The sequence below is a fragment of the Snodgrassella alvi genome (genome assembly GCF_002777855.1).
In the GTDB taxonomy this organism is placed as follows: Bacteria; Pseudomonadota; Gammaproteobacteria; order Burkholderiales; family Neisseriaceae; genus Snodgrassella; species Snodgrassella alvi_E.
The window spans coordinates 115,344-173,014 of sequence record NZ_MEIK01000029.1 but is presented as its reverse complement, the minus strand read 5'-3'; the positions used below and the strand labels follow the sequence as shown (position 1 = coordinate 173,014).

Here is a 57,671-nt window from a genome sequence, read left to right as displayed (position 1 = left end):
ATCAGCGTCGCCAGACTTTAAAAAATGCAGAACGTTATGTAACGCCGGAGTTGAAGGCTTTTGAAGAAAAGGTATTGAGTGCGCAACAGAATGCACTGGCACGAGAAAAACAGCTATATGATGCTTTGTTGCTGCAATTACAGGCAGAACTACCCGTATTGCAACGCTGTGCCCGCGCTGCGGCCAGTCTGGATGTGCTGGCTACATTGGCAAAATATGCGGATGAAGAACATTACTGCTTCCCTGAATTCGTAAATTATCCTTGTTTACAGATTAGTCAGGGACGTCATCCGGTAGTGGCTGCTCAGGTCAGTCAGTTTACTGCTAATGATACCCAGCTGGATGATAAGCGGCGTCTGATGTTGCTTACTGGACCAAATATGGGTGGTAAATCTACGTATATGCGGCAAGTGGCTTTGATTGTTCTGCTGGCGCATATTGGAGCCCCAGTACCGGCAGATAGCTGCACTCTAGGTGAATTTGACCAGATTTTTACCCGTATTGGTGCTTCGGATGATCTGGCCGGTAATCGTTCTACTTTTATGGTAGAAATGTCGGAAACGGCCTATATTTTGCATCATGCAACTGAGCGTTCTTTGGTGCTGATGGATGAAGTAGGACGTGGTACATCTACTTTTGATGGTTTGGCGCTGGCACAGGCTATTGCTGAACATCTACTGCAAAAAAATCGTAGCTATACACTTTTTGCCACGCATTATTTTGAATTGACCCGTCTACCGGAACAATATGCGCATGCTTTTAACATGCATCTGTCAGCACTAGAACAGGGTCAAGATATTGTGTTTTTACACCATATTGAACCAGGGCCGGCCAGTAAAAGCTATGGTATTGCGGTAGCCAAATTGGCGGGACTACCGGCACGGGCGCTGAATGCGGCTTACCGGCACTTGCAGACACTGGAGCAGCATGCGTCTCGTGACCAGGCGCAATTAGATATGTTTCAGACGCAGACAACAGAACAAGAGTCAGATGAAGCAATCCAGAGATGCACCGGTAAGGATAATCCGGCTGTTGTGATGCCAGCCGATTTATCAGTCCTACTTAATGCGCTTAATCCGGATGAATTGACCCCAAAAGCGGCTCTTACAGCTATTTATGACCTTGTATATTGCTGGCAAAATCATCTATCAAATCAGACGACATCATAAAATATGTATGAAAAATAGGTTTAGTTGTTGACTTTGTTTTGTTAACGCGTATAATGACTTTCTTACCAGACGCGGGGTGGAGCAGCATGGTAGCTCGTCGGGCTCATAACCCGAAGGTCGTAGGTTCGAATCCTGCCCCCGCAACCAGATTTTAAATGCCCTGTTTTTAACAGGGCATTTTATTTTGGCGTTTAATCGATACAAGCTATGCGTAATATCTTTTATTCGGTTATGCCAGTACTTTTCATTCCCTCCTAGACAGCTCTTTGCTCTTATTCAGGTTTTTACTGTTGGTAAACATTATCTAAGCGCTAAACTACTAAGTTTAAGTTTTATGTTTGCTCCATTCTGGATTAACTTTATTGATTTCTAGTTATTTGTATTTGTTTATCAAGAAGTATCTGAAATTTATTTAATTCTAAATTTCTTGAAAATATATATTCTTAATGGTTATTACCTCTGGCTGTAAAACTTATATTTTATTGATTTCTATATAGATATTTAGTTGATAAGCAGATTATTTATAAAAAATAATTATATTAAATTATCATTTTTATGCTGGTTACCCCACTGACACATTAAATCTAAAACGGGAACCAGAGATTTTCCCCGTTCTAATAATCCATATTCTACTTTAGGCGGTATTTGTGGATATTCTTTTCGGAATATCAGTTTATCTTGCTCCATTTCTTTTAATGTGTTGCTTAAGGTTTTATAAGATATGCTGTTGATGCGGCGTTTGAGTTCGTTAAAACGCATCACTGGCTGGTTTTCATTAAGCCAGTAAAGAATGAGTATTTTGTATTTTCCCCTGATAATAGAAAGAGTGTAGTTAAAACCACTATTTTCGAGCTCTTCTTCACTGCAATGGTGTTCTGACATCTTTTCACTTCCCTTTTGGTTAGTATCTATCTTTATTTACCGTACTTTGAATCAGTTTTTGGGTGAATTATTATATTTCGTTAATTATTAAGCTTTGGATTGTCTGTTATGAAAGAAACGCTGGTGGTTGTGGCTCATCCTGATTTAGCTTCTTCTAAAGTAAATCAATGCTGGATTAATAAACTATCTGTTTATGCTGATCAGGTAACGATTCATGATTTATATGCATCTTACTCGAGTAATGTAATAAATGCTGTGTCAGAACAAATTTTGATTGAAAATCACCGAAATCTGATTTTACAGTTTCCTATTTACTGGTTTAATTGCCCACCGTTGTTAAAATTATGGTTGGATGAGGTTTTAACATATGGTTGGGCTTTTGGGCACAACGGGCTTAAGTTGAAAAATAAAAAGGTTGGCTTGGCAGTTTCTGCCGGTATCAGAAAAAGTGATTATGCTTCTGAAGGTCGCTTTCATGCCTCATTGGAAGATATTTTAAAGCCATTCGAATTAACTATGAATTATGTGCAGGCTAATTATCAATCTGTCTTTGCTGTATATGGCGCTAATAATGAACCTGAAGCTGGTTATGGCATAACTCAGGAAGAAATTGATAATAGTGCCAGAGACTATATACACTGGATGAAAACATCTGAAATGCTGAAGTAGCTCTGATGAAGAACCAGTCTTCTACGAATATGTGTGTATAAATTTTAAATAGGGTTTTAATTTGTTTATTTGATATCTGGATAAACCCATAGTTTATGTTCATGTACTTCGGCTAGGAAAACTTCATCTAGTTTCTGTCCTAGACGGTCTAGTTCTTTTTCTAGCCATTCTTCATTATGACCCAAAGATTCAAGACTGGGGTAATTGATAACGCCGTTTTCAATCACAACGACTGCCATTGCTGGGTCACCTTTTTTTACTACGGTCATTTGGCCATTGTATTCAAACCAGACATCACTGAGCATTTCCAGACTGGTATAACCACGCTGATGGAGCAGCATAATGAAATCTCGGATGGATAGTTTGGCCTGACGGAAATTCTGTGATAGTAAGATGCCGTTTTTCATCAGTCGGATTGATGTGCCGTCGACAAAATCCTTGGCGATACTGCGTTTAAATGTGGCATAACGAACCAGTAATAACAGGCCAGCCCAGAAAATGGAGGCGCTCATGAGTAAAGTGATGCTGATGGAGGGGTTGTATAGGGGGCCGCCGATTATTGCACCCAATACGACGTTACCTACTTGATCAATAGCTGAAATCGGGGCAAGTGCACCTTTGCCGGATAAATTGATGTACACCAGCAGGATGCAGAAAGCGACCAGCATTTTGAAGATGATGTTGATGTAGATGGGATTCAAGGTGGCTTCCTTTGTCTGTGCGGTGGCTTTAGTCCAACATGATTTGCATTTTTGGTTTTTGCAATCAAGGTTTTATCGATACCATGATGTGTTTACTGTAGCTGTTATATTTGCGGCAGACTATGGTTGACACCTGTTTTTTATGGCTTATTTACATTAATTTCCTTAAATGTTCTTTTTTTGAATACAGAATTTTTCTGTGTTGGTTTAAACACAAGTATTTTTATGTCTTTTTTGTGCTGAGCTGTCTCTGTGATTTGAATATATTTTTATTTCTTCGTTATATTATATTTTCGTCAAATTGTAAGCCACCATCACAGACAGAATCCCAGTTTGCTTTGGATTGAGTGTAAATATGTATTTTTTGCTGGGGGTAAATTGCTGTATTTAGTGTGCCAGCACGCAAACGATAAATATTTGGCATACTGTCTCGTGAAGTATAGAGGTTTGATCCACATTCAGAACAGAAAAAACGGTTTACGCCATTAACTGAAAATTTTTTTAGCTTATCCCGACCTGATAGGATTGTGAAAGCTTCGCTGTTTATTTGAACCGCTGAATTAAATGCGGAACCACTCCATTTGCGGCAGCGTTGACAGTGGCAGAAGACCATTTTTTCAATTTGGTCGCTCATGGCAATCTGGTATTGGATTGCAGTACATAAACAGCTTCCTGTCAGCATATATTTCTCCAGTACTTTTCCTGTAAATTGCTATTTTTTGGTGCATTGACACTGGCACAATATTATCAGATTGACGCTAAATATTTCTTTATTGACTAGATTTTTTTGTGTGAGAGGGTTTATTTGATTCTGTAGTCGGTGATTTCTGTGCTTAATATTATTATCACTGCTAAGCTGACTGGTGTTTGTACTGATGTGTGTTTATCACCGTATCATTGTGGATTCAATCGAATGATTTGAGGCAAGAATCTTTGATTGTGCTAAACATTTTATTCGCTAGAGTGAATAAATCAGAATGTGAAATGGATCATGCTATTCGTTTTGCTTTAATTACTTTTTTCAGGTATATGGAGAAATGTTACACAACTTTTTTTGTTGTCTGACTCTCCTACCCCACAGAAAAACACCTTTTTGATTATCTCTTTCTTTGGTTTAATTAATTCAACTGAGCTTATGTGCTGTAAGCTCAGTTGTGTACTATGAAAATAAAGTAATCAGCTTTATAGACGATGGATGCACTGGTCTAAAACATTATAAAGGTTTGAAATCCTGTCCGATAAATATTCGTTTGGGATTTCCGCGCGCTATTTGATGATGGTGATGATGACGCTCTGCTTTGTGTTTGGCGTATAACTGTTGTTTCTGTTGCGCCAGTTTGTGTTGTAGCAGTAGAACAGCCAGTTTTTTATTGGTATGTTGGCTACGTGCAGTCTGGATTTTCACGCTGATACCGCTGGCTAGGTGGGTGGCTCGGACAGCCGATTCTGTTTTGTTAATATGCTGACCTCCCGCACCGGAGGCACGCATGGTGTCAAAGATAATTTCATCAGATTGATGTTGGGTAATTGTCTCGTAACATGCGGCGCCGATAAACCAGTTTTTACGTTTGTGTTTTGGGCGGTAGGGGCTGGGACAAATCCATTGAATGGTTCCCACCCACTGTTTAGCTAAGGATCTTTCTAGCTCACCATTAAGAGCAAGCAGTACTGAGTGAAGTCCATGCTTTGACTGTTCTTGCTCCAATATGTCTATTTCAACCTGAATCTCTATGGCTTCGTGTTGCAGGCGTGCCAGTGCTTTTGCTACGGCCAGACAGCATTCAGCCGGTCCGTAAGCCGCTGATAATTGTAAAAGCAGCATTATTTCTTCTCCGTTTTTACTTTATAGGTGATAACTGGTTTGAAACGGGCTATTGGCCGGATTAATTCAGCCTGTACCATGGCAGTAATGACGCTGTCGATGGATTTATAGGCCTGCGGTGCTTCTTCATAGATAAGTTCACGGTCAGCACAAATTACACGGCTGCCATGGACAGTACGGCTTAGCTGTTCGACGGTATAGCGTCGGGATAGTCTGCCTTTGCAGGCTGAGCGCTGCCATTTGCGCCCTGCACCATGTGCGAGGGAGTAAAGGGCGGTTGGGGTATCCAATGGTTGTACGAGATAGCTGTAATCGCCGCGCGAACCCGGTATCACGACTAGCCCTTGGGTAGCAGGTGCTGCACCTTTACGGTGCAGCCAGCCGCTTTCGCCATGGATGCAGGCTGCTTCGATAAAGTTGTGGCTGATGTCTGCCAGTTTTTGCCCTTGTGCACGCAGATTTGTCAGTATGCGGCGGGCAATCAGTTCCCGATTTTGCTGTGCATAGGCCAATGCCTGATTATGCTGTGTCAGATAGGATTTACCGGCTTCGCTGTCTGCGATTAAGCCCTGATGACCAAACTGCCTGATGTGTTTGTCCAGAATAGCACCACCGAGTCCACGAGAACCACTGTGTACCATTAGTTGCAGGTGCTGCTTATTTAAACCGATTTGTTCGGCGATTTCCGCTACATAAATGGTATCCAACATTTGTAATTCGGCAAAATGATTGCCTCCACCTATGGTGCCGGATGCATAGTTATGCTGTTGTAGCGGCTGTATATCTGGCCAGAGGCTGGTACATTCTGATGCACTCAGTGGCTGGTCGAGATTGCCCAGTTGTTTGATTAGTTTGGCCTGATTCATGGCATGGGTTTTAAGTGATGTTTGCCATAATGACATGCCGCAGCCAATATCGCCGCCAATCAGTGCTGGATAAATAAGTTGTGTAGTAAAAAAAGCAGCGCCGACGGGATAGCCGCGGCCGGGATGAATATCCGGCATGGCTGCTGCATAGCTGATGTCAGGTAATGTTGCTGTTGTGTGCAGCTGCTTGATAGCTTCGCCTTCTAACCACAGTTCGGGGGTGGTAATTAGGGTGATGCCGGCAGACGGCTGCTGAATAGAATTGCCCATTCTGATCCATTCCAATTTATTTTATTTAAATAATAAGCAGGCGTTGTCATCCTTGTTTATTAGAAATAAACAGGAATAACGTGCTGTAAAGAAATTGGCAGGCCGAAGCCAAGGATCAGGAGGTGATTAGCCCTGGATTGACCTGCAAGGGATAGGTAGTACAAACATAATGATTCCTTTCCGTTGCAATATGAATAATTTGATGTGTGCGGTACTTTAAATCAGCTTCTAATGGCCGTCAAATATTCAGTTGTTTTTTTCTGGTCGGCTGGTGCGTTGTGGCTGTTTCACCACTTTCAGGCTGATTCGGCACAGTTGTTGGCCTTAGTTTAAGTTTAAAAAATAATAAACAAATTGTTCATCAATCTGATAGCCAGCCTGTTCATATAGGGCTCTTGCCTTGTGGTTGTCGTTGGCGGTACACAATGAAATACCACTGTAGCCATTATCACGTGCAAATTGTGTGACGTATTGCATCAGTTGTGTGGCAATCCCTTTTTGTCTGTGGTTTTCAGGGACATATAGGTCATTGAGTATGATTGTGGGCGATACGGATAATGAAGAAAAGGAGAAATATAGCTGTACAAACCCGCAAGCTTGTTGTTGATCATAGGCAAGGAAGATGGCGGAATCCTGCTTTTCCAGTCTTTCTTGAATAAAATTTCTGCTTGCTGTCTGTTTGTCCGTCAGGCCATAGAACTGCCGATAGCTGGCAAAAAGCATGATGGCATCATCAAGCTGTTCTGATGTTGCTCGGATGATTGTAATTTGATTTAACATTAGATAATTTTTCTACTAATGTGATTTAGGGGACACATATTTTACAATAATTACCCGTGCGTTAGTTTCAATTGGTAATAATGTTTCCTGCATAAGTTGCAGTGCCTGCTCTGGACTAAAGCCACCTGAGCCGGCACCAATCAGAGGAAAGGCGACTGAAGTATAATTGCGGGTATTGACTATGTGCATGGCAGAAATAACTGAAGTACGAATTGAATAGGCACTGGCTCGCCAGAACATGTTGATACCGGCTACGTGGATAATGGCTTGATAAGGCAATTTACCGGCACTGGTTACCACTGCGGATCTTAATTTAAGTGCACCTGTTCGGCCAAGTTCGCGAAAAGGCGCATAGCCGGCTTTTTTCCTGATGGCACCGGATACCCCCTGCGGCAACAGTATCCGCTATGGAATTATATTGCAATTCCATGTGTTGACGATGACTTCGACCGGCTGGTCGAGTAAGTTTCCTAAGATAATTTCAGGCTGCATGATGAATTTCCCCTTAAAATTCTGTAAATTTTGCAGCACCATTTTATGCTGGCTGTATTGCTTTACGGTCAGTCATGTTTCTTTATCAGCAATTGGCATATTTTACCTGTCAGTTTGACAGGCTTGTGTTTAGAATAGCTCTTTATTGTAATAAATGTGAAATAAGGAAGACGAGTATGGCTCAGTTTTTTGCTATTCATCCTGACAATCCGCAGGAACGTTTGATTGCACAGGCAGCGGATATTGTACGCCATGGTGGTGTGGTTGTTTATCCAACTGATTCCTGTTATGCGTTGGGCTGTCAGCTAGGTAATAAGGAGGCAATGGAACGGATTCTGCGTATCCGCGGTATCGACCAGAAACACCATCTGACCTTGATGTGTCATGATCTGAGTCAGCTCGGTATTTACGCCAAAGTGGATAACAGTCAGTTCCGGCTGCTGAAATCTTCTACTCCGGGTAGTTATACTTTTATTTTGCAAGCCACTAAAGAGGTACCGGCGCGTACGCTGCATCCGAAACGTAAAACTATTGGGTTGCGGGTACCGGACAACCGGATTGCTTTGGCGCTATTGCAGAATCTGGGGGAGCCGATGCTGTCGTGTACACTGATGCTGCCCCATGAAAAAGAACCTTTAACTGACCCTTATGAGATTCGTGACCAGCTGGAACATGAGGTTGATCTGGTGATTGATGGCGGTTGGTGTGGTACAGAACCGACTACGGTAATTGATATGACCGATGGAATTGAGCTGGTGCGAGCTGGTAAGGGGAACGTTGCTGTATTTGGTTTGTAATGGACAAGCTGGTACTATGTTTTACCCACAGTGGTTGTTTATTTTAGCATCTGAAGGATTTTACCTTGCAAAACTTTGATTGGGCTTATTTTGTTCTGGCAATTCTGCCTATTTTACTGGCCATTACGCTCTCTGAAGCAGCATGTGGGTATATGGCACGTTTTTGTGGTGACCGTACAGCAGAAACAATGGGTAGGCTAAGCCTGAATCCGGCTAAATACATTGATATTGTTGGCACCATTATTGTTCCAATATTCACGATGATTGTTTTACAGGGCTATTTGATGGTTGGCTGGGCTAAGCCGGTGCCGATTGATCCACGCAATTTTAGAAACAGACGTAAAGGTGAACGTTTGGTAGCCATTGCCAGCCCGCTTGCTAATCTTCTGATGTGTCTATGCTGGGCAGTTGTGATGATTATTAGTCAGTGGGTACCTGAATATTTTCAAAAACCGATGGCGCTAATGGGGTTAATGGGTATTCGGTTTAATGCGGTATTTTGCTTTTTCAGCCTGCTACCGATTCCCCCTCAACCGGGTGCTCAGTTTATTGATAGTTTTCTCTCACCCCGCGCTTCGATGCAGTATCGAAAGCTGGCTCCATATGGAACGTGGATAATTTTATTTTTGATTATCAGTGGTTTGCTGATGTTTATTTTGCAGCCATTTATTAACTTTGTTACTTCACTAATGCTGTTTATTGTTAGTCTGTTCTAAGCACAAATTGTTTATATACTGGTAATCATACTAGCTATTAGGCCATAGAATCTTTTCTATGGCCTAATGGTTTTATATGTGAATAGTTGATTATGGTGCTTCGCTCTTTATCTGTCCTAATGTCACTCTGTCCAGACCGGCCAAATCGGCAAGCGTCTGGATTTTTCTGAATTTATACTGCGATAATATATTTCGCACTGCCTCCCCTTGATCATATCCGTGCTCGAATAGCAACCATCCATCCGGCCTCAGAAAATCTTTAGCGCCGGCAATAATGGTTTCGAAAGCACTCAGACCATTGTGATTATCTGTAAGTGCTTGCTGCGGTTCAAAACGTAAATCACCCTGCTGTAAGTGTGGGTCTTGGGCGTCGATATAGGGAGGATTGGAGACAATGACATCCACGCTGTGGGGCGCTGGCTGCGGCTGTGCCTGATACCATGAACCCTGCCCGAACCGCACTTGCGCTTGCAGCGCGCTGGCATTGGCTTGTGCGACTGCCAGTGCTTCCTCACTGATGTCTGCCGCCCATATTTGTGCATCAGGTCGTTCGCAGGCTATGGTTACGGCGATGGCACCACTGCCGGTACCTAAATCCCACAGGGTGCCCTGTGCCGGCAAATGTGCCAGTACTGCGTCGACAAGATGTTCTGTTTCTGGACGAGGAATCAGCACTGCTTCTGAAACCTGAAAACGCCGGCCATAGAATTCGCGCCAACCGAGTAGATAGGCCAAAGGTTCGCCTGCTAGTCTTCGCTGGCACAGTTGATTCAAACTTGCCAACTCGCTGTTGCTAAGAAGCTGTGTGCCATGGGCTATTATGTGGCTATGGCTTATTGTCAGTACGTGCTGGAGCAGCATGCGTGCTTCCAACCGCGGCAGACCGGAGTTGTTTAACCAAGTTTCTAGGGTAACTGGGGTATTGGTTTTGGTCATATTCTGTTACAGCCGATTTACAACAAGAATAAGGTGGCCAGCCCCAAGAAGATAAAAAACCCGCCGGAATCGGTAACTGCGGTAATCAGCACGCTGCTACCAAGCGCAGGATCGCGGCCGGATTTCTGCATACACACTGGAATTAGTACTCCAACGGTGGCTGCCAGTAACAAATTCAGCGTCATTGCTGCTACCATCACCAGTCCTATACCAACGCTGTGATAGAGAAAATAGGACACGAGCCCCATTACTGAACCCCATATCAGGCCGTTTACTAGTGCGACGCCCTCTTCTTTACGCAGCAGCCGCCACGCCTGACTGTTGCTTATCTGGCCGGAAGTCATGGCACGCACAATCATGGTGATGGTCTGATTGCCGGAATTGCCGCCTATGCCGGCTACTATCGGCATGAGGGTAGCCAGTGCAACGATTTTTTCAATTGAATTTTCAAACATGCCAATCACACGGCTGGCGATGAAAGCGGTACATAGGTTAACTGCTAGCCATATCCAGCGGTTTCTGACGGAATCGATAACGGGGGCAAACAGGTCTTCTTCTTCGCGCAAACCGGCCATGTTCAGCATGTCGTTTTCGGATTCTTCGCGAATAACGTCTACCATTTCATCTACGGTGATGCGGCCGATAAGTTTAAGGTTGTTGTCTACCACAGGTGCGGTAACCAAATCGTAACGTTCAAACGCAGCAGCGGCTTCTTCGGCATCATCTTCTGGACGAAAAGTCACCACATCATCGGCCATGACGCTGGAAACGAGTAAATCAGGGTCGGCAACCAGCAGACTACGTATGGGCAGGACGCCTTGTAGGACATCATAGTTATCGACTACGAAGATTTTGTCGGTATGATCGGGCAGGCGTTCAAAGCGCCGAAGATAGCGTAGTACCACTTCACATGTCACATCTGCGCGGATACTGACCAGCTCAAAATCCATGAGGGCGCCGACCTGATTGTCTTCGAACGACATGGCGGAGGTAATTTGTGCCCGCTCTTCTTCATCGCGGCTGCTTAAGGCTTCGTAAACAACTTCTTTAGGTAAATCGGGTGCCAGTTCGGCCAGCTCGTCGGCGTCCAGATTGCCAACCGCGGCCAACAGTTCCTGCTGCGCCATGTTTTCAATCAGAGTTTCGCGTACTGGATCCGATACTTCGAGTAATACTTCGCCGTCTTCTGTCGGGGTAGCCAACCGCCATACCAGCATACGTTCTTGTAATGGTAGAGATTCGAGCAAGGTAGCCATGTCCGCCGGATGAAGCTCATGCAGGGCGTCTATTAGCTCATTCAGGGCCTGTTTTTGTTCCGGAGCCTGCAAATAGGACTGGGTAGGAGAATGAATATGCTCAGCAACCGGTAACAGAGTCGCTACAAGCGCACAGATGTGGTCGGTATCCAGATGCAGGCGCTCCAGCTCGCTGATGTTGCTTTGGCTTTCCATTGTTGAGTCGTCCTAATTGGTGTGCACCGTAGAGCAGATGACTACGTCTGCATACAGGTAGTTTATCCTGTCACAACAGTGCTGGCCTGATATGATAAATTAACAGCCTGCTGCGGCAGGCTGTGGCTGCGGGTATTGTACACGGATTTTGAGTGTATGCGCTTGCTGTTTCAGAACTTAGCCGGTTCAAAGCTTCTTTAGGCGGCAAAGGCTTTTTATTTTTGAACGGTTTTTATCGCCGCTGGATGATTTACTAATGTTGTAGATGTGCGTGTGCGCTGTTTGTGGTTTCTATTTATCAATATTTAAAAATAAAATGTGCGCTATGCAGGGTGAGAAATGGAAATACTTAAAGAACATTTCAATGAATTTCAATATTTATTAACTGTTGCCCAAGAAAGAAGTTTTACCCGAGCGGCAAGTAAGCTGGGTATTTCGCAGTCTGCGCTTAGCCATGCGATTAAGGTACTGGAGCAAAAATTGCAAATTCGTCTTTTAACGCGAACAACTCGCAGTGTGGCGCCTACAGCTCTGGGTGCACAGATTATAGCCAGTCTGCAACCGCGCTTAGATGAGTTGGAGCAGACTTTGCAAAGTCTGGTTGAACAAAATGATAGGCCTAGTGGCTGTATCCGACTGTCTGTCAGTGAACATGCTGCTCACAGTGTGCTGTGGCCGAAGCTGAAGCCGTTTTTGAAGCAGTATCCACAGATTAATGTAGAACTGTTTATTGATAATCAGTTTGTGGATATTGTGCAGAATGGTTTTGATGCTGGAGTGCGTTTAGGGGAAAGTGTTGATAAAGATATGGTGGCGGTGAGGCTGAGTGATGATATACGCTTTGCTGTGGTGGCGACGGCTGAATATTTTGAGAAACATGGAATGCCCACTACACCGGCTGATTTGCAGCACCATCAGTGTATCAATGTGCGTTTACCTAGCGCCAATAAGTTATACCAGTGGGAATTTATTCAGGATGGCCGGCCGATGCGGGTTAAGGTAAACGGCCAGCTTACTTTTAACCAGCTACCGGAACGCATTGATGCAACCTTATCCGGATTTGGGGTGGCTTATGTGCCGGATGATATGGTATCACAGATGGTGGCCAATGGTGAGCTGATTCAGGTACTGAAAGACTATTGCCCAGTTTTTCCTGGCTATTACTTGTATTATCCAAGCCGGCAGAGGCATCCACGGGCCTTTGCTCTGATGATTGATGCTTTACGACTGACAAAATAAGGAGCGGTAATGCTCCTTATTTGGTTGGTGTGTCAGCGTCCAACTCGAGCTTGTTGCTCGGGAAGATACCGGTCACCAACTACGGCAATTTGATTAAGTGCCTGATTGATATCAGCTATATCTGTTGCAGACAACTGAATATCAGCAGCACCCAGATTTTCTTTCAAACGCTCTTGTTTGGTGGTGCCCGGTATCGGAACAATCCATGGTTTTTGTGCCAGCAGCCAGGCCAGTGCAATCTGGGCAGCGGTAGCCTGATGAGCCTGTGCTAGTTTCTGCACCAGAGCGGCAAGTTTTTCATTGGCGGCCAGTGCTTCTGGAGCAAATCGGGGTACGCGCCGGCGGAAATCATCTGCACTGAATGAGGTGGAAGCATTGATGGTACCGGTAAGGAAACCTTTACCAAGTGGACTGAATGGCACCAGACCTATGCCTAGCTCTTCGAGAAGGGGGATGATTTCTTTTTCCGGCTCCCGCCACCACATGGAGTACTCGCTTTGCAGGGCGGTGAGCGGTTGTACGGCATGAGCACGGCGAATGGTGGCGGCACCGGCCTCAGACATGCCGAAATGTTTCACTTTGCCTTCTGCAATCAAATCTTTGACTGTTCCGGCCACTTCTTCAATCGGTACGTCTGGATCAACGCGATGCTGATACAGCAGATCGATAACATCTGTCTGTAGACGCCTCAAGGAACCTTCTACGGTCTTGCGGATGGTTTCAGGATGACTGTTTAGTATTTGCTGTTTGTTGTCGTCTCCATATGTGAAACCGAATTTGGTGGCAATCACCACTTGCTGACGATAAGGTTTTAATGCTTGCCCCACTAACTCTTCGTTGAGATACGGTCCGTAAACTTCGGCGGTATCGAAGAAAGTGACACCTTGTGCCACGGCAGCCCGAATCAGCTCGATGGCTTGAGGAATGTCGGTAGCTGGTCCATAGCCATGGCTTAAGCCCATACACCCTAGCCCCAGAGCAGATACGGCTAGCCTGTTTTTACCGAGATAACGTTGCTGCATGTTTCTTTCCTTTATGTCTGTTAAACCAAAGATGTCGTTTGACGCAGCTTACTCTGTGTGTATGTGCGGATTAAGTATTGTGATGTTTATAGGCTTATGAATAACATTCATAAATATGTGCAGAATATGGCAACCATTTTCGCGGCCGAAAAAAAACCACCGTCCGATACTGCCGGCCGGTGGCTGAGAGGGGAAAAGTTTACGCCCAGTATTTCTTTTTCGAGGTTTTGCCGATACCGGGATTGAAGCTGTTGGTTGGATCGAGCTGACGATAGAATTTTTTTAATTCCGGCTTGGCATGATACAGGTGTCCGACATTGTGTTCGGCTGGATATTGTGCACCACGCTGATCCAGCAGTACCAGCATTTCGTCTTCAACTTTATTGCAGTCGGTTCCCTTTTTGGCGATGTAATCCTGATGGAATACATGGCAGAAGAAGTGGCCGTAATACATTTTATGGATAAAGTGCTGATTGATGCTGTCAGGTAAGGTTTCAAACCATTCTGTATCATTGCGGCGCAAAGCGACATCCAGTGCAACAATGTTTTCTACGGTATCGCTGTGCACATTGCGGTAGGTAGTGGCGGCACCGGCTGCGGCAAAACGATGCAGCATGGCAGCTTCAGCTTCTTTTTCGTTACAGCGGAAATAGCTGCCGCTTTTCTGCTCAAAAAAGGTTTTTAAAAATGCTTCAGCTTCGGCAATGCCTTCATCTGCCATTTTCAATATCAGGTGATGCTCATAACGGTCTCGATAATCGCGGATGGACTGCGGTAAGTGCTGGGGCAGGAATTTGCAGATGAATACGGCAAAATGGTCAGAGAAATTCTTGGGAAAAAACGGAATTTTGGCCATGGTGCGGTCGACGAAATTCTTAAAGGCAAACAGACGCGGCATGGCATCGGTACCAAATTTCTGGATGGCTACAAATATGTCTTTGCCGTATACCGCTGCGATATCAAAAGCTTCGCGGTGCATGTATTCGCCGGATACCGGCAGATTTTTAAAGGTACCGAGAATATGGCGACGGATGTCGTCTAGCTCATGGGTATCATTGCTGCCGATGTAGAATACTGCGGAGGTTTTTTCCAGTGGGAATGTATCCAGACGTACGGCAAAAACCATCAGTCGACCGGCACTGCCGGAAGCTTCATAGTGGCGCGCAGGATCTGCGTTAAACCGCGCTGGTGTGTCGGCATCAATTTCGCGTACGTGGTTGCGGTAGTCGTGGTCATGTCCCATACCAGCATCGCGTTTGATATCTTTTTCGGTGTAATGGCGGTTTTGCAGATTAGTCAGAATGGTTTCGGGATCGTCTCCCAGCTCTATGCCAAGGTGGTTAACCAGATGTAGCTGGCTGTTTTCATCTAGCTGGGCAAAAACCGCCATCTGGGTATAAGCGGGGCCGCGCTGAATAAGCGAACCGCCAGAGTTATTGCAGACGCCACCCATTACTGAAGCTCCGATACAGGATGAACCAATCACTGAATGCGGGCCGCGCTGGTATTTTTTCAGCTCTTTTTCCAGCCGGTAGAGGGTACTGCCAGGCAGACACACGACTTGTTCACCATTTTCAATCACCTGAATACCATCTAGCCGACGGGTGCTGACTATCACAATTGGCCGGTCGTAATCGTTGCCATCCGGTGTGGACCCGCCGGTGAGCCCGGTATTGGCAGATTGGGTGATGACAATTACATCAGCTTCGACACAGGCTTTTAACACACGCCACTGTTCAACCAGTGTACCCGGAAGCACGACGGCCAACGCATTGCCCACACCAAACCGAATACCCTGCCGGTATGGCAAGGTGTGCGCAGGATCAGTAAGGGTGTGCTCGTTACCAACTATCCCCTGTAATGTTTGAATCAGTTGTGACTGTGTATGGACATCCATACGACTTCTCCTTGTTATAGCGTTAATTATTCAAAATCAATTGCAGCCATTGTAGAACAGTTATATGTTAACGAAAAGAGTTGTGGTGCACTGGTTATATTTAGTTCTCAGGCAAAAAACCGCCGCTCTGGCGCTGCCACAACATGGCATAAACGCCGTTTCTAGCCAACAGCTCACTATGGGTACCTTGCTCGACTATCTGTCCTTTGTCCATGACAATCAGTCGATCCATGGCGGCAATGGTTGATAGGCGATGGGCAATGGCTACTACAGTTTTGCCCTGCATCAGACGGGTCAGGTTTTCCTGAATCGCGGCTTCTACTTCTGAATCTAGGGCGCTGGTGGCTTCATCTAGCAGCAGAATCGGCGCATCTTTTAAAATCACCCGCGCAATGGCAATGCGCTGACGTTGGCCACCGGACAGTTTCACACCACGCTCTCCGACGTGTGCATCATAGCCATGTCGCCCTCGGGCATCGCTCAGAGCTGGAATAAAGCCATCTGCAGCGGCCTGCTGTGCCGCCTGCTGCATGGCTGATTCAGAAGCATCAGGGCGGCCATAGACAATATTGTCCCGCACGGAACGATGCAGCAACGAAGTATCCTGTGTAACAAGCCCTAGTGCAGCACGCAAACTGTCTTGTGTGACATCGCGGATATCCTGCCCGTCTATTAAAATACGCCCACTCTGCACATCATAAAACCGCAGTAACAGGTTAGTAAGTGTGGTTTTACCTGCACCGCTACGTCCGACCAGACCGACTTTTTCGCCGGCGCGGATGTGCAGATTAAAATCGTTTAATAGGGGTTTGTCGGCACTGTAGGCAAAGCTGACATGCTCAAAATCAATGGCGCCCTGGTTTACTTTTAATGGCAAGGCTTTAGGTTTGTCGACTATTGCATGAGGACGGGATAAGATGTTCATGCCGTCTTCAACGGTACCAATGTTTTCAAACAGGCGCGCACTTTCCCACATTACCCAGCGTGACAGCCCATTGATGCGTGAGGCCATAGCCGTAGCGGTGGCAATGGCGCCGACTCCCACTTGCCCGTTTATCCACAGCCAGATGCCCAGACCAGCTGAGCTGACCACCAATAAAATATTGATGGCGGTACTCAGGCTGTCTAGCAAAGTAGCCAATCTCATCTGAGCATTCACTGTAACCAGAAACTCCTGCATGGAAGCTTTGGCATAAGCTGCTTCACGCGCGCTGTGAGAAAACAGTTTCACGGTGGCTATATTAGTATAGGCATCGGTGATGCGTCCGGTCATCAGGCTGCGTGCATCTGCCTGCTGCTGTGCAGTTTTGGATAGGCGCGGAATCAGAAAGCGTAATACCAGTACAAACAGCACAATCCACATGATAAAGGGTAGCAACAGCCAACCGTCCATACCGGCCAGTATGATGCCGCTGGTGACGAAATACACCAGCACATACACCAGCATATTGGCTACTGACATCACAGTGTCGCGCACCGCCAAGGCCGTTTGCATCACTTTAGCTGACACGCGTCCGGCAAATTCGTCTTGATAAAAACCCATGCTTTGGCCAAGCATTAGACGATGAAAATTCCAGCGCAGGCGCATCGGAAAGGCACCCTGAAGCGTCTGAAACTGTACATTGGAAGATAGGAAAGACCAGAATATGCTGAAAACCATGACCGCTGCCATTAGCAGCAGTTCGTGGCCTTTTTCCGGCCACAATCTGGCCGGTGCATACGCCCCCAGCCAATCGATAACGGTGCCAAGAAAGCGAAACACCAGTGCTTCTAGTATCCCTGTACCTATGGTCATTATAACCATCACCAGTAGCCACAGTCGCGCGCCTTCTAGACAGCTCCAGATAAATGGCAGTACACCTTTTTTTGGCGGCTGCGGCAAGGTTTCAGGGTATGCATCAATGCGGTTTTCAAACCAGCTGAAGAATCGGTTCAGTAACATACTGCATAAACTTTCTGCATAATAATGCCAAAGCAGCGGTACACGCTGCGGGGACAGCAGGAATAATGATGAATGAAATCATTATACATAATCTGAAATATAAATCAGCTTTGAGGGTTTGTGTTAAAATCGCGCCGGCACATCAGCATACCAGACAGTCGCTGTGTACTATTGAGTGCATGGAGGAAAGTCCGGGCTCCGCAGAGCAGAATGCCGGCTAACAGCCGGGCGCCGTGAGGCGACGGAAAGTGGAACAGAAAGCATAACCGCCGATGGCTATGTTTCATAGCACAGGTAAGGGTGAAATGGTGCGGTAAGAGCGCACCGTGCCGTTGGTAACAACGTGTAGCAGGCCAAACCCCATTCGGAGCAAGACCAAACAGAATGCGCTGACGCTGCTCGCCGAGCATTCGGGTAGGTTGCTTGAGCGGCACAGTAATGTGTCGCCCAGATGAATGACTGTCCACGACAGAACCCGGCTTATCGGTTGTCTGATGTGCCCTTGCATCTTTCTAAATTTTTAGCGCTGGCTATTTTTTCTCTGGCAGCCATGTACCGGCTTATCATTTATTACCAATATTACCAATGCTGTCACTGTTGAGTACGGATTGGGAAGTCGTTTGGGACGGGTGCTGATATTTTCATATTCACTAACCTAATCTACTGCGGTTACCCCTTTATTATCTACTTTGCCGCTTCATCGATTATTGGTTCTTTGTCCAATGACCTACATATGCAACTAGAACAATAAAATGCAATATTATGGTTTTACTTTCGGGCTGATGGAGCGAAACCTAGTGCTCATAAATCGGAAAAGATTAGGTATTAGACACGATTACCCTGATTTAGAAAACATACATAACCATCAGGCAGTATCTATTTGTCTGTAATTGAAAAATTAGGTTTTTGTTTGCATGCTAAGACTGCTTACTGCCGATGCTAACGATTATTAAGCGCGGTTAAACTTCAGGCGTGATACACGCTGTAGCAGAAGTGGTGTATGAGCGGTTATTGCATTGTCTGTTAATTTAACGTTTATTCTGCTTGCAACAAGCTTTACACTAACGGCTGTTTTATGTCAGGCTTGGCAATTGTTTAATTTTCGGTATCAGCATGCATACACGTCAGTTTCTGTCTTTGTACGGTTCGATTTTTTTTCTGTTTTCCGGTTACGGGCTGTTTCTGAATTCGGCTGGGGTGAAACTGTCCCAGATGGGAGTCAGTAATATCACCATCGGGGTGCTGAATGCTGGCTTTTTTATTGGTGGCACCATATCCGCCATTGTCTCCCACCGTATTATTTCGCGTGTTGGTCATATTCGCAGCTTCAGTGTTTTTGGTGCGCTGTTTGCCATTGCCGCCCTCGCCCATCTGATGGTGGAACAGCTGTGGATGTGGGGTGTGCTGCGTGCTGTATTGGGGTTTTGTCATTACAGTTTGCTGATGGTGGTGGAAAGCTGGTTTACGGCGCGTAGTGTGCCACAGACACGCGCTAAGATACTGGCCTTATATGAAGTGGTGTATTACATTTCTTCTGCTACCAGTGTTTTGCTGCTGAGTCTGAATATGTCCAGTAATAACATCTTTACGCTGGCAGCAATATTGGTGATAGCGGCGACGCTGCCGGTAGGGCTAACCAGAATGAAGCAGCCGGAGATTCCAAAGCGAGAGCGGATTAGTCTACCGCATGTGCTATCGATCGTACCACTGGCGTGGATAGCCTGCTTTATGGCCGGCATATTCATCAATGGCTTTTTTACCATGGGCTCGGTGTTTATGCTGAAACTGGGCTACAGTTTGCCTAAGGTTTCTCTTTTTCTGGGCTCAGCAATGGTGGGCGGCTTCACGATTCAGCTATTTATCGCGTGGCTCTCAAATAAATTTGGCCGTCCGCGCACCATATTCGGCTGCGCCTGTGTTGCCACAACAGCAGCAATCAGTGGCATGATGCTGTTACTAATTCTACCAGGCAATATCTGGGCACAATGTGTGATTGCGCTGGCCATCGGTTGCAGTGGCTTTCCCATGTATGCTCTGGGGCTTGCACGAGCCAATGATGTACTGCCAGCCAATATGAATACGGTGGAAGTTAACCGCTGCCTGCTGTTTGTGTATGGTCTGGGTTCATTGGTGGCACCATTGCTGCTGGGTACAATGATGCAGCTATTTAACCATTTCGGTTTTTATAGCGTTTATGCGATTATGGCTGCTTTACTGGCAATTTACGCGTTTATGCAGCCCTCTGTACCGGTTTCCCAGCGCAGTGTTTATGTACCGGTATCGGGTAATGTAGGTCCGATGACCGCTGAGCTCGACCCACGCAATAATGCAGCTACAGACACGCCATATGATGCACATAGTGCGGAGCAGCATGTGCACGATACTTTGCAAAATTCAGATAATCAGCGCGAAGATAATTAGTACACGCAAATAAATTTTGCTTCTTTACACTACAAACTGTCCAGAATAGTCGTTCTATTCTGGACAGTTTGTTTGTTGGTACAAAAACTTTATTGCTTCAGCCACGGTGATTGACGTCGGCCTAAGGCCATAAAAGGTTTTTCGATATACTGATACGTGAGCGTGCAGATAATCAATACACTTACCAATACCACTGTAGCCAATAAAGTGTATTCGGTCTGACTCAAGTTGATTGTATTAAGCTGAATGGTTTTATTCAGACAAAACCAACCTATTCCGTGCAGCAGATAAATGCTGTAGCTGGCATCACCCAGCCGCACGAAGGCTTTTAATCGCAGTAATCCGAATAGATCACCACCCAACGCGATGAGGATAAACAGTAGTCCATACAAGGGGAGAAAGCTGATTTGGTAGCGTCCATTTGTGATACTAAAAATCAGCAGCAGAATAAACACGCTCCCGTAATCACACATTTTTTTGGGTGCTTGTACGGTGTCGGACACTGCTCTGGCAAGTACGCCGACGGCAAAGCAGGCAATGAAATATGCTTTTTGTGCATTAAATGTAGCGATTCCATAAGCTGAGATAAATAAGACAACCAATGCCAATGGTAACAGACCAGTTTTCTGGCGTAGGAGACACCACAATGGCAGGGAGAAATAGAATGCCCATTCCCAGTATAAGCTCCATGCTACACCAGCGTTTATTAGGCGCGCATCCTGCATGCCAAACAGGGCGGGTTTGCTGCCGCTGATGCCGGCATCAAACCAGTAATATAGGTTTAGCAGCATATCGCGGCTGACGAATGTGTGCCGTTGCAGATACAGTGCCAGCAGTACGCAACAGGCGGAGGACAGATAAAACAGCGGGGCGATTCGCAGGAAGCGCTTGCGGTAAAACGTCAGCCACGAAGCCGGACTGCTTCGGGCAAACAGATAGCCTGACAGCATAAAAAATAAGCTGACGCCGAAAGAACCCATACGCAGATTGAGCTGATTATGGCTAAATACCGCGGGTGTCCATGGTTGACCATGTAGATAATGGTAACTATAAACAAAATGGTGCATAGCAACGCTAAATGCCAGTATAAAGCGTAGGCCATCCAACCGTTTAACGCGCCGGTCTTCGGCTGCATCCATAAAAGCAAACAGCCGTGAACCGAACAGTATCCAAGATAGTAATAATAATCCCAGTATCCAGACATACATCTGGTATGAATAAAGCATAATACTGCCCAGTAATATGGTTGGCTACCACGACATATTAACGGGTTTGGTTAGGATAGTTGAATTTTTATTACCAGAATGACGCAAGTTTCAATAGACATCGCGCTGATATCGCTGCTCTTGTCTAAGTTCACTCAGGTATTCATCGGCGTCTTCGGTGCTAAGCTGCCCTTGTGCTGACACAATGTCTAAGAGCGCTTGCTCTACATCGCGTGCCATTTTAGTGGCATCGCCGCACACATAGATATGTGCACCGCGTTGCAGCCATGCCCAGATATCGGCGGCTTGTTCACGCAGTTTGTGCTGCACATAGATTTTTTCATTAGCCTGCCGGCTCCATGCGAAATCGTAACGTGTCAGCAATCCGTTTTTGCGGTATTGCAGCCATTCAGCCTGATAAAGGAAATCATCGGTAAATTTCTGATTCCCAAAAAACAGCCAGTTGTCGCCACTGGCACCGTCAGCGTCGCGCTGCTGCATAAATGCACGGAATGGTGCGATACCGGTGCCGGCGGCAATCATGATAATAGGCGTAGTGCCATCTTCAGGTAAGCGGAAGCGGTGGTTTTCTTCGATAAATACGCGTACAGGTTCGCCCTCTTGCAAGTGTTCTCCCAGAAAACCGGAGGCGCCGCCGGTATATTGTTGCCCTCGTTGGCTGAAGCGTACCACGCCGACCGTTAAATGGACTTCTTCGCCAACTTCGTCCTGACTGGAAGCAATGGAATACAGGCGCGGGGTCAGTGGACGAAACAGGTCGTGCAGTGCTTGTGCGCTGAGTAGATGGGGGTAGGTAGCCAGCAGACTCACCGGCGGGGTGGTGTCAATCAGCTGTCTGAGTGCCTCGGCATCGGCAATGATTTCGTTCAGCTCTGTATTCTGTATTTGCTGCGCATAGGCCTGAACCAACGCTGGCGTGTTTTGGGTAATGTCTAGCTCCTGCTGTAATGCCTGTGCAATGGGTATTTCGCGACCATCGCTCAACCGCACTGATGCTGCTTTATCGACCTGTGCATGTTGCAAAATCTCGTCTACCAGTGTGTCTGCGTTTTGATAGTACACGCCCAGCGCATCCCCAGGTTGATAGCGGATACCAGAGCCACTGAGGTCTATTTCGACGTGTTCGACATCTTTACTGGCATTTGGGGTGGTAATACGTTGACGCAGGCTCAGGCTGGCAGTAAAAGGCGCAGCTCGAGTGAATACCGCGGTCTGAGCGGCTACAACGCTTTGCTGAACCTCTGTATTTTCGTCAGCCTGAGTGGTGTTCAGCTCACTGATGATGGCAACAATTGTGTCCTGCCACGCGGCTGCACTGCTCTGGTAGTCAACGTCACAATCTACCCGTTCGGCCAGACGCTCGCCACCAAGCTGTGCCAGTAGTTGGTCAAAATCTTTGCCACACTGGCAAAATTGCGGATAGCTGCTGTCACCTAGGCCTAGCACGGCAAAGTGAAGCTGATTCAGCACAGGTGCTTTTTTACCAGATAGATATTTATATAACGGCAAAGCTTCTTCCGGCGGCTCGCCCTCGCCCTGAGTGGAGGTGACAAGTAGAAGAATGTCTTCACTGATCAGTTGTTTGTTTTTGTAATCGCCGCAAGCAGTTAGGGTGGCACTGATACCGGCTGCTTCTAGTTTCAGTTGCAGGTTTTCAGCCACGCGGCGAGCATTACCGGTTTGTGACGCAGACAATACCCGTACGTTGCGCGCTATTGGTGCTGTGCTGTTGATGGCCGCTGCGGTTGCCGTGGCAGGGGAGGTGGTACCTGCCTGCTGGCTTTGTGCCCATGTATAGCCAGAGAGCCACGCTAGCTGCGTTGGCGACAGCTTATTTAACGATTGCAACAATTCGGGAGATAGAGGGATGGTCATGGTTTGTGCTCGGTAAGGTGATGATTAATGTCATTATTCGGCGGTAGAATTCCATCCGGCCATACTAGCAAGCACCGGGAAGTTTGAGAAAGAAATGGCACTTATTTAGTTAGAATCGGCAAGCATATATAAAAAGGCTGCCCGTAGGCTGCCTTGAAAAGAGGAATCTGGATTATTTTAAGACTGTCTGTTTTAACGCTTGATACCGATTTCAGGAAAGGCATTGCGCATCACTTCATCCAGATGGCTGGCGGAGGCACTCATCAGACTTTGCTCTTTTTCGTTTAGGGGAATTTCTATAACCTGACGCACACCGTGACGGTCAAGCACTGCAGGGGTGCCGATATACATGTCTTTGACACCATACTGGCCATTGAGATAGACGGAAACCGGTAGTATGGTGTTTTCATCATCCAAAAGCGCCCGACATATGCGCGCCAGTGCAGCACCTACTCCATAATAAGTAGCCCCTTTGAGACGGATGATGTCGTAGGCAGCATTGACCACGCGGTCGGCAATTATATCAAGGTCTGCTTCGGTAAAGCGTGGATCGCCTTTAATCCACTCTTCCATTGTCAGGCCACCAACACTCAGATGTGACCATGCCGGAAATTCGGTGTCGCCATGTTCTCCCAGTATGTAACCGCTTACGGTACGCGGGTCAACATTGAGGAGATAGCCAACATATTTGCACAAGCGGGCTGAATCCAGTGAGGTACCAGAACCGATTACACGCTCGGCCGGAAAACCTGACAGTTTCCATGTGGCATAGGTAAGGATGTCCACGGGATTGGAAGCCACTAGAAAGATACCGTTAAAACCGGATTCAACGACATGGGTAACAATACTTTTGATGATATGCAAATTACGGTTAACCAGATCCAGACGGCTTTCACCTGGCTTTTGCGCAGCACCGGCGGTAATCACAACAATATCAGCATCGGCGGCATCGCTGTAATTGCCGGCGTAGATGTTTTTGGGGTAAGTAAAGAGTAATGCATCTGCAATATCTTTTGCATCTCCATGCGCCTTATCCCGCGCTACGTCGACAATCACCAGTTCCTGACCGATACCTTGCAGCGTGGCTGCATAGGCAAATGTGGAACCTACGGCACCGGCACCAACCAGAACAATTTTCTGATGATTTTTGGCATTGGTGGGCTGTAACATAATTCAACCTCTTTCTAACGTAAATGCAAATCTATGCGAATTTATGCATAAATTGTAGCAAATTTGTACATGCTATATGCATTTTTTATTTATATTCATCATTAATTACATTTTTTGGTGAAATATGTCGGTAAATATTTTTTTGTATGATTTTTTTATGTTTTCCGCTAATTTTATGGCATTTTGTATATTTATGTTTAATTTTGAATAATAGCTAACGTCTGCCAGCTAACGTTTGAATAATTGTTTTTACTGGTTTGGAGCCGCTTTATATATTTATGATTACGGTAGGTTTAAATCAGCTAAATTCAATTGTTCAGATTCTAATAAACACATACAAGAGGCTATGGATTGAAATAAATGTTAAATGAGATATGTAATTCGGTTTAACGAATTTAAGATTTGCTGATATAGTTTGTGTGCAAATATGAGAGAGTAGAAGATAGTAGGTGATGGGGTAGGCGGTTGGGATGCATTTGCCGGCTATATTCTGCTTAGGCTTTTCCAAACTGGTAGATATTAAACAAAATCAGCCTCTCTGAAACCCGGCAGGCAACCCGTTTGGCCAATGTAAGAGCAGAAAAAAGTGCATCCTGCACCATCTCTTGAATATGACAGTCTGCAAGTAGAGTGTGCATTTACAGCTCTACGGCGTAATAAAATACTCGACCAATGATGATAATCTGTTTGACAGGGGCGCATTCATCCTGATACTCAGCAGTATTGTAAGCGTGCAGTCGTATTTCTTCATTGGGCATGGAATACAGTTTCCGGACGCGATAGCGGTGATTTTGTTTTATCAGATACAGGTTGCCATCGATGATGCTGGTACGGTTTAAGTCGACAGCAAAAATGGTTCCGTGCGGAAAAATAGGTTCCATGCTGTTGTCGCTCACCGGAAAACATACCACCATCTCTGCATTGATTTTTTTACGCTCTAAAAGCTCGGTACTCAGGCTGAATTTTTTGCAATGCTGTTTATGTGCCTGTTTGGAACGCACACAGCCGGCCAGCTCAATGGAGGGGTACAGGCAGACAGCTACCTCATCCTGATTATACGGGCCGGAATCTATAGCTGCAGGAATTTCGTCTGTTTGCGTTGGAAAAGGATTACCGCGACCTTCACGCAGCCAGGTAAGACTTACCCCCAGTATGTTGGCCAGTATGTCCAGATTTTTGGGTTCGTAATTGCCGTTTTCCCATTTGAATACTGCGGTTTTGGAGACGCCCATTTTATCGGCTACCTGTTGCTGTGACAGGGCGATACGCTGCCGCGCCTGTTTGATGCGATCGCTTAACATCTGTTATCTCCCGATTAAAAGACATAATGATGTTAACTTAATTTGTGTTATGTTTTGTTTATAGCAATAGTTATTTTCAATATATAAAACATATCAATTTGTTTCTTATTTCACAGTAAAAATTATACCATCCACTTTATATAATAATATTAAGATGATAATTCGCTAGCAGGCTTAGTTAACATTCTCTTGCTGCTCTCAGCCCAACATCAAAAAAATTAATTTTTACATCATTTTTATCGGTTTTTTACACAAACCTCTTATTCAAATTCAATTATGAAGCTGGATTTATTTTATCCATATAACATATTTTTACATAATATTAACTCGTTTGTCGTATATGTGTGTTTTTATCAACACCTGCTACCTAAACTGCTGCACCTATACCTGCAAAGCGTAAACAAGATGCAACAGCATTCATGTTTTCTGCATACTGTGTTCCGAGGAGACGGTATATTTTCACCGCAAACTTTTATGCATGTGACGCCTAAGATAAGGCAACAATCATGCCGGCGGCAACGGTATGATTGGTCGCTTCATCGATTAGGATAAAGGCACCAGCCGCCGGATTGGCCTCGTAGGTAGTGGCAATAAGTGGTTTTTGCACACTGATCTGTACCCGTCCAATGTCGTTTAGTTGCAGGCTGCTGCTGTTTTCTTGATGATTGAGACTTTGTACATCCAGCAGATATTCAACCTTTCTGATTTTGGCATACACGGTCTGCGTGCTGTGCTTGAGCCAGTACCGTCTGGCTGAGTTGAGTGGTTTACTGTCAAACCAGCACAACGATGCACTGATGTTGCTGACCGGATGCAAATCACTGCCGGCAGCGACAATACTGTCTCCACGGGATACATCTACATCATCAGCCAGCACTAAAGTGAGCACATCACCTGCCTGAGCCTGATCTACGGCACCATCCGGACTGTATATGGCTGCAATGGTGCTACTCTGGCCGGCTGGTTCGATACGTACGGGCTCGCCTATTTTCAGGCACCCTTGTTCTAGCCGACCCTGATAGCCGCGAAAATCATCAGCACTGCTGCCATCCAGCCGTGCGACGCGCTGTACTGGATAGAGAGCGGGTGCCTTCAGCAACTGACTATGACGGTTAGCAGCGGGCAGGCTTTCCAATAAAGGCAGCAGCGGTTGCCCTTGAAACCAAGGCATATGTGCACTTGCAGTGACAATATTGTCGCCGTTTAGCGCCGATATTGGTACATAGCTGACGCGGCGCAAATCTAAAGCGGCGGCCAGCTCGCTGTAGGCACGTTTAATCGCGTTGAATTTTTCTTCGCTGTAATCCAGCAAATCAAGTTTGTTTACCGCTACGATGATGTGCGGTGTACCCAGCAGTTTCAGAATGGCGCTGTGGCGACGGGTTTGCGGCAGTAAGGCCGGTGTCTGTTCGCTGAAATCCAACCGTGTGGCATCTATTAGAATGATGGCGGCATCGGCAGTAGAGGCTCCAGTCACCATATTGCGGGTATATTGTTCATGGCCGGGGGTATCAGCAATGATGAATTTGCGTGCCGGCGTTGCAAAATAGCGGTAAGCAACATCAATGGTAATGCCCTGCTCACGCTCTGCTGCCAACCCATCAGTAAGCTGGGCGAAATCGGGGACGCCCTCGGCAGTACGCTTGTGCTTGCCGCGATACAGTGAGGCTACCTGATCAGCCAGCAAAGACTGGCTGTCAAACAGCAGACGTCCAATTAGTGTGGATTTACCATCGTCCACGCTGCCGGCTGTAATAAATCGCAATACGGAATCAGTACTCATTCGATGTCTCATTGGTTGGTGGTAACGACCTGCGTCAGCATCTGCTTCAGGCTATGCCACGCTGGAGTCAATTCGCTGAAGCCGTCTTCAGCCATAAGGTGGCCACCATGGGATACATAATCGATGTGGCTGTGCAGTGATGCTGCAATAAACTGGCTGGCGGCTTCTGGAACATAGGGATCGTTGGTGGAAATAATACTGTGCACCGGCATGCTGATATGCTGTAATGCACTGAAATCAGGCTGGCTGGCATCGATATATTCATCCAGAATATGCAGCGTAGGCAGGCGCGAGGCAAAACCAGCGGCCAGTATCAATCCGCCCAACTTTGCAGGCTGGTGACGGCTGAGAAAACGAAGCAGGGTAATAACACCGAGGCTGTGGCCGACCAGTATGGTCTGAGCTTCAGGCTGGCCGATAATCTGATCCAGTGTCTGCTGCCATACCGCTGCTTGCGGATAATCGGGTGCAGGCATTGCCGGTATGGTGACAACGGCGCCGGCGGAACGCGCCTGCCGAGCCAGCCACTCAAACCAGTTATCATTCGGGCTGCTTTGAAAGCCATGCACAATATAGACCTGAGGCGCTGAATTGGTGAGTGTGGCAGCCATCAGAAATAACCTGCTTTCTTACGCTCTTCCATGGCCGCTTCCGAAACTTGATCGTCCATGCGCGTGGCGTTGCGCTCGGAAATAGTGGTTTGCGCCGTCTCGGCTATTATTTCAGCGGCGGTAGCGGCTTCGCTCGCCACTGGACAAGTACAGGAAATATCGCCTACTGTACGGAAACGTACACTGCGTACCACGCTTACTTCGCCCTCTTTTTTCGGTGTCAGTGGCGTTACCGGCACCAGCATGTTTCCGCGTTGTACCACCTCACGCTGGTGAGCATAATAGATGTCAGGTAAAGCCAGCTGTTCACGCGCGATGTACTGCCAGATATCCAGTTCTGTCCAGTTCGAAATTGGGAATACGCGCATGTTTTCGCCTGGATGGAGACGCGTATTATATAAATCCCATAATTCCGGACGCTGGTTTTTCGGGTCCCATTGACCAAATTCATCGCGGAACGAGAATATGCGCTCTTTAGCACGCGCTTTTTCCTCATCGCGACGCGCACCGCCCATTAATGCATCAAAGCCGTTGGCTTCAATGGTTTCCAACAAGGTCACAGCCTGGGCGGCATTGCGAGAATCGGTAGCTCGGCGCAAGGTTACACTGCCTCGGCGAATGGATTCTTCCACACTGCCCACCACTAGTTTCGCACCCAGCCGCTGTACAGTGGCATCACGAAAGGCAATCACTTCGGGGTAGTTGTGGCCAGTATCGATGTGTACCAGTGTTAGCGGTAATTGCAGGTTGTGGCCAGGTATCTGAAATGCTTTTACTGCCAGTGCCAGCAGCACTACCGAATCCTTGCCACCGGAAAACAGCAGCGCCGGATGGCGTGCTTCGGCGACCACTTCGCGGATAATGTAGATGGATTCCGCTTCCAGCCAATCCAGATGTTTGTTTTGAATACTCATTGGTTTATTCCGTAGTGGCCGCAGCGCATGACAGCGCACCTGCAAGCCTGAGTTAAATTCTGCTTATTTATGCAAACCACATTCTTTACTATCGCGGCTCTCCCACCACCAGCGGCCAGCCCGAATATCCTCGCCCACTTTTACCGGACGCGTACACGGCTCACAGCCAATGCTCGGATAGCCCTGCATATACAATGCATTTACCGGCAGTTGCTTCGCTTCGGCATAAGCCCACACATCAGTTTCCAGCCAATCAGCCAGCGGATTGTATTTGTCCATCTCATGGGTCTGATCTTGCTCAACCAATGCCAGCTCGGCACGGGTGCTGGACTGCTCGCGCCGCTGTCCCGTAATCCATGCATCTGCATCACTGAGTGCACGGTTGAGCGGTTCGATTTTGCGGATATGGCAACATTCGCGCCTCAGAGCAACACTGTCATAGAAAGCCAGCTTGCCATGTGCAGCCACATACGCATCAACAGCCGCCTCATCTGGCCGATATTCAACAATTTGGATACCCCAGTGCTGGCCGGCGGCGTCTAACAACTGACAGGTTTCACTATTGAGCGCACCAGTATTAAGGGTAAATACCTCTACAGGCAGCTGCGCGCGCGCAATCACATCGGTAATCACCATGTCTTCAACGGCCAGACTAGAAGCAAATTTAACGTGCTGATGCTGGCTGACAATCTGCTCTAAACGGTTTTGTAGTTCGGCAGTAAGTACCGGCAAGCGTTGGGTGGCGGCCGCATCATGCGGTGGGCTCCACAAGCGGGGGCGCAACATATTCTTTTACGTTCCTGAAAGCACAATTTATTAATGCCAGCAACTGTTTAAGCAGCTTACTGTCTGTCTGATTCAGATAGTAGCAAGCGTAGCCTGCGGCAAGGAAAGAATAAAAATTTCTTTCTTTATAACCAAATTTCCGTCCCGTACACGGCCAATACAGATATAACCGCCAACGATTTGGTTAGAAAAAATGCTTCTTTTTCAGCCACACAGCCGCACTTATAAGATAGCGTGCACACAACAAAGACAAACCAACATGAATCACTACCCCATATTTACTCAATTACACCAGCGCAAAGTGTTACTGGTGGGCGGCGGACAGGTGGCCGAACGCAAGGCCAGTGCCCTGTTACAGGCTGGAGCTCAACTAAAGGTGGTGGCACAGCAAACCACCAGCCGTTTTCAGGATTGGTTTGCCGCACAGCAAGCCGAACACATCGCCACAGAATTTAGCCCTGCGCTGCTAAGTGGTGTGTTTCTGGTAGTGGCCGCTACTAACGACCCTGCCTTAAATCGGCAGGTATTTCTGGCAGCCGAAGCAGCGGCAACATTCTGCAATTGTGTCGACCAGCCGGCATGTTGTTCGTTTATCGTGCCGGCATTGATTGATCGCAGTCCAATACAGGTGGCCATAAGCAGCGGCGGCCACGCACCAGTGTTGGCGCGGCTGATTCGTCAGCAAATAGAAAAGCTACTGCCGTTTTCAGTCGGCAAAGCAGCTGCGCTGGCCGGACGCTGGCGGACACAGGTAAAACAAACCTTGCAGCATTTGAGCGAACGCCGCCGCTTCTGGGAGCAATTATTTCAGCACAGCCGCTTTTCCCAGTTTGTGGCCAGTGGTGATGAAAAGGCAGCAGAATCGCTGTTGCAGCAGCAGCTAAATGCCCATCAGCCCCTACCACAGGGTGAAGTGGTGCTGGTTGGTGCCGGCCCAGGTGATGCCGGTCTGCTAACTTTGCACGCCTTACAGGCACTTCAGGCAGCAGATGTAGTTTTATATGATGCATTGGTATCGGCAGAGGTACTTGAGCTGGTACGCCGCGATGCCCTAAGAATCAGCGTTGGCAAGCGCTGCGGCAACCATCAGGTACAACAGAAACAGACCAATGAACTGCTGGTAAAGTGGGCACAGCAAGGTAAACGTGTTGCGCGCCTAAAAGGCGGTGATCCTTTTGTGTTCGGCCGTGGTGGTGAAGAATGTGCGGTATTACAGGCAGCGGGAATTCCTTTCAGAGTCATTCCTGGCATCAGCGCCGGTTTAGGCGCCACTGCCTACGCAGGCATCCCGCTTACCCATCGCGATTATGCCCAGAGTGTGCTGTTTATAACCGGCCACCAGCAGCTGGCTGCACAGTCACATGGCTGGCACACACTGGCTGGTGCTCAGCAAACACTGGTCATTTATATGGGTACCCTCACAGCGGCGGAAATCAGCCGCCAGCTGATTGCCCACGGACGAGCCGCCACCACACCAGTAGCAATCATCTCGCAAGGCACACTACCACAGCAAACCGTATCAACCGGACAGCTTCACCAGCTGGCCTCACTGGCACAGCAAGCTGCCACACCGGCATTGATTGTGATTGGTGAAGTAGTCAGTCTGCGCCAGCAGCTGGAATGGTTTCAGCCCAGCAGTGCACACGAAAGCGTAGCAGCCGCTTAGTATCAGCGCCTACAGCAAGCACAAAAAAAACAGCACTTGTGTAACAAGTGCTGTTATCCTCTTGGCCGGAATCGTTCAATCTGTTACTGCCGCAGACTGCGCATAATTATTCAATCCAACTTCTTCAATCAGATCAAGCTGCGTACCCAGCCAGTCTAAATATTCCTCATTCACCGCTTTTTGCTGTTCAAGCAAATCACGTGACACAAAATCCAGCTGGTTTTCACACACAGCTATGGCGTCAGCCAGAGCAATGTGTTTGGCCTGCTCTGCCCGTTGGTCACACTGTAGAATCTCAGTAATATTCTCACCCACCAGAATTTTGCCGTATTCCTGTAGATTCGGCAGACCTTCCAGAAGCAGGATACGCTCAATCAGCGCGTCTGCGCTCTTCATATCGCGAATCGAATGCTTATACAAAGCCTCACCCAGCTCATTAAAACCCCAGTTGCGCAAAATACGCGCATGCAGAAAATACTGATTGATGGAAACCAACAACAAACCCAGATTTTTATTCAATGCCTGTATGGCCAAACGATCTCCCTGCATATCGTTCTCCTTACAGCTGGCTTTGCAGATAATTGGGCAAGCCCATCACCTCAATTTGGCGCAACTGTTGTTCTAGCCAGTGTGCATGGTCTTCTTCCGTATCTTTCAGCTGAGCCACCAGAAACTGACGCGTCACATAATCCTGCTCCTGCTCACATAGCTTAATCGCGTCTTTTAAATTCTGGCGCACGCTTAGCTCAGTAGCCAGATCATTTTCCAGCATGCTGACTACATCCGTGCCCACATTAATCGCATCCGGTACCATTTCCGGTTTGCCGTTCAGCATCAGAATACGGTGAATAAACTGGTGCGCATGGTCGGTTTCTTCCTGCATCTCATGGTCTATGCGCTGAAACAGCTTCATATAACCCATATCCTCATACATCCGCGAATGGGCAAAATACTGGTCACGCGCGGCCAGCTCTCCTGCCAGTAAACGGTTTAAACAATCCAATACAACCTTTTTGCCTTCCATGTTTGCATCCTTTTTACTCAAAACTGCTGCATCTTACTCACTAAGCAGTTGTGATGAATCACTAAACCATTACCGACCTGACGCGACAAGCATCAAGCGCAGATAACTATTTAATGAAAAATTATGTCTGTTATTTTCTACCCGTGAGCAGCGTATTTGTCTTGCTTCTTAAGCAAAAAAACACTGTCGGATAGTAACTTATACGTAGAGGATAAATATCCTGCACCAATATTTTCTGCAGTCTGGGGTTGCAGGCTAAAATTAACCTGCAACCCTTTTCCCCCTTAAACAGTTGCACTAAATCAGGTGTTAAAATCACATTACCCTAACCAATACAACTGTTTGGACTTATCATAACATTAAATATCGTGACTATTTTTAATCTAAATAAGACTAATTTTCATAATAATTAATCGAAAAAATCAAAAATTAACAGAAAATTCCATAAAAACATAGCATTAAAACAATAATGGTTATCACACTTTATTAGAATCATTCAACTAAACCATCACAGACGGCAAATTTATAATAAAATTTATATAAATTAACATAATTTCACACTTAGTCTGCATCCTTAGCGGTCACAATATATAGGATCAACAAGCAATTAGCGTAAAACATAACCATTTTCATTCCGTCCTGCTCAATATTTTAGCCAGCCTTTTATTCCCTTTTCAACGAGATCAATTATTTCTTTAGCATCATCATTAATCCTGCCTGTAGCAACAACCTTTCAGTAGAGCTTATAAATCAGCACAGTCACATCCAAAACAGCTACCTGCCTTTTATTTCGGCAGGAAATCTAGGCACCTACTCCTGAACACAGCTTGCAGCGCGTACTGCTGACACATGCTTCCCTCTTATCCAGTCCTAAAGTGAATTGCGGCAAAAAGGAATATCACTACTACTTCTTCACTCCGAATTTAGCCTCGCGATGAAAAATATAAATATCACAAATGAATATTTGTACACACCAATTGCAAAACTAATATGGTTTTCACTCGCAGAAAAAAATAAAAATCCGTACTAAAACTCATTTTACTGCCGGTATTACACCGGTACAGAAACCGAATTTCAGTACGAATTTATTAGAAAAAGACAAACAACAAAATGTCTTACAGCAAAATACCGCCGGTCACACCATAAACCTGAGCAGTTACATAGCTGGATTCATCCGACATCAGGAAAACATAAGTAGAAGCCAGTTCGGCAGGCTGGCCGGCACGGCCAAGAATAGATTCGCTCTGACCGAATTTCGGTATAGCTTCAGCCGGTTGACCGCCGGTAATTTCCAGAGCAGTCCAGATAGGGCCGGGAGCCACTGAGTTCACGCGAATTCCTTTAGCAGCAACCTGTTTAGCAAGACCCTGCGTAAAAGCCACAATAGCGGCCTTTGTAGAGGCATAATCTATCAGATTCGGGCTAGGTTCATAAGCCTGTACAGAGCTGGTGGTCACAATAGTGGCACCGGCAGGCAAATGCGGCATTGCAGCCTGAATCACCCAAAAAAGAGAGAAAACATTAATTTCGAATGTTTTTTTTAATTGTTCCGTACTGATATCACAAAACCGCTCAACAGCCGTCTGCTTACCAGCCACCAAAGTCAGACCATCCAGACCGCCTAACTGCTGATGCGTTTTTTCTACTAACTGTTTGCAGAAATGCTCATCACTTAAGTCACCCGGCAGGCATACAACCTTGCGGCCGGCTTCCTGTACCAGTGCTGCAACCTGTTTAGCATCCTCTTCTTCTTCCGGCAGATAATTAATCGCCAGATCCGCACCTTCACGCGCATACGCTATGGCAGCAGCACGACCAATACCGGAATCGGCACCCGTTACCAAAATCTTGCGTCCACACAAACGGCCATGACCTTCATAGCTTTTTTCACCACAATCAGGTACAGGGTCCATTCTGCTTTGCAGGCCGGGCGCTGGCTGACGTTGTTTGGCATAATCCTGATGGTAGTACTTGGTTTTAGGATCTTGTAAACCTTCTTGATGCTTCATGATACATCTCCTTGTTTAACAATGCTTTATCCAGATGGAACAGCAAAACCATCATACGACAGATTATGAAACAGAAAAGAAAACTACTTGTAATTTATGTCAATATTCTAGTTAAAATTTATTAATCTCAATGGCTTGAGAACGAAAAGACAAATCATGCAAAACAGGTAGGCAAAACAAATGCAAGACAGTACCTATACTGTCCTGCATGTATACTGCCTAGGCTGATATCAGAAGCGATGCGTATACGAAACACCAGCAATATGTGCATGCGAACGGTAATCCGCCTCACCACGCACATTACTCGACACGTGTGCCCCATCATCCTGCTGATTCATTTGCGTATGCTGGATATGCAGATAAGCATACGACACCGCCACCGTATCCTTTTTATTCACATCATATTTAGCACCAGCGCCAAACAGCCAGCGATTACCATCTGGAATCGTAGACAGCCGTGTAGACGAATTGCGTACCGGCGACTGATCATAATTCACACCAAAACGCCATTGCAGTCGTGGGGTTTGCTGATACGAAGCCCCTACACCAACAGCATAGGTATCACGCCAGTTGGTCGCAATATGCGTGGTATGCGAAGTAGTACCATGCACCGGATCAATCGCCTTATCATTTTCAAAATTGATATCCAGCTCATGCAGGCGTGAAGAACGCGTCCAGCTCACATTACCAAATAGATTCCATTGTGGATTCACTTTCCACATTCCGTGCACCGATACCACTTCCGGCGTGGTAATTTGCACCTGCGCCCCTTCCAGCTCTTTAAAACCAAACTGCGCAAACAGCGGCGCATACTGTTTTGCATACTTTCCTACCGGCTGCCAGCGCGCCGTACCATGCAGATGCTGATTAATCTTAGAGCGATAGCTCACACCCACCCGCACATCATCATTCACATCCCATAGCCAACCCGCATTGAAACCATAGCCCCAGTCATTACCTTTTACCGTAGCACGAGCATCAAATGCACCTGGCGCCCGCTGATGCAGCATCGCTGGAGGAATCCCAGACTGCGCACTGCCTACCGGCGTGAAATCAGCGTATTTCTGCACTTCTGCATGCAGATACTGCGCGATCAGCCCCACACCCAGCGAATGTCGGTCATTGATTTTAAAAGCCACAGCCGGATTGATATCCAGTGCCTTTACATTGGTTTTATTTACGTTATAGCGCAACACCGAAGCGGAACTATCATTGGTTCTGGCCGCATACGGTATATAAACACCCAGCCCCACACCCCATCGTTCATTCAGCCGATGAGAAAAATACAGCTGCGGCACCAACTGAGCCGTATTGGCAATATTACCGTGTTCCGGACCACTGACAGCAGAGCCATCCGAAAACGTTCCTCGCGCATTCTTATATTTAATATCCGGTTTAATCACAAACAGATTAGTATCAATCTGCGTACCCTCCACATGCACCAAGCCAGCCGGATTACTAACAATCGTCGTAGCATCAACAGCTTCAGCCGCTGCCGCATTACCGGATGCTACCGACGTCACCGACTGCAAACCCAAATGATATCCGGAAGCCAAAACAGGAGAACTCAAAACTGCGGCACTGATCACAACAGCGCTCATTTCAAACACAACTGGCAAACGTCTTGTCATTATGTCTTTTCTCAAAAAGCAGAAAATAAAAAAGACCTTTTCACAAGGTCAAAATTAAAAATAAAAATCAAATTCGAGTGTTTATTCTAACCCAAAAAAACTTTCATTGCCGTTTACCGTCCTTACAATTATTCAGATAAATTAAATTGCTTATATCTGAATACAATTATTTTTTACCCTAAATGCATCATCAATCCAACTTTTATTAAGAAACACAACTGAAAATCAATATCTTTCAGCATTCTAAAATATCTCTCTATCCCAATCACAAATGAATAAAAAATAACAGGCACCACCCATTCCATTGATAGAAAATATCAGAACGCCATATAATTGCTTTATTCAGCCTTCTATTGAAATATAGATGCTGCGCTTCTTCTGCCGGCCTCTGGCTTTGTATGACAGCTTTCGCGGCAAACAAACAATTACCGCGTACAGAATAAATATTTACTGGTCATGCATTCATGTGCTAAAGCTTGCTCCGGATGCACTGCTGCCACGGCCATTTACACCGCTTCTGCTTTTGCCCGACTTTGCAATCATTAAATATTTTTTATACATAACATCCAGCAAATAAGCGGCATCAATCAGCCATACTGTCTACCTCTTTGCATTCGTTTTTAACAAGCTGGTCGCAGCATCTGCTGGTTTTCTAAGCAGAAACATCTACCAGACAGCCATTTACAGCAGCACACAGCAATGGTTACACTGTCACATTATTATCTGTTCTCATGGTAAGACAACAATGTTTCAACGCTTGAAACGCACCTGGCCGTTAATGCTGCTCTGGCTGGATTTGATTTACAGTTTCATCCTGAATATTGGTGCCAGCGTCTCACTAGAACAAACACCTGCATCAGGCAACAGCTTACCCCTATCACCGGATATTGCCTTCAGCTGGCTACAGGTTATCGCCAACGGCGGCATGGTACTGACTCTTAGCTTCGCCTTCATCGTTCTGCTGCAACTTAACCGCGCCATGCAGCAGCATCAATTCTGGCCGCTCACACCCGTCCGCATTGCCGCTTTACTGATTGTGCTCGCGTTTAGCCTGCCCGCATGGTGGCAATGGCTATGGGCAGGATGGGCACTGGCTCACGGGCAAATGGTTGTAGAATGGCACAATTTGCGCTACCTCATCGTTTCCATTCTCTTGCTTTATCCTGCCTATCTTTGCCTGCGCTTAATGTGGATACGCAACCGGCAACATACCCGCAAGCCAGATTCTGGCCATATCAATAGTCCTGATCAAATGCCGCCATCAGCCTAAATTTCGGTTTCCGCCCGCCCCATTAGCCAGTTCATTGGCCAATATAGGGTAAAATATGCGCCAGAAATTCAGCAGCGGATTAAAATTGCATGGACACACAATCTCTTACCACCCTGATTAACAGCATCACCCTGCCAGACAGCAACCGGACACTCGGTAGTGAACAAGCTGTCCGCAACGTTATCATCGACAACGACGGCATCCACCTTGAGCTCGTCTTTCCCTATCCAGTTGCCCACCTCATTCACGAGCTGCAACAGCGCATCGATCACGCCATCACCGCCAAATTCGGCGACAAGCCCCTGTTCGTAAAGGTACAGCTGGACATCGGCACGCATAAAGTTCAGCCCGGCGTCCAAACCATAGCCGGCGTTAAAAACATCATTGCCGTCGCTTCCGGCAAAGGCGGCGTCGGCAAATCCACCACCAGTGCCAATCTGGCTGTAGCTTTAAGCCGCATGGGCGCACGCGTTGGCGTGCTTGATGCCGACATTTACGGCCCCAGCCAGCCAACCATGTTTGGCGTTGCCGGACAAGAACCGCGTCAGCATCAGGGTAAAATGATACCGATCATGGCTACGGGTGAGATTCAGGTAATGTCCGTCGGCTTTCTCGTCGATACCGATCAGGCCGTCATCTGGCGTGGCCCTATGGTCAGTCAGGCTTTACAGCAACTCCTGTTTCAAAGCCAATGGGATGATGTAGACTACCTAATTATTGACCTGCCGCCCGGTACCGGCGACATCCAGCTAACACTGGCACAGAAAATACCCGTAACCGGCGCCGTCGTCGTTACCACACCTCAGGATGTAGCCTTAATCGACGCACGCAAAGCCGTCAACATGTTTCAGAAAGTTAACATTCCCATTTTCGGCGTACTCGAAAACATGTCCGTCCATATCTGCTCCCACTGCGGACATACCGAATCCGTATTTGGACACAACGGCGGCAAGGAACTAGCACACAACCTCGGTGTTCCCCTGCTCGGCCAATTACCACTTACCTTATCCGTCCGCGAAGCCATGGATAACGGTCAGGCCTACGCACTAGCAGAGCAAAATCCGCAAATTGCTGCCCTGTACCAGCAGGCAGCATGGCAGCTGGTACAGGCATTGGCCGATCAGGGCAAAGACTATAGCCAGCGTTTTCCAAAAATCGTGGTCGAATAAACCGCAGAAAAAGATACTTTCACCAAACCATGCGATAATATTCACATTGATTGTGAACACACAGCCACAAATAAATCCTGCTTGCATCCGGCCATGCAGCAGACCAGCCCCTTAAACCAAACCATTGTTATCAGCAAAACAATGGCCATGCCATTTTATGAACACACCGTTTTGGCCTTTACTGGCCCTGCTTGCCGATGGTCTGGCGCATGAAGTACAGACACTGGCAAAAACCCTGAACTGCAAAATACCCCAGCTCAACGCAGCCTGGCAGGAAATGCCTGCCCACATCCAATGTCTTCTGCGTCAGCGCAATGGCGTCTGGCAGCTTACCAAAACACTGGCATTGATACCCGAAAACACCTTCAATCACTGCGCGCGCCAGTACGGCTTTGAACCGCATCTGCTGGCTCAGACCACCTCCACCAACACCATTCTACTGGAACAGGTACGCCACGCACCCATAGACAGCCCACCACAAATCTATCTGGCCTACGAACAAACAGCCGGACGCGGCCGTCAGGGCAAAGCATGGCAAAATCGCATTGGCGAATGCCTGATGTTTAGCCTGAGCTGGACATTCCAGCGCCCACAAGCCGAACTTGGCGGACTGGCACTTATCGTAGCAGTGGCCATCTCCCAGACCCTGCGCGAACTCGGCATCCCCGCTCAAATCAAATGGCCCAATGACCTGATGCTGGACAACAGCAAACTTGGCGGCATCCTGATTGAAACCGTCACTCATCAGCAACAAACCACCGCTGTTATCGGCATTGGCCTCAACTTCAGCATCCCCGATCAGGTTGGTACCGCCACCGCCATCCTGTCCCTGCTACCGCAGGCACAAGTCAGCCGAATTTTTCAGGGCATTCTTGCCAAACTGGCTCAATTCCTGCCCCGCTTCAATCAGCATGGGCTCAGCCCATTTCTGGCTGATTACAATCAATTACATCGCGATCAGGGACGGCTGGTACATCTGCTGACAGGCGGACGCACACTAGCCGAAGGCACTGTCAGCGGCATCGCTCCTTCCGGTGCTCTGTTGCTACAAACTGCCAACGGAGAACAAAGTTTTGTCAATGGCGAAATCAGCCTGCGCCCAGGTGCAGCAGCTACCGAAACCCAAAACGCCACCCAAAAACGCTGCCTGCTACTGGATGCAGGCAACAGCAAGCTTAAATGGGCATGGGTAGAAAACGGCTGCATACTCAGCTATGGCAAAGCCGCCTATTATGATCTGCAACCCCTCATACAAGACTGGGCCAAAAAGGGCTGCGGCACAGAACGCATCATAGGCTGCGCGGTCTGTGGAGAAGCTCGCCAGCAGCAAATTGCCGCCATTCTGCCACAACCGGTACTGTGGCTGCCTTCCATGCCTGAAGCCCTCGGTATCTGCAATCATTACCGCAATCCTGCCGAACACGGTGCCGACCGTTGGTTTAATCTCATCGGCAGCCGGCGATACACCAAACAGGCATGTGTTGTGGTCAGCTGTGGCACAGCTGTCACAGTTGACGCTCTTACCGACACCAATCATTACCTCGGCGGCAGCATCCTGCCGGGATTTCATTTGATGAAAGAAGCATTATCCAGACGTACCGCCAACCTCAACCGCCCGCTCGGCAAAGCCTATGCTTTCGCCACCACCACCCCAAATGCTATGGCCAGCGGCATCATGGATGCCGTCTGCGGCGCCATCGTCCTCATGCATGAGCGCCTGCAACAGAAAATCGGCACTGGCAAACCGGTTGACATCATCATCACCGGCGGTGGAGCCAATAAAGTAGCACAGGCCTTACCCAATACATTTGTCTTAGACAACCGCATTGAAATTGTGGATAATTTAGTGCTTTACGGTTTACTCAACTGGGTTGAATACGCATGAAATGGCTGTTTGCAATCTTGGTAGCATTAAATATCATCGTTTTCGGCAGCATGATAGCCGGCAAACTGGTACACGGTATTTCAGCTTCTCCCGCTGCGTCCGGCGCCACCAGCGCAGCCACTGATACCATCGCACCGGCCAGCCCCGACATCAGCGTGCGCCGTGCTACCGATACAACAGCCGCTGCCGGTAGCGCTGTACCTGCTGCGAAAGCTGCCAGCAAGACCGAAACCACCACTGCCGGCAAACAGAAAAGCGACACTGCCGACAACTCCGACAAAACTACCGCTGCACCAGCCAGCACCTGTACCGCCACCGTTACCCTCCCCGAAGACGACTTTCACCGCATCAAAGGCTTGCTCAACCACTGGCCGTTTACCACCAGCCGCTTCATAGAACAAGTAAACGCACCGGCTCGAACCCGTACCACACCCGCACCCACCCGTTACATGGTAGCGCTTTCATCCAGTGGCGATAGCACCACTCGTGCCCGTCTTCAGGAGCAGGGCTTCGACTATGGCATCAATCAGGGCAGAGTCAGCTTAGGTGTATTCAACCGGAGGGAAGATGCGGAAGGATTGATGGCACGCGCCAAAATGCAAGGATTCAGTGATGCCTTCATTACCACATTGGGTGGCAGTAGCGACAGTGATTCAGGCAACACCCCCACAAGCATAGCCAAAATGCGCGTTGTATTCAGCGGCGTAGACAACTCAGCCATGAACGACATCAACGCCATTACCGGCCGCTACGGCCGCATGCAGCGCAGCGGTAACTGTCACTAAGCCGGCACTATCCATTAGAGGCTTCATGAGCACCCGTGCCGTAATCCTGAAAAACATCTCTGCCAACCTCCTGCTGCAACTGATCACCGCATTGGGCGGCTTTATTCTGCCGCCCCTGATTGTAGTAACTTACGGCTCAGCCACCAACGGCATGCTCGCATCCGTTAAACAGTTCATTGCCTACCTCACCTTGCTGGAAGCTGGCATCGGTGCGGCCGCCATCGTCGCCCTGTATCAGGCACTTACTGCCCATGACAACCAGCTCCGTAACCGCATCCTCGCCGCAGCCCATCATTTTTACCGGATTTCCGGTAGCCTGTTTGCCGTCGCCCTAGTAGTACTGGCCACCCTGTTTGCATGGCTTACCCGCCATGAAATCAGTGCCAACCTGACCTTTTGCATCGTACTGGTCATGGGTGCCGCCAACATCCTTGATTTCTTCTTTTTCGGCAGCTACCGCGCCCTCCTTACCGCAGACCAGAAAACCTACATCATCTCCGGTATACAAGCAGTCAGCATTCTCGCCAACATCGCCGTCTGCTACTGGCTCATACGCGCCGGTTACAGCATCCTGAGCGTACAGACAGCATCTACCCTGATACAAGCTGCAAAATTCCTCCTCTACCGCCGTTATGTCCGCCATCACTACTCCGGCCTAAACCAGCACTACGACAAACACCATCCCTACCACCTGCAACAAACCTGGGACGCCCTCACCCATCAGCTCACCGGCCTGCTTATCTTCAGCTCGCCACTGGTACTCATTTCACTATTCCTGTCCCTAAAAGACGCCAGTATTTACGCCGTTTATGCCCTCATTTTCGGCGCCATCAAAATGGCATTGCAATCCTTGTCACAAGGCATGCAGGCCATATTCGGCCATAGCCTCAGCACCAATCCCGCACAGACCCGCCACAACTTCTGCCGCTACAATCGCCTCTTCATGTGTTTTCTCGGCTGGGTCTACACCTGCACTGGCCTACTGCTGGCACCGTTCATACAGCTTTACACCCACAACATGACCGATGCCAATTACCACCAGCCCCTACTTGCCATCCTATTTCTATTTGTCGGCATCATCGAAAACAGCCGAATTCCAGCCATGACCATCATCATGGCCGCCGGCCGCTACAAAGCCACCAAACCACAAGCCCTGCTTGAAGCCGGCATCAACATCACCTGTTCCCTGTGTTTCATCCAGATATGGGGCAGCGCAGGTATTCTACTGGCCGCACTCATCTCATTTCTGTACCGTAGCACCGAAATGCTCCATTACAGCTGCCGCCATATCCTCTCCCTGTCCTTCAGCCGTCCACTCATATTATGGCTGGTCATATTCATCACCATCGCCGTAGCCATCAGCATCGGCTGGCAGCCCATTAGCAACATCAGCGTGCACAACTATCTCGACTGGATTAAACTGAGCCTCATCACCGGCCTGATTGCAGCCTTACCCTTCAGCTTCCTCCTATTGCTCATTTACCGCCGGCCCGTCCAATGATACCCAAACTCATACACTACTGCTGGTTCGGTCCACAGCCATTACCCACCACCACCCAGCGCTATCTGCACAGCTGGCGCCAGTATCTGCCCGACTACAAGCTCCAGCTGTGGAACGAACAAAACTTTGACTATCAGGCCAATCCCTACGCACGCACTGCCTATGCCGCCGGCAAATACGCTTTCGTCGCCGACGTGTGCCGCATTCAGGCACTGTATCAGCAAGGTGGTATCTATCTGGATACCGACGTCCAAATGGTTGCCTCATTCGACCCCTTCCTACATCACCACTGCTTCACCGGCTTCGAACAAGGCATGAATCCCTACACCCGCCAGCTCACCTGCAACCCGCAGGCCGGCGTAATGGGATGTGAGGCCGGCAGCGCCTTGATGCACGACATCTGGCAACAATACCAGCAGCTCGAATTCAACCCACAGCAGCTCATCACCATCAACCAAATATTCAAACAGCTATACCAGCAGCACGGCATCATCCTCAACAACCAGATGCAGGAAATTCCAGACTACGTCTGCGTCTATCCCAGCGACTACTTCATGGCCAAAAACGCCTATACCCATGAACTAAACCGCACCAGCAACACAGTCTGTATCCATCACTACGATGGCAGCTGGCTAAGCGACAGCAAACACACCGACCAGATCAAACGCCTTCTACTCAATCTACTGCGCACCACCCTCGGCGCCAGCAACAGTCAAAAACTCATCGCCCTGCTCAAACGGAAACTTCGATGAATACCAGCTCAGACCATACCCCTATTGACTTTGTCCTGCCTTGGGTAGATGGCGGCGATCCCGCATGGCTGGCCGAAAAAAACCGCTGGCTGCCACAGCATCAGGGGCACAGCGACGCCATCAGCAACAACCGCTATCAAGATTTCGGCACCTTGCGCTACGTTTTACGTTCCATCGAGCAAAACTGCCCGTGGTATCACAAAATCTATCTGATTACCGCCAACCAGCGCCCACACTGGCTACAAACCAACCACCCGAAAATTGAAATCGTCAGCCATCAGCAGCTTTTTATCAGACCCCGGCACCTGCCCGTATTCAACTCATCCGCCATCGAGATGAATCTGGTCAATCTCAAGGGCCTGAGCGAGCACTTCGTCTACCTCAATGACGACACTGTCATCCTTCGTCCCACCCCGCGCGAGCGCCTATTTCAATATGGCCTGCCCGTCGACTTCCTTTGCCATGGCTGGCTCAAGCGCGGAACCCTCTTCAGCCGTCTGCGTGGCCAAAACAGCTGGGTAGATGCCCTCAACAACAACATCCGCCTCATCAACCGTAAATTTCAGCCAGCCAGCCTCAGCAAACAACAGCTTTTCGCCAGCAGCTACAGCCTGCGTGAAAAAATTAGCAACATCCTGCTCAAATATTTTTACCGTCATTACTTCTGGTTTGCTCACTGGCATCTACCCCAGCCCTATACCCGCCATACCCTGCAAGAAGTCTACCAGCACTTCGCCCCCGAAATTCTGGCCAGCACGGCCAACCGCTTCCGTGCTCCAAACGACCTCACTATCTACCTCAACCGTTACTGGCAACTGGCCAGCGGTGCTTTCATCCCGCACAAATATAACGATGGGTACGTACGCAACATCAGCAATCTTGCCGACCTTAACCATGCCATCGACCACTTGAATCAGCATCCCGAAATCCGCTTTGTCTGCCTCAACGACACCTGCACCAGCCCAAACAGCAACGAAGTAGCTCAGCTTATCCACGCGCAGCACACCTTCTACCAGCACCACCTCCCCAATCCGGCGTCATTCGAACTGAACAATAGCTAGACCCAGCTGTAACAGACACAAATGTAAAAAAATCAATACCAATCCTTGATTTTTCAGCACAACCCCACAGCACCCAGCAGGCAGCAGTCACCAGACAACATTGTTGCGATATAATAAACAAATCTTGACAAACCACCGGCATACCTGCCACTGCTGCCAAGCCAATGAATACGCAACCCTTTTCCGTTTTGCTCTCACTGTATGCACAGGAACAGCCACACTGGCTCAGTGCCTGTTTCGACAGCCTGTGCACGCAGAGCATACAGGCAGAAGAAATCATCGTCGTACTCGACGGCCCCATCGGCAGCAACCTGCAACAGGTACTCAGCCAATACCAAACCCGCCTGCCCCTGCACATCATCCCGCTGCCTCAGCATGTTGGCCTTGGCCACGCCCTCAATGCCGGCCTCAAATACTGCCGGCATGAATGGATTATGCGCATGGATACGGACGACATCTGTGCACCCGAGCGCTTTGCCCGCCAGTGGGCATACATCCAACAGCACCCCGATATCGCCTTCTTCAGCGGCCAGATAGCAGAATTCAACACCACCCCTGAACACACCAGCACCGTGCGGCAGGTACCCCTTAGCAACAATGCCATCAGACACTATGCCCAATGGCGAAACCCCATTAACCACATGGCTGTTGCCTACCGCAAAAGCGCCGTACTTGCCGTAGGCGGCTACCAGCACCACCAGTGGATGGAAGACTACAACCTGTGGCTACGCTTGCTTGCCGCCGGCTATCAGACTGCCAACCTACCTGAAATCCTCGTTTACGCCCGTGCTGGCCACAACATGCATGCACGCCGGCGCGGACTGAGCTACCTCAGCAGCGAATGGCAATTGCTGCGCCTTAAACGCCGCCTCCGCAGCCAGCCCTTACTGCCAGCACTCAGCTGTTTTGCCCTGCGCGGCAGTAGCCGCCTATTGCCTACCAGCATGCTCACCCACCTCTACCAACATTTGCGCCTGAATAAATAAACCCACTATCATGCGAAGTTTACTGTCCTATAAAAGCCGCCTCTTTTTCGGTTCCCTGCTGGTCATGCTACTCCCTCTGGCCATCATGGAGCCCATCAAAGGCTTCTCACAAGGCCGAGCCGCTTTCATTACCAGCATCATCCTTGCCGGCATCGCCCACCTACTCAACACAAAATCTCTGTCCGTATTCAGCAACTTTCCCGGCCGCAAATCCGCCGTTATCGCCCTGCCACATACCTTCTTCTGGTTTTTCGGCATGTGGATGGCAGCCAAATTCTTCAACCTGCCCTACACCGTATGGTTCCTATTCATGGCCGGCTGCCTATCCCTCTTCCTGTGCATCGCCTACATCTACTACCGCAACAAATTTATCACCACCTATGCCTATTTACCCTACGGCCGCGCCATTAACGCAGATCAGCTACCCAACGTTAACTGGATCAAACTCACCAGCCCTGATCTCCCCGTAGCCACAAATATCAACGGCATCGTAGCTGACTTGCACGAACCCGAGCTTGACCACCATTGGCAAAAATTTCTCGCCAGCCAGACCCTCGCCGGCATGCCCGTATACAATATTCGCCAAGTAGAAGAATTCCTCACCGGCCGCGTTAAAATTCATCATCTGTACGAAAACGACCTAGGTTCACTCCTACCCTCACCAACCTATGTACTGATAAAACGCTTAGCCGATATCCTACTTATTCTTTTGTCTTGTCCCATTACCTTACCAGTAATGCTTGTCACAGCCATCGCCATCAAACTTGAAAGCCCCGGTAGCGTTCTCTTTCGGCAAAACCGTGTCGGCCGCGGCGGCCATGAATTCTGCATATACAAATTCCGCAGCATGTGCAGCGATTCCGAAAAAAATGGTGCCCAGATGGCGCAACTAGGCGATAGCCGCGTTACCCGCATCGGCCATATCATCCGCAAAACCCGCATCGACGAATTGCCCCAGTTCTGGAACATTCTCAAAGGCGACATGAGCCTCATCGGCCCCCGTCCCGAACAAAAAATATTTGTCGACCGGTTTATTCAAGAAATTCCCTTTTACGACTACCGCCACATCGTCAAACCTGGCATCTCCGGCTGGGCTCAGGTCACACAGGGCTATGCCGCCGACACCGAACAAACCCAAATAAAAATCGAGCATGATTTTTACTACATCAAGCACTTTTCCTTTTCCCTCGACATCCTTATCTTCTTTAAAACCCTCAAAACCATGCTCACCGGCTTCGGAGCTCGTTGATCAAACAAAATATAAAAATGCCATCCATCAACTTTATATTCTAGATAATCAAAATTAAGAAAATTAATTTTTATCACCAAAAGGAAACAAAAAATGTTTAAACCTAATAGCGTCATTGTTTATGTTAAAAATGTTGATATTAGTACAGAATTTTACACAAAAATACTAGGGCGTCCTCCTATTAATACTTATCCTGGCTTCGCTGTATTTTTATTGAAAGATAATTTTATTTTAGGGCTACAAGAGGCTGATAAAATAACGCCAAAGGCACCCAATCATTACGGTGGTTTTGAGTTGTCATTTAATGATGTAACAAAAAATGATGTAGATGAAATTTATTCGATATGGAAGGAATTAAACGTCAAAATTGAACTTGAACCACAAATGCTCGATTTCGGATACACATTTGTAGGAAATGATCCAGATGGTCATCGACTTCGTGTTTGTGCTACCGACACTTCAAAGTTTGAATAAAAATTATCTTAAGAAATTAAAACAATGGGGGATTCATTATGTAGCCATTATTTATGATGAATTCATTTGATTAAAAAAGTATAGTTGATTACAGGAGCATCTCGTGGCTTGGGTTGCGCTTGGCAAAATCTGCTCTGGCTCGAGGTGATTTGGTAATTGGTGTTGCAAAAAATATTAATAATTTAGATGTACTAAAACAAGAATATTCCTCAAATTTCATTTCAGGCAGAAGGGTGTTATTAGTGAAGCATCAAGTAAAAGAAGGCATTAAATTATATAAAAGAATCGAAGTAGTAAATTGGTAGCATTCCAGCTCAGAAGTAAAATAGTGCAATTTGTTTGCAAACAGGCATAACTCAACAGACCAAAAACAAATTAAATACAAAAAGCATAAAAATAAAGCTAAAACCTATTTTTATATAATGATCCGTATAATCAATTGATACATAAAATCATATAATTACACAATTATCAATTTTTGATTGCTTGTATAGTATTAATTTTAAAATAAAATACCAAATATCGAGTACCGAACCAGAAAAAATAGAATTTTTTTATTAAAAATAATAATATACAAAAATTATTAAAATATTTAGCAATCAAATTAAAACAAATTTATTTTGGAGAAATTATGTATGACATAGCTATAGTTGGATTTGGGGCGACTGGAGTTAGTTTAATCAAGCAGATACAAGATGAAATATATTCTCTTAATCTAGATAAACCTAAAATTGCTATAATGAACCCTTTAAATAGCTTTGCCACAGGCCACGCTTTTGGCGATGCTGACAGCATTCATAAAGTTAACACCATTCCTAATTTATTGCCAGTTTCATCCTATGAACCTGACAGCTTTTATCACTGGTTGAAAAAAAATAAAATTATTACAGATAACTACCCAGCCAGACTACAATTTTCTCGGTTTCTATCCCAGCTTTATCATCAAATAAATTCCGCTGATACACTTCACATTACAGAATTTCATAGCTCAGCTACCTCCATAGCCAAAGCAAAAGATAAATTTGTTATTGAAGATAGCAACCATCAAATTATACATTCAAAAACAGTCGTAATGTGCCTAGGTGCCAAATCTTCAGATAATTTTCCACAATTTTCGACACAAAAAGGATTTATCCGTCATTTTAAAGAATATGACGATACTGACGGTAAAATCCTGATTGCTGGCACTAGCCTAACAGCAATAGATGCTTTTAGATATGCTTATAGTAAGGGAAATCAAGATATTAACTTATTTTCAAGAAAAGGTTATTTACCTACCTGCATAAGCAACAGCAACCAATATCACCCTGTATATTTAACCTGGCAAAATATCATAATAAACACTAAAAAATCTGGAGATATACTGAACACATTCATACATTTACTGAATAAAGAGATGGGTCAATTAAAAGTAGTAGGAGAATTCAGACAAGCCATGAATCTTTTACAACATGGGAAACATCAAGATTATTTTGAATTTTTACTGCACCGTGCCCAAGAAGGGAATCTTCCTTGTCAGGATATACTGGTTAGCACAAGACCCTATATGCATAAAATCTGGGCTTTGATGAATATCAAACAAAAACAGAAATTTATAAACACTTTAGGATCAATTTGGGCTGCATGGCGCCATCCTGTTCCACAAAAGGTATTCGAAGAAATACATGAAGCTATCATAAATAACAGATTAAAATTTCATAAACTGATATCCGCTCCTACATTTAAAAAAAATAAATATATAATTTCAACGAAAAAAGGCACAATCAGTTCAGGAACATTCTGGGATGCGACTGGTGGCGGAAATAATCTCACTCTTATGAAAGATAGCTTATTAAGCTCTCTCAAAGAAAAAAATCTTATTGAACCTTGTCAAAGTGGTGGCATCAACATAAATGTCTCTACTATGGAATGCATCGTTAACAATCAAGCCGTAAAGGGGCTATATAATCTAGGCCCATTAAATAAAGGATGTTTGTTTTCAACTAACGCCTATTGGTTTAATACCCAATGTGCGAACATTGTAGCGAAAAATATAATTCGACAGCTTTCATTAGCGGAACAAAAGGAAAACATATGAACTTTTTCCTACCACTAATTTACTTGCTGTGTGGTTTGATCGCAGGGAAAACAAGCTTTGATTTCAAACCACTACTTTCAAAGCTACTGACCAAATTCATTATCCCTATTGTCATCATCTATAATATAGCCACTAACTTTAGCAGTATGAGTGTCGTGCTTGTCACCACTATCATTATGATGACTTTGATGCTATTGCTAGGAAAAATATTTAAAATCAACCCTGTTGATAATCTATGCTTCACTTACCTAAATATTGGCTGGCTGGGTCTACCCATAGCCGCCTCCCTTTTCGGTAATCAGGCCGCCACTATTTTTATTTCTGCCTATATCGGCAGTTCCATTATTGGCAACTCACTTGGTGCATGGCTACTTACAGGTATCAGATTTAATATACGCAAACTAATTCAAATGCCTCCTGTAATTGCGCTAATAATTGGAATAATGCTTTTACCATATAGCAGACAGATTGATTTAGAATTCAAGTTTATCTATAACATAGCTAAATTTTTAATGAGTTTTTTGGGTATGGCTGTACTTGGCATGTGGTTAGCCAAAGCCAAAATTACCTTAAAAGATCTGCGTACCACTCTTTTTTTATTCCTAAAAAAAGTCGCCGGTTATTGTGGAATCATAACCATCTTGCTGGCCTTTGCACATCTATTCAAACAAAATCTTATTTTGCAAAACAGTCTAGCACTTTATTTGTTTTGCTTACTTCCCCCTGCGGCAAATATCATCGTATTAGAAACTCATTATTTAGGTACCGGCCGCTCAGTTAAGCCCATCTCCTGTGGAACCTGTATTAGTGTCATAGCTATTAGCATTTATTCTTTATGCATAATAATCATTAAACATATTACCTAATCAACTAAAGCAACCAACAGCTATCTGCGTTTGGATCTGAACTTTAAAAGCCTAATAATGATATATTAATAATTAACTTGCTTATTCAATTTTCTTGTATCTTTCACGTATCCCTTTAACACAATCAGGCTATAATTAAAAGTTACTTATACATGAATTGAGGATTTATGTATAAACACTATTAGATAAGTTGTATCTCTTTAATATTAATTAATTTTATTATTTTTTCCATTATTACGGATGATTTATGGCCATTTTGGTAACAGGTGGGGCTGGTTTTATTGGCTCTCACACTACAGTTCAGTTGTTAAATGCCGGCCACGATGTGGTTATTATTGATAATTTGTGCAATGCTTCAAGTATAGTTTTAGAGCGTATCAAAGAGATTACTGGCAAGGAAGTCACGTTTTATCAGGGGGATATTCGTGATCGTGGTTTGCTGCAACAGATTTTTGCTCAGCACAGAATTGAAAATGTTCTGCATTTCGCCGGTCTGAAAGCGGTGGGCGAAAGTGTGCGCGAGCCTCTGAAATATTATGATAATAATGTCAGCGGCAGTTTGATTCTGGCAGAAGAAATGGCTAAAGCCGGTGTATTTAATCTGGTATTCAGCTCTTCGGCTACGGTTTACGGTACGCCAGCTACGGTACCTATTGATGAATGTGCAGCTACCGGCGGCACAACTAATCCTTATGGTACGTCGAAGTATATGGTGGAACGGATGCTGATGGATATTCAGGCTGCCGATGCACGCTGGAGTGTGACGCTGCTGCGTTATTTTAATCCGGTGGGTGCGCATGAATCGGGACTGATGGGTGAAGACCCGAACGGAATTCCGAATAATCTATTGCCTTATATCTGTCAGGTAGCGGTGGGTAAGCTGGCTCAGTTGTCGGTATTTGGTGACGATTATGAGACAGCGGATGGCACAGGTGTGCGCGATTACATTCATGTGATGGATCTGGCTGATGGCCATTTATCTGCTATGCAGGCTACTGCAAATCGCTCCGGTGTACATATTTACAATCTGGGTACGGGACAGGGCTATTCGGTGCTGGAGATTGTGCGTGCTTTTGAAGCGGCCAGTGGACAAAAAATTCCTTATCAGATTGTGCCACGTCGCGCGGGTGATATTGCTGTATGTTTTGCCAACCCTGAGCGTGCGGCGCAGGAGCTGGGCTGGCAGGCACAGCGTGATCTGGCCTGTATGATGGCGGATGCATGGCGCTGGCAACAGCAAAATCCGCAAGGCTATGGGGCTGATGCTGTAGCTTGAATACCTAAACTATGTTTAAAACACCAGACCCACTGATTATGCAGTGGGTCTGGTGTTTTCGGTTTTTGAGTTTTGATGCAAAATTTAACGCTAATCGCTAAGCCGCTCCTGAGATAAAGTTGAAAGATGCTTGAGGTCTTTACCGGTTAACTATTGCTGACTAACTGGTGATGCTTATTATAATATAATGATAATTATTATCAATAACAATTTTTGTTTTTATATATTGTTTTTGTATCACGGGCATAAAAATGCTGCTTGTGTTTGAGGGTGGTAGCTGGCATTTACCCAGACGCTTCTTGTTTTCGGTATAATTGCCCACAGTTATTTTGTGTTTAAACCCTTTCTCTGTTTGTGCTTTTTGTCACAATTCTATCTGTTATCACACATGCCTATTTCTACTCCAACCGCTCAACTTGTACATCAACAGTTACTGGCCGATAACGAGCTGGCTGTAGCTGACTTTACTCATGCGCTGTCGTTGATGAGCGCACATCATATTGATTATGCCGATATTTACTGTCAACGCAGTACTTATGAAAGCTGGCATTTGGAAGAAGGCATGGTGAAGTCGGGCAGTTTTCAGATTGAGCAGGGTGTAGGGGTACGTGCAGTCAGCGGAGAAAAAACGGCGTTTGCTTATGCGGATAATCTAAACGTGCAGGCATTAACCGATGCGGCGCAGGCGGTACGGGCAATTGGTCAGGCTGGTCAGCAACGCTCAGTTGGTTTGCAAACGCGAAATCTGGCCAAGCCGCTGTACGGAATGGCTAATCCGATGCTGAGCTTGGATGCGGCTGCGAAAGTGGCTTTATTGCAGCGGGTAGAAACGCTGGCTAAAGCTGCGGATCCGCGCATTGTGCAGGTGATGGCTGGTCTGGTATGTGAACATGAGCTGATTTATCTGGCGCGGCTGGATGGCCGGATACACACTGACGTCCGTCCACTGGTGCGTTTGTCGGTTACGGTGATTGCGAAGCAGGGTGAACGGCGTGAACAAGGCAGTAGCGGTGGCGGCGGCCGCTTTGATTTGGGCTATTTCGATGAGGCCAAGGTTAAAGAGTATGTGGATATTGCTGTAGCACAGGCGCTGACCAATCTGGAAGCACGGCCGGCTCCGGCCGGATCGATGACGGTGATACTGGGCAACGGCTGGCCGGGTGTGCTGCTGCATGAGGCAGTTGGACATGGTCTGGAAGGTGATTTTAACCGCAAGGGCACCAGTGCCTTTGCTGGCCGTCTGGGTGAGCGGGTAGCGGCCAAAGGCGTAACGGTGGTGGATCAGGGTAATATAGCTGAACGCCGTGGTTCGCTGAATATGGATGATGAGGGCAATGCCACCCAGCGCACGGTGCTGATTGAAGATGGTATTTTATGTGGTTATTTACAGGATGAAACCAATGCTCGTCTGATGGGTGTACCGGTTACCGGTAATGGGCGCCGTGAAAACTATGCTTCGGCACCGATGCCACGCATGACCAATACTTATATGGAAAATGGTGTGCTTAATCCAGAAGAAATTCTTGCTTCTGTGGATAAAGGTTTATATGCGGTGAATTTTGGCGGCGGGCAAGTTGATATTACCAGTGGCAAATTTGTTTTCAGTGCTTCAGAAGCTTGGTGGGTTGAAAATGGTAAGCTGCAGTATCCGGTAAAAGGTGCCACCATTATCGGCAGTGGACCTGAAGTTTTGAAACATGTGAGTATGATTGGTAATGACAGCCGTTTGGACAGTGGTGTAGGTGTGTGCGGTAAAGACGGACAGAGTGTGCCGGTAGGGGTGGGGCAACCAACGCTACGCATTGATGCCGGCCTAACTGTGGGTGGCAGCCAGACCTGAACGATGTAAAACTGGCTAATCATAGCGGGCACCATTTGGTGCCCATTGTTGTTTTTAGCAGGCTGTAGTGTAGTTTTATAATGGATTACGTGTGAATTCTTTTAGCAACAGAGTGCTCAGATTTTCATGGCGGTTGTTGAAGCGGAATTCACACTCTTTCAGGTGCAAATAATATTTATCTACATTTATTCCGTTGAACATCGCTAGCCGCCGTGTCACAAAAGACCAGAAGGCAGCAATCTGATGGATTTTTTCTTCATGCGCCAACAGGCTTTCATCGCTATGATGCAGGCGGGCTCGTTTATTTTCTTCAACGTCAATCAGCATATCATACGGATACCAACTGCGTGCAGGCTGCACGGTACGAATATCTCGCTTACCTCGAATTACCTCCTGTAGCATTAGACGATATCGTTCGGGGATAATTTCTACATGGACTTTGTCATTACGCCACAATAGTCCACACACGAAATTTTTATCCGCGATGCCGTCGTGGTTGTCACTGAACGGTTGAATGTAATCATCAGTGATGGTCATGTCAAAATCTACAGGCGAATCCATAGCTGTGAGCAACACGATGCGGCTGCGCAGTTTATACATTAGTTTATTGACACTAATTCGGCTCACGTCACTTAACTGAGCAATCTTTGATGCAGGTAAATCTTCTACAAACAAGCGTATAATATGGCGAAATTTTGCCTCGTTTATGTGAGCATGATAGTAATATTTGTTAAATACTTTCATAACACTACTTTACCATATTATTTATTTAACCTAAGTTACCCTGTGAGCGACAACATGCGTATTAACCGTATCATTAAATCGAATCTAAGTCTAATTAAACCTTTGATAATGTGTGTAATTTTAAGCCTAAACTTTAGTTCTGTTATGGCGCAGGAGGCTTCCTCTGAGATGGCACCGCAGGCCCGTATCCGCCTGTACGGGCAAAACCAAAAACCCACCAATATGAGATACAGCTATGAGGGGCACTTGGTGAAAGAAACAGCTGGTGGCAATCTGGGCGGGGCTTTTACCTCTCTTTTGCACATAGCCCGAAACAGCAGTATTGGTATTCCTGCTACGTCTACGATAGAAACGATGAAACAGCATAATCATAATCTGTCTAAGCTGTTTTATCGCGAATTCACGATTCCGGCCAATATACCGATAACCATTTCTAATGCTTATATGGGTCTGACCACCGTCAATGATACTCATCAAAACGGATCCGTTATTTATAACGAGCCGTCCTGCCAGAGTAACAAATTAACATTTGTAGCCAAACCTGGTCATGATTATGAGGCGATTGCATCTTCTGCTTCGGCACAATGTGGTGTAACGCTGTTGGAGGTACATGCAGATGGTTCGACTACGCCATTGGTAAATGTACAGGCTGGTGGCAATTGATTTTTATCAAGTGCTGACTGAATAGTTTTTCATCCTGCTGGTATTCCAGCCGGCAGGAACACAGTGCGTTAACATAAACATATCAGCTAAAACAGCTGATATGTTTATGTTTGAGATGAGTTGAGCCGATTACTTTAGTGTGGTTAAAGGAGAAGATACGATATCTGTTTTTAGTGGATGGGGTAACCAATATAGCTGGATTATGCCGGCATCCTGATACGATTAAGTTAATTTTTCTTTTTTATTGGCTGTACAGAATTGTTTGCAGCTATGTTTTTCTGGTCTCACAAAAAGATTATGCTCAGACCGCAAGAATTTTTTTCCGGCAGTTGAGTTTGCTTCAAGACAATATGGCAATCACTGCGACGGATTTGCTACCATCAAATATAGAAATAAAAAAGTGGTATGTCCGCCTGATTTTTGGTCAGGCAAGCATACCACTTACTTATCTGTAACGCTTAGTTAGATTCTACTGCAGCCTGTACATCGCTGTAAGGAGCGGCTTTGGTACCAGAATCTGTGGTTGCACAAGCAGACAGTAACAGAGCAGCTAAAACTGCACTCAATCCCAATAATTTTTTCATCATTGTGTCCTTTATGGTTGGTTTGAAAAGCTGTTTTATTAATCTAGCTTAACTTTATTAATATAACAATTACTCTAGGTAAATTTTTCACTTTCAAACTGCATAATATATCCATTTTACGACACTATTGGCTTAACCTGCTGAATTGTTCGTATTCCAACAAAATTTACTTGACCTATAAATTTAATGGCTGGTATGAGACGTTTCCACGCCGCCTTTGAGTTGGCCGTAAACTTCTGTATGGCTGCTATTACCTCCGTCAGCAGCACAACCTGCCAGTAAAAATGTACAGCACAACAGGCTTAAAGACAGAATTTTTTTCATGTTAGCTTCCTTATTCAATATGCTTTATATTCTGGGTTGATTGGTGATTCTGCATCAATCTGACATAATGCGCAGCAGAATATTTTAGAAATTCGCGTTCTTTTTCAGTTAAAGGGCGGATCTGCTGTACGGGAGAACCCATGTACAGATAGCCACTGGCCAGACGTTTGCGTGGTGGCACCAGACTGCCAGCGCCAATCATCACCTCATCTTCGATTACGGCATCATCTAGTACGATAGAACTAATTCCTACTAGCACGCGGTTGCCTATGGTGCAGCCATGCAAATTTACATGATGACCGATGGTTACATCTTCACCTATCCGTAATGGTGAGCCTTCAGGCTTGTCTGCGCTTTTATGGCTTACATGCAGCATACAGTGATCCTGAATATTGCTCCGAGCACCTATCTGCATACTGTTTACGTCGGCACGTATCACCGCAAACGGCCACACGGATACCTGTTCGTGCAAAATCACATCGCCGATAACCACTGCTGTATCGTCGATAAAGCAATCTGGCGCAATTTGTGGTTGCGTATCTAAATAAGAACGAATATTGTTTTTCATGTTTTTGACCTTATCCTGTTGCATTATGCAACAGTATTTATAGCAGAAGATAAACAGCAGCTCCTGCCTTTTCCACCCGTTTTACCTGAAAAACCGCAAATTTACAGGTATTTTTCTCAAGAGAATACTATGTCTGAAAATGTTTTGTTGAATCTGGACAGCGAACCGCGATTTGATGCCATTCGTGCCGCTGATATCGAACCGGCTATGACTGAAGCCATGCTTCAGGCCAATGAAGCCATTAAAAACCTTAAAGCACAACCCGAAGTAAACTGGAATAATACGGTAGAATCGCTGACCAATATTACCGAACGCGCCGGCCGTATCTGGGGAGTAATTGCCCATTTGAACAGTGTGGCTGATACACCTGAGCTACGTGACGCCTATAATAGCCTGATGCCGAAAGTAAGTGAGTTTTTTACTGCCATCAGTCAGGATATTGATTTATACGAACGCTTTAAGAGTATTAAGGCCAGTGATGAATATGCTCATTTGAGTGCCGCTCAGCAAACCAAGCTGAATCACGATTTACGGGATTTTGTACTGAGCGGTGCGGAACTGCCGGCAGCGGAACAAGCTGAATTTGCCGCTTTACAGGCAGAGGGCGCTCAGCTTTCCGCTAGTTTCAGCCAGAATGTACTGGATGCTACAGATGCTTTTGCTTTGTATTTTGCCAATGGTGAGGAACTAGCAGGTAAAGAGAATACTTCCAGCGGTTGCAGCAGTAAGGCTGATTTTGCTCGCGACAGTGAAATTAGCGGTCTGACGGAAGAAGCGCTGGCCATGTTTGCTGCCGCGGCAGAAGCCGAAGGTAAAACTGGCTATAAAATCGGCCTGCAGATGCCGCACTATCTGGCTGTGATGCAATATGCACATAATCGCGAGCTGCGACGGCAGCTTTATCATGCTTATTCTACCCGTGCCAGCGAACTAGGTGAGGCTAAATGGGACAATACAGCTAATATTAACCGTATTCTTGAAATAGCCACTCGTGAAGCACACTTATTGGGCTTCCAGAATTATGCTGAGCTGTCTTTAGCCACCAAAATGGCTGATACGCCACAACAGGTGCTGGCCTTTTTACAGGATCTGGCTAGCCGCGCCAGACCATTTGCTGAGAAAGATCTGGCCGAAGTAAAAGCATATGCGCATGAGCATCTGGGATTGGATGAGTTACAACCATGGGATGTAACCTATGCCAGCGAAAAGCTGCGGCAGGCCAAATATGCCTTCAGCCAAACAGAAGTGAAAAAATATTTTCCGGCAGACCGCGTACTGGCTGGACTGTTTGCACAGATTGATAAGCTGTATGGGGTGCATTTTATTGAAAAACAGGTTCCGGTATGGCATCCTGATGTTCGTTATTTTGAACTAGAACAGGGTGGCGCCATTATCGGCGGGGTATACATGGATCTGTATGCACGTGCCGGCAAACGTGGCGGCGCATGGATGAATGATTATCGCGGCCGCCGCCGATTCACTGATGGTCATTATGCCGGCCAGCTTCAAACACCGATCGCTTATTTGGT

52 protein-coding genes, 1 tRNA gene and 1 other RNA gene (2 of these 54 cut by a window edge) are annotated in these 57,671 nt (G+C 46.6%); 26 read left to right on the top strand and 28 right to left on the bottom strand.

The annotated features are described in order from the left end of the window. Together mutS and BHC43_RS04625 are read left to right on the top strand one after the other, a co-directional pair. Positions 1-1,169 carry the final stretch of a DNA mismatch repair protein MutS gene (gene mutS / locus BHC43_RS04630; protein ID WP_100156657.1) on the top strand. It extends 1,456 nt beyond the left edge of the window, so 1,169 of the gene's 2,625 nt are visible here — the last part of the coding sequence; its start codon lies beyond the left edge, outside the window; the stop codon is at positions 1,167-1,169. A 70-nt stretch (positions 1,170-1,239) separates the two neighbouring features. After that, a tRNA-Met gene (locus tag BHC43_RS04625) sits at positions 1,240-1,316 on the top strand. Positions 1,317-1,703: 387 nt separating this feature from the next. Here BHC43_RS04625 and BHC43_RS04620 read toward each other — a convergent pair. Further along, complete coding sequence (locus tag BHC43_RS04620; protein WP_100156656.1) at positions 1,704-2,051, bottom strand: winged helix-turn-helix transcriptional regulator; 348 nt, start codon at positions 2,049-2,051, stop codon at positions 1,704-1,706. Positions 2,052-2,159: 108 nt separating this feature from the next. Between BHC43_RS04620 and BHC43_RS04615 the strand changes: the two genes are divergently transcribed. After that, a complete protein-coding gene (locus BHC43_RS04615; protein WP_100156655.1) occupies positions 2,160-2,720 on the top strand; it encodes an NAD(P)H-dependent oxidoreductase in 561 nt (186 codons plus the stop codon). A gap of 65 nt (positions 2,721-2,785) precedes the next feature. On the opposite strand, the gene BHC43_RS04610 is transcribed toward BHC43_RS04615, so the two are convergent. From BHC43_RS04610 to BHC43_RS04585, 6 genes are all read right to left on the bottom strand, one after another. Next, positions 2,786-3,421, bottom strand: a complete 636-nt coding sequence (locus BHC43_RS04610) for a DUF421 domain-containing protein (protein WP_100141102.1) — start codon at positions 3,419-3,421, stop codon at positions 2,786-2,788. A gap of 280 nt (positions 3,422-3,701) precedes the next feature. Next, the gene (locus BHC43_RS04605; protein ID WP_100151536.1) at positions 3,702-4,103 is read right to left on the bottom strand and encodes a GFA family protein; all 402 of its coding nucleotides are present in this window, start codon (positions 4,101-4,103) and stop codon (positions 3,702-3,704) included. A gap of 531 nt (positions 4,104-4,634) precedes the next feature. Then, positions 4,635-5,243 (bottom strand): peptide chain release factor H, encoded by a 609-nt coding sequence (gene prfH, locus BHC43_RS04600; protein WP_100156654.1) that lies wholly within the window; start codon positions 5,241-5,243, stop codon positions 4,635-4,637. Next, complete coding sequence (locus BHC43_RS04595) at positions 5,243-6,379, bottom strand: RNA ligase RtcB family protein (RefSeq protein WP_100141099.1); 1,137 nt, start codon at positions 6,377-6,379, stop codon at positions 5,243-5,245. Before BHC43_RS04595 ends, prfH begins: the two co-directional genes overlap by 1 nt. A gap of 324 nt (positions 6,380-6,703) precedes the next feature. Next, positions 6,704-7,159, bottom strand: a complete 456-nt coding sequence (locus BHC43_RS04590) for a GNAT family N-acetyltransferase (RefSeq protein ID WP_100141098.1) — start codon at positions 7,157-7,159, stop codon at positions 6,704-6,706. Positions 7,160-7,174: 15 nt separating this feature from the next. Then, positions 7,175-7,555, bottom strand: coding sequence for a macro domain-containing protein (locus BHC43_RS04585; protein ID WP_218966464.1), 381 nt, complete (start codon positions 7,553-7,555; stop codon positions 7,175-7,177). A gap of 272 nt (positions 7,556-7,827) precedes the next feature. On the opposite strand from BHC43_RS04585, the gene BHC43_RS04580 reads away from it, so the two are divergent. Both BHC43_RS04580 and BHC43_RS04575 read left to right on the top strand, forming a co-directional pair. After that, the gene (locus BHC43_RS04580) at positions 7,828-8,448 is read left to right on the top strand and encodes an L-threonylcarbamoyladenylate synthase (RefSeq protein WP_100151533.1); all 621 of its coding nucleotides are present in this window, start codon (positions 7,828-7,830) and stop codon (positions 8,446-8,448) included. A gap of 65 nt (positions 8,449-8,513) precedes the next feature. Further along, positions 8,514-9,164 carry a site-2 protease family protein gene (locus BHC43_RS04575; protein ID WP_100141096.1) on the top strand — a complete coding sequence of 217 codons (651 nt, stop codon included), beginning with the start codon at positions 8,514-8,516 and terminating at the stop codon, positions 9,162-9,164. A gap of 90 nt (positions 9,165-9,254) precedes the next feature. Here BHC43_RS04575 and prmC read toward each other — a convergent pair whose 3' ends face one another. Next, the gene (gene prmC / locus BHC43_RS04570) at positions 9,255-10,100 is read right to left on the bottom strand and encodes a peptide chain release factor N(5)-glutamine methyltransferase (RefSeq protein WP_100156653.1); all 846 of its coding nucleotides are present in this window, start codon (positions 10,098-10,100) and stop codon (positions 9,255-9,257) included. A gap of 17 nt (positions 10,101-10,117) precedes the next feature. After that, positions 10,118-11,551, bottom strand: a complete 1,434-nt coding sequence (mgtE, locus tag BHC43_RS04565) for a magnesium transporter (protein WP_100156652.1) — start codon at positions 11,549-11,551, stop codon at positions 10,118-10,120. Positions 11,552-11,890: 339 nt separating this feature from the next. Here mgtE and BHC43_RS04560 point away from each other — a divergent pair, with 339 nt between their 5' ends. Next, the gene (locus BHC43_RS04560) at positions 11,891-12,790 is read left to right on the top strand and encodes a LysR family transcriptional regulator (protein WP_100156651.1); all 900 of its coding nucleotides are present in this window, start codon (positions 11,891-11,893) and stop codon (positions 12,788-12,790) included. 32 nt (positions 12,791-12,822) lie between these two features. On the opposite strand, the gene BHC43_RS04555 is transcribed toward BHC43_RS04560, so the two are convergent. The 3 genes from BHC43_RS04555 to BHC43_RS04545 all read right to left on the bottom strand — a co-directional run bounded on the left by BHC43_RS04555 (position 12,823) and on the right by BHC43_RS04545 (position 17,651). Further along, positions 12,823-13,812 carry an aldo/keto reductase gene (locus tag BHC43_RS04555; protein WP_100141092.1) on the bottom strand — a complete coding sequence of 330 codons (990 nt, stop codon included), beginning with the start codon at positions 13,810-13,812 and terminating at the stop codon, positions 12,823-12,825. Between the two features lie 199 nt (positions 13,813-14,011). Then, entirely contained in the window at positions 14,012-15,709 is a 1,698-nt protein-coding gene (gene dld, locus BHC43_RS04550) for a D-lactate dehydrogenase (protein ID WP_100141091.1), read from the bottom strand. Between the two features lie 100 nt (positions 15,710-15,809). Then, positions 15,810-17,651 carry an ABC transporter ATP-binding protein gene (locus tag BHC43_RS04545; protein ID WP_100156650.1) on the bottom strand — a complete coding sequence of 614 codons (1,842 nt, stop codon included), beginning with the start codon at positions 17,649-17,651 and terminating at the stop codon, positions 15,810-15,812. 142 nt (positions 17,652-17,793) lie between these two features. On the opposite strand from BHC43_RS04545, the gene rnpB reads away from it, so the two are divergent. Together rnpB and BHC43_RS04535 are read left to right on the top strand one after the other, a co-directional pair. Further along, positions 17,794-18,150, top strand: an RNA gene (gene rnpB / locus BHC43_RS04540) — RNase P RNA component class A. Positions 18,151-18,764: 614 nt separating this feature from the next. Continuing rightward, positions 18,765-20,072, top strand: a complete 1,308-nt coding sequence (locus BHC43_RS04535) for an MFS transporter (protein ID WP_100151527.1) — start codon at positions 18,765-18,767, stop codon at positions 20,070-20,072. 89 nt (positions 20,073-20,161) lie between these two features. Here BHC43_RS04535 and BHC43_RS04530 read toward each other — a convergent pair whose 3' ends face one another. The 8 genes from BHC43_RS04530 to BHC43_RS04495 form a co-directional block, all read right to left on the bottom strand. After that, the gene (locus BHC43_RS04530; RefSeq protein WP_100156649.1) at positions 20,162-21,298 is read right to left on the bottom strand and encodes an acyltransferase family protein; all 1,137 of its coding nucleotides are present in this window, start codon (positions 21,296-21,298) and stop codon (positions 20,162-20,164) included. Positions 21,299-21,388: 90 nt separating this feature from the next. Further along, complete coding sequence (locus BHC43_RS04525) at positions 21,389-23,173, bottom strand: assimilatory sulfite reductase (NADPH) flavoprotein subunit (RefSeq protein WP_100156648.1); 1,785 nt, start codon at positions 23,171-23,173, stop codon at positions 21,389-21,391. 192 nt (positions 23,174-23,365) lie between these two features. Continuing rightward, a complete protein-coding gene (locus BHC43_RS04520) occupies positions 23,366-24,343 on the bottom strand; it encodes an L-lactate dehydrogenase (RefSeq protein ID WP_100141086.1) in 978 nt (325 codons plus the stop codon). Positions 24,344-24,981: 638 nt separating this feature from the next. Next, entirely contained in the window at positions 24,982-25,644 is a 663-nt protein-coding gene (locus BHC43_RS04515; RefSeq protein ID WP_100156647.1) for a S24 family peptidase, read from the bottom strand. A gap of 487 nt (positions 25,645-26,131) precedes the next feature. Continuing rightward, positions 26,132-27,427, bottom strand: a complete 1,296-nt coding sequence (locus BHC43_RS04510) for a sulfate adenylyltransferase subunit 1 (RefSeq protein ID WP_100156717.1) — start codon at positions 27,425-27,427, stop codon at positions 26,132-26,134. 8 nt (positions 27,428-27,435) lie between these two features. Further along, entirely contained in the window at positions 27,436-28,038 is a 603-nt protein-coding gene (locus BHC43_RS04505; RefSeq protein ID WP_100156646.1) for an RBBP9/YdeN family alpha/beta hydrolase, read from the bottom strand. Further along, entirely contained in the window at positions 28,038-28,952 is a 915-nt protein-coding gene (cysD, locus tag BHC43_RS04500; RefSeq protein ID WP_100156645.1) for a sulfate adenylyltransferase subunit CysD, read from the bottom strand. The genes BHC43_RS04505 and cysD overlap by 1 nt, the downstream gene beginning before the upstream one ends. A 63-nt stretch (positions 28,953-29,015) precedes the next feature. Then, the gene (locus BHC43_RS04495; protein WP_100156644.1) at positions 29,016-29,738 is read right to left on the bottom strand and encodes a phosphoadenylyl-sulfate reductase; all 723 of its coding nucleotides are present in this window, start codon (positions 29,736-29,738) and stop codon (positions 29,016-29,018) included. 259 nt (positions 29,739-29,997) lie between these two features. Here BHC43_RS04495 and cysG point away from each other — a divergent pair, with 259 nt between their 5' ends. Beyond that, entirely contained in the window at positions 29,998-31,404 is a 1,407-nt protein-coding gene (gene cysG / locus BHC43_RS04490; protein WP_100156643.1) for a siroheme synthase CysG, read from the top strand. A gap of 75 nt (positions 31,405-31,479) precedes the next feature. Here the strand turns inward: cysG and bfr (BHC43_RS04485) are convergent, their stop codons facing one another. The 4 genes from bfr (BHC43_RS04485) to BHC43_RS04470 all read right to left on the bottom strand — a co-directional run bounded on the left by bfr (BHC43_RS04485) (position 31,480) and on the right by BHC43_RS04470 (position 36,068). Then, positions 31,480-31,953 (bottom strand): bacterioferritin, encoded by a 474-nt coding sequence (gene bfr, locus BHC43_RS04485; protein WP_100156642.1) that lies wholly within the window; start codon positions 31,951-31,953, stop codon positions 31,480-31,482. A 10-nt stretch (positions 31,954-31,963) separates the two neighbouring features. Further along, positions 31,964-32,428, bottom strand: a complete 465-nt coding sequence (gene bfr / locus BHC43_RS04480; protein ID WP_100141077.1) for a bacterioferritin — start codon at positions 32,426-32,428, stop codon at positions 31,964-31,966. A 1,115-nt stretch (positions 32,429-33,543) separates the two neighbouring features. Then, entirely contained in the window at positions 33,544-34,437 is an 894-nt protein-coding gene (locus BHC43_RS04475; protein ID WP_100156641.1) for an SDR family oxidoreductase, read from the bottom strand. A gap of 230 nt (positions 34,438-34,667) precedes the next feature. Next, entirely contained in the window at positions 34,668-36,068 is a 1,401-nt protein-coding gene (locus tag BHC43_RS04470; RefSeq protein WP_100156640.1) for an OmpP1/FadL family transporter, read from the bottom strand. A gap of 745 nt (positions 36,069-36,813) precedes the next feature. On the opposite strand from BHC43_RS04470, the gene BHC43_RS04460 reads away from it, so the two are divergent. From BHC43_RS04460 to tldD, 15 genes are all read left to right on the top strand, one after another. Next, the gene (locus BHC43_RS04460) at positions 36,814-37,338 is read left to right on the top strand and encodes a hypothetical protein (RefSeq protein WP_257377985.1); all 525 of its coding nucleotides are present in this window, start codon (positions 36,814-36,816) and stop codon (positions 37,336-37,338) included. 89 nt (positions 37,339-37,427) lie between these two features. Next, positions 37,428-38,507, top strand: a complete 1,080-nt coding sequence (apbC, locus tag BHC43_RS04455; protein ID WP_100156638.1) for an iron-sulfur cluster carrier protein ApbC — start codon at positions 37,428-37,430, stop codon at positions 38,505-38,507. 157 nt (positions 38,508-38,664) lie between these two features. Further along, positions 38,665-40,392 carry a biotin--[acetyl-CoA-carboxylase] ligase gene (locus tag BHC43_RS04450; RefSeq protein WP_100156637.1) on the top strand — a complete coding sequence of 576 codons (1,728 nt, stop codon included), beginning with the start codon at positions 38,665-38,667 and terminating at the stop codon, positions 40,390-40,392. Next, entirely contained in the window at positions 40,389-41,177 is a 789-nt protein-coding gene (locus BHC43_RS04445) for a hypothetical protein (RefSeq protein WP_100156636.1), read from the top strand. The genes BHC43_RS04450 and BHC43_RS04445 overlap by 4 nt, the downstream gene beginning before the upstream one ends. 25 nt (positions 41,178-41,202) lie before the next feature. Next, positions 41,203-42,678 (top strand): lipopolysaccharide biosynthesis protein, encoded by a 1,476-nt coding sequence (locus tag BHC43_RS04440; protein ID WP_100156635.1) that lies wholly within the window; start codon positions 41,203-41,205, stop codon positions 42,676-42,678. After that, positions 42,675-43,430 carry a glycosyltransferase family 32 protein gene (locus BHC43_RS04435; protein WP_100156634.1) on the top strand — a complete coding sequence of 252 codons (756 nt, stop codon included), beginning with the start codon at positions 42,675-42,677 and terminating at the stop codon, positions 43,428-43,430. Before BHC43_RS04440 ends, BHC43_RS04435 begins: the two co-directional genes overlap by 4 nt. After that, positions 43,427-44,491: a stealth family protein gene (locus tag BHC43_RS04430; RefSeq protein ID WP_100156633.1), complete on the top strand. Its 1,065-nt coding sequence runs from the start codon at positions 43,427-43,429 to the stop codon at positions 44,489-44,491. The genes BHC43_RS04435 and BHC43_RS04430 overlap by 4 nt, the downstream gene beginning before the upstream one ends. 164 nt (positions 44,492-44,655) lie before the next feature. Continuing rightward, positions 44,656-45,477, top strand: a complete 822-nt coding sequence (locus BHC43_RS04425) for a glycosyltransferase (protein ID WP_100156632.1) — start codon at positions 44,656-44,658, stop codon at positions 45,475-45,477. Between the two features lie 10 nt (positions 45,478-45,487). Beyond that, positions 45,488-46,726 (top strand): exopolysaccharide biosynthesis polyprenyl glycosylphosphotransferase, encoded by a 1,239-nt coding sequence (locus BHC43_RS04420; RefSeq protein WP_100141067.1) that lies wholly within the window; start codon positions 45,488-45,490, stop codon positions 46,724-46,726. Positions 46,727-46,819: 93 nt separating this feature from the next. Further along, the gene (locus tag BHC43_RS04415) at positions 46,820-47,200 is read left to right on the top strand and encodes a VOC family protein (RefSeq protein ID WP_100156631.1); all 381 of its coding nucleotides are present in this window, start codon (positions 46,820-46,822) and stop codon (positions 47,198-47,200) included. A 119-nt stretch (positions 47,201-47,319) separates the two neighbouring features. Further along, positions 47,320-47,505 carry a hypothetical protein gene (locus BHC43_RS04410; protein WP_144078735.1) on the top strand — a complete coding sequence of 62 codons (186 nt, stop codon included), beginning with the start codon at positions 47,320-47,322 and terminating at the stop codon, positions 47,503-47,505. A 326-nt stretch (positions 47,506-47,831) separates the two neighbouring features. Further along, on the top strand, positions 47,832-49,277 hold the full coding sequence (locus tag BHC43_RS04405; RefSeq protein ID WP_100156629.1) for an FAD/NAD(P)-binding protein: 1,446 nt from the start codon (positions 47,832-47,834) through the stop codon (positions 49,275-49,277). Then, complete coding sequence (locus tag BHC43_RS04400; RefSeq protein ID WP_100156628.1) at positions 49,274-50,143, top strand: permease; 870 nt, start codon at positions 49,274-49,276, stop codon at positions 50,141-50,143. Before BHC43_RS04405 ends, BHC43_RS04400 begins: the two co-directional genes overlap by 4 nt. Before the next feature lie 247 nt (positions 50,144-50,390). Then, the gene (gene galE / locus BHC43_RS04395) at positions 50,391-51,419 is read left to right on the top strand and encodes a UDP-glucose 4-epimerase GalE (RefSeq protein ID WP_100156627.1); all 1,029 of its coding nucleotides are present in this window, start codon (positions 50,391-50,393) and stop codon (positions 51,417-51,419) included. Positions 51,420-51,807: 388 nt separating this feature from the next. After that, positions 51,808-53,259 carry a metalloprotease TldD gene (gene tldD / locus BHC43_RS04390; RefSeq protein WP_100156626.1) on the top strand — a complete coding sequence of 484 codons (1,452 nt, stop codon included), beginning with the start codon at positions 51,808-51,810 and terminating at the stop codon, positions 53,257-53,259. 75 nt (positions 53,260-53,334) lie between these two features. Here the strand turns inward: tldD and BHC43_RS04385 are convergent, their stop codons facing one another. After that, positions 53,335-54,003, bottom strand: a complete 669-nt coding sequence (locus BHC43_RS04385) for an IS1595 family transposase (protein WP_100156625.1) — start codon at positions 54,001-54,003, stop codon at positions 53,335-53,337. Between the two features lie 168 nt (positions 54,004-54,171). Between BHC43_RS04385 and BHC43_RS04380 the strand changes: the two genes are divergently transcribed. Beyond that, positions 54,172-54,666, top strand: coding sequence for a hypothetical protein (locus BHC43_RS04380; protein WP_100156624.1), 495 nt, complete (start codon positions 54,172-54,174; stop codon positions 54,664-54,666). 458 nt (positions 54,667-55,124) lie between these two features. Here the strand turns inward: BHC43_RS04380 and BHC43_RS10900 are convergent, their stop codons facing one another. From BHC43_RS10900 to BHC43_RS04370, 3 genes are all read right to left on the bottom strand, one after another. Next, positions 55,125-55,250 carry a hypothetical protein gene (locus BHC43_RS10900; protein WP_257377984.1) on the bottom strand — a complete coding sequence of 42 codons (126 nt, stop codon included), beginning with the start codon at positions 55,248-55,250 and terminating at the stop codon, positions 55,125-55,127. A 183-nt stretch (positions 55,251-55,433) separates the two neighbouring features. Next, positions 55,434-55,574: a hypothetical protein gene (locus BHC43_RS10690; protein ID WP_180297426.1), complete on the bottom strand. Its 141-nt coding sequence runs from the start codon at positions 55,572-55,574 to the stop codon at positions 55,434-55,436. A 10-nt stretch (positions 55,575-55,584) separates the two neighbouring features. Next, positions 55,585-56,142, bottom strand: a complete 558-nt coding sequence (locus tag BHC43_RS04370; RefSeq protein ID WP_100151500.1) for a gamma carbonic anhydrase family protein — start codon at positions 56,140-56,142, stop codon at positions 55,585-55,587. Positions 56,143-56,271: 129 nt separating this feature from the next. Here BHC43_RS04370 and BHC43_RS04365 point away from each other — a divergent pair, with 129 nt between their 5' ends. Next, positions 56,272-57,671 carry the 5' portion of a M3 family metallopeptidase gene (locus BHC43_RS04365; protein WP_100156716.1) on the top strand. Its footprint extends 700 nt past the window's final position, so 1,400 of the gene's 2,100 nt are visible here — the first part of the coding sequence; it begins with the start codon at positions 56,272-56,274; its stop codon lies off the right edge, out of view.

Bases quoted from the DNA above. Each gene is read 5' to 3' on its own strand.
- BHC43_RS04605 (WP_100151536.1), bottom strand. From the start codon at position 4,103: ATGCTGACAGGAAGCTGTTTATGTACTGCAATCCAATACCAGATTGCC.
- galE (WP_100156627.1), top strand. From the start codon at position 50,391: ATGGCCATTTTGGTAACAGGTGGGGCTGGTTTTATTGGCTCTCACACT.
- prfH (WP_100156654.1), bottom strand. From the start codon at position 5,243: ATGCTGCTTTTACAATTATCAGCGGCTTACGGACCGGCTGAATGCTGT.
- BHC43_RS04420 (WP_100141067.1), top strand. From the start codon at position 45,488: ATGCGAAGTTTACTGTCCTATAAAAGCCGCCTCTTTTTCGGTTCCCTG.
- BHC43_RS04520 (WP_100141086.1), bottom strand. From the start codon at position 24,343: ATGTTACAGCCCACCAATGCCAAAAATCATCAGAAAATTGTTCTGGTT.
- prmC (WP_100156653.1), bottom strand. From the start codon at position 10,100: ATGACCAAAACCAATACCCCAGTTACCCTAGAAACTTGGTTAAACAAC.
- BHC43_RS10900 (WP_257377984.1), bottom strand. From the start codon at position 55,250: ATGAAAAAATTATTGGGATTGAGTGCAGTTTTAGCTGCTCTGTTACTG.
- BHC43_RS04545 (WP_100156650.1), bottom strand. From the start codon at position 17,651: ATGTTACTGAACCGATTCTTCAGCTGGTTTGAAAACCGCATTGATGCA.
- BHC43_RS04595 (WP_100141099.1), bottom strand. From the start codon at position 6,379: ATGGGCAATTCTATTCAGCAGCCGTCTGCCGGCATCACCCTAATTACC.
- BHC43_RS04440 (WP_100156635.1), top strand. From the start codon at position 41,203: ATGAGCACCCGTGCCGTAATCCTGAAAAACATCTCTGCCAACCTCCTG.
- BHC43_RS04555 (WP_100141092.1), bottom strand. From the start codon at position 13,812: ATGCAGCAACGTTATCTCGGTAAAAACAGGCTAGCCGTATCTGCTCTG.
- BHC43_RS04385 (WP_100156625.1), bottom strand. From the start codon at position 54,003: ATGAAAGTATTTAACAAATATTACTATCATGCTCACATAAACGAGGCA.
- BHC43_RS04615 (WP_100156655.1), top strand. From the start codon at position 2,160: ATGAAAGAAACGCTGGTGGTTGTGGCTCATCCTGATTTAGCTTCTTCT.
- apbC (WP_100156638.1), top strand. From the start codon at position 37,428: ATGGACACACAATCTCTTACCACCCTGATTAACAGCATCACCCTGCCA.
- BHC43_RS04380 (WP_100156624.1), top strand. From the start codon at position 54,172: ATGGCACCGCAGGCCCGTATCCGCCTGTACGGGCAAAACCAAAAACCC.
- BHC43_RS04580 (WP_100151533.1), top strand. From the start codon at position 7,828: ATGGCTCAGTTTTTTGCTATTCATCCTGACAATCCGCAGGAACGTTTG.
- dld (WP_100141091.1), bottom strand. From the start codon at position 15,709: ATGGATGTCCATACACAGTCACAACTGATTCAAACATTACAGGGGATA.
- BHC43_RS04525 (WP_100156648.1), bottom strand. From the start codon at position 23,173: ATGACCATCCCTCTATCTCCCGAATTGTTGCAATCGTTAAATAAGCTG.
- bfr (WP_100156642.1), bottom strand. From the start codon at position 31,953: ATGCAGGGAGATCGTTTGGCCATACAGGCATTGAATAAAAATCTGGGT.
- BHC43_RS04515 (WP_100156647.1), bottom strand. From the start codon at position 25,644: ATGTTAAGCGATCGCATCAAACAGGCGCGGCAGCGTATCGCCCTGTCA.
- BHC43_RS04450 (WP_100156637.1), top strand. From the start codon at position 38,665: ATGAACACACCGTTTTGGCCTTTACTGGCCCTGCTTGCCGATGGTCTG.
- BHC43_RS04535 (WP_100151527.1), top strand. From the start codon at position 18,765: ATGCATACACGTCAGTTTCTGTCTTTGTACGGTTCGATTTTTTTTCTG.
- BHC43_RS04470 (WP_100156640.1), bottom strand. From the start codon at position 36,068: ATGACAAGACGTTTGCCAGTTGTGTTTGAAATGAGCGCTGTTGTGATC.
- BHC43_RS04460 (WP_257377985.1), top strand. From the start codon at position 36,814: ATGTTTCAACGCTTGAAACGCACCTGGCCGTTAATGCTGCTCTGGCTG.
- BHC43_RS04430 (WP_100156633.1), top strand. From the start codon at position 43,427: ATGAATACCAGCTCAGACCATACCCCTATTGACTTTGTCCTGCCTTGG.
- bfr (WP_100141077.1), bottom strand. From the start codon at position 32,428: ATGGAAGGCAAAAAGGTTGTATTGGATTGTTTAAACCGTTTACTGGCA.
- cysD (WP_100156645.1), bottom strand. From the start codon at position 28,952: ATGAGTATTCAAAACAAACATCTGGATTGGCTGGAAGCGGAATCCATC.
- mgtE (WP_100156652.1), bottom strand. From the start codon at position 11,551: ATGGAAAGCCAAAGCAACATCAGCGAGCTGGAGCGCCTGCATCTGGAT.
- BHC43_RS04425 (WP_100156632.1), top strand. From the start codon at position 44,656: ATGAATACGCAACCCTTTTCCGTTTTGCTCTCACTGTATGCACAGGAA.
- BHC43_RS04415 (WP_100156631.1), top strand. From the start codon at position 46,820: ATGTTTAAACCTAATAGCGTCATTGTTTATGTTAAAAATGTTGATATT.
- BHC43_RS04445 (WP_100156636.1), top strand. From the start codon at position 40,389: ATGAAATGGCTGTTTGCAATCTTGGTAGCATTAAATATCATCGTTTTC.
- BHC43_RS04620 (WP_100156656.1), bottom strand. From the start codon at position 2,051: ATGTCAGAACACCATTGCAGTGAAGAAGAGCTCGAAAATAGTGGTTTT.
- BHC43_RS04400 (WP_100156628.1), top strand. From the start codon at position 49,274: ATGAACTTTTTCCTACCACTAATTTACTTGCTGTGTGGTTTGATCGCA.
- BHC43_RS04560 (WP_100156651.1), top strand. From the start codon at position 11,891: ATGGAAATACTTAAAGAACATTTCAATGAATTTCAATATTTATTAACT.
- tldD (WP_100156626.1), top strand. From the start codon at position 51,808: ATGCCTATTTCTACTCCAACCGCTCAACTTGTACATCAACAGTTACTG.
- BHC43_RS04370 (WP_100151500.1), bottom strand. From the start codon at position 56,142: ATGAAAAACAATATTCGTTCTTATTTAGATACGCAACCACAAATTGCG.
- BHC43_RS04435 (WP_100156634.1), top strand. From the start codon at position 42,675: ATGATACCCAAACTCATACACTACTGCTGGTTCGGTCCACAGCCATTA.
- cysG (WP_100156643.1), top strand. From the start codon at position 29,998: ATGAATCACTACCCCATATTTACTCAATTACACCAGCGCAAAGTGTTA.
- BHC43_RS04530 (WP_100156649.1), bottom strand. From the start codon at position 21,298: ATGCTTTATTCATACCAGATGTATGTCTGGATACTGGGATTATTATTA.
- BHC43_RS04505 (WP_100156646.1), bottom strand. From the start codon at position 28,038: ATGGCTGCCACACTCACCAATTCAGCGCCTCAGGTCTATATTGTGCAT.
- BHC43_RS04590 (WP_100141098.1), bottom strand. From the start codon at position 7,159: ATGTTAAATCAAATTACAATCATCCGAGCAACATCAGAACAGCTTGAT.
- BHC43_RS10690 (WP_180297426.1), bottom strand. From the start codon at position 55,574: ATGAAAAAAATTCTGTCTTTAAGCCTGTTGTGCTGTACATTTTTACTG.
- BHC43_RS04510 (WP_100156717.1), bottom strand. From the start codon at position 27,427: ATGAGTACTGATTCCGTATTGCGATTTATTACAGCCGGCAGCGTGGAC.
- BHC43_RS04495 (WP_100156644.1), bottom strand. From the start codon at position 29,738: ATGTTGCGCCCCCGCTTGTGGAGCCCACCGCATGATGCGGCCGCCACC.
- BHC43_RS04475 (WP_100156641.1), bottom strand. From the start codon at position 34,437: ATGAAGCATCAAGAAGGTTTACAAGATCCTAAAACCAAGTACTACCAT.
- BHC43_RS04405 (WP_100156629.1), top strand. From the start codon at position 47,832: ATGTATGACATAGCTATAGTTGGATTTGGGGCGACTGGAGTTAGTTTA.